33 protein-coding genes and 1 tRNA gene (2 of these 34 only partly in view) are annotated in these 57,671 nt (G+C 54.6%); 21 read left to right on the top strand and 13 right to left on the bottom strand.

All coding sequences use genetic code 11. The features are described 5' to 3' along the window. Window positions 1–1,649, bottom strand: partial view of a TonB-dependent receptor gene (locus tag IEX36_RS07195; RefSeq protein ID WP_188758573.1) — the start only. 1,759 nt of this gene lie to the left of the window's left edge; only the first 1,649 of its 3,408 coding nucleotides appear in the window; its start codon is at window positions 1,647–1,649; the stop codon falls past the left edge of the window. A gap of 756 nt (window positions 1,650–2,405) precedes the next feature. On the opposite strand from IEX36_RS07195, the gene galA reads away from it, so the two are divergent. The 4 genes from galA (at window position 2,406) to IEX36_RS07175 (ending at window position 10,664) form a co-directional block, all read left to right on the top strand. Next, window positions 2,406–5,339 carry a beta-galactosidase GalA gene (gene galA / locus IEX36_RS07190; protein WP_188758572.1) on the top strand — a complete coding sequence of 978 codons (2,934 nt, stop codon included), beginning with the start codon at window positions 2,406–2,408 and terminating at the stop codon, window positions 5,337–5,339. 93 nt (window positions 5,340–5,432) lie between these two features. Further along, a complete protein-coding gene (locus tag IEX36_RS07185) occupies window positions 5,433–7,058 on the top strand; it encodes a GH35 family beta-galactosidase (RefSeq protein ID WP_188758571.1) in 1,626 nt (541 codons plus the stop codon). Window positions 7,059–7,359: 301 nt separating this feature from the next. Then, window positions 7,360–8,085, top strand: a complete 726-nt coding sequence (locus tag IEX36_RS07180; protein WP_188758570.1) for a TetR/AcrR family transcriptional regulator — start codon at window positions 7,360–7,362, stop codon at window positions 8,083–8,085. Then, window positions 8,082–10,664 (top strand): glycoside hydrolase family 2 TIM barrel-domain containing protein, encoded by a 2,583-nt coding sequence (locus IEX36_RS07175; protein ID WP_188758569.1) that lies wholly within the window; start codon window positions 8,082–8,084, stop codon window positions 10,662–10,664. The genes IEX36_RS07180 and IEX36_RS07175 overlap by 4 nt, the downstream gene beginning before the upstream one ends. A 97-nt stretch (window positions 10,665–10,761) precedes the next feature. Here IEX36_RS07175 and IEX36_RS07170 read toward each other — a convergent pair whose 3' ends face one another. The 3 genes from IEX36_RS07170 to IEX36_RS07160 are packed head-to-tail and all read right to left on the bottom strand — an operon-like array spanning window position 10,762 to window position 13,168. Beyond that, a complete protein-coding gene (locus IEX36_RS07170) occupies window positions 10,762–11,535 on the bottom strand; it encodes an SDR family oxidoreductase (protein ID WP_188758568.1) in 774 nt (257 codons plus the stop codon). A gap of 30 nt (window positions 11,536–11,565) precedes the next feature. After that, window positions 11,566–12,261: an alpha/beta fold hydrolase gene (locus IEX36_RS07165; protein ID WP_188758567.1), complete on the bottom strand. Its 696-nt coding sequence runs from the start codon at window positions 12,259–12,261 to the stop codon at window positions 11,566–11,568. 58 nt (window positions 12,262–12,319) lie between these two features. Next, on the bottom strand, window positions 12,320–13,168 hold the full coding sequence (locus IEX36_RS07160) for an alpha/beta fold hydrolase (protein ID WP_188758566.1): 849 nt from the start codon (window positions 13,166–13,168) through the stop codon (window positions 12,320–12,322). Window positions 13,169–13,291: 123 nt separating this feature from the next. On the opposite strand from IEX36_RS07160, the gene IEX36_RS07155 reads away from it, so the two are divergent. Beyond that, complete coding sequence (locus IEX36_RS07155) at window positions 13,292–13,924, top strand: CGNR zinc finger domain-containing protein (RefSeq protein WP_188758565.1); 633 nt, start codon at window positions 13,292–13,294, stop codon at window positions 13,922–13,924. 189 nt (window positions 13,925–14,113) lie between these two features. After that, window positions 14,114–15,199 (top strand): YncE family protein, encoded by a 1,086-nt coding sequence (locus IEX36_RS07150; protein ID WP_188758564.1) that lies wholly within the window; start codon window positions 14,114–14,116, stop codon window positions 15,197–15,199. 296 nt (window positions 15,200–15,495) lie between these two features. On the opposite strand, the gene IEX36_RS07145 is transcribed toward IEX36_RS07150, so the two are convergent. Beyond that, complete coding sequence (locus tag IEX36_RS07145; RefSeq protein ID WP_188758563.1) at window positions 15,496–16,413, bottom strand: AraC family transcriptional regulator; 918 nt, start codon at window positions 16,411–16,413, stop codon at window positions 15,496–15,498. Window positions 16,414–16,736: 323 nt separating this feature from the next. On the opposite strand from IEX36_RS07145, the gene IEX36_RS07140 reads away from it, so the two are divergent. The 3 genes from IEX36_RS07140 to IEX36_RS07130 all read left to right on the top strand — a co-directional run bounded on the left by IEX36_RS07140 (window position 16,737) and on the right by IEX36_RS07130 (window position 24,283). Continuing rightward, entirely contained in the window at window positions 16,737–17,627 is an 891-nt protein-coding gene (locus IEX36_RS07140; protein ID WP_229668778.1) for a zinc-dependent alcohol dehydrogenase, read from the top strand. A gap of 261 nt (window positions 17,628–17,888) precedes the next feature. Further along, a complete protein-coding gene (locus IEX36_RS07135; RefSeq protein WP_188758562.1) occupies window positions 17,889–21,710 on the top strand; it encodes a carboxypeptidase-like regulatory domain-containing protein in 3,822 nt (1,273 codons plus the stop codon). Between the two features lie 245 nt (window positions 21,711–21,955). Then, complete coding sequence (locus IEX36_RS07130; RefSeq protein WP_188758561.1) at window positions 21,956–24,283, top strand: choice-of-anchor D domain-containing protein; 2,328 nt, start codon at window positions 21,956–21,958, stop codon at window positions 24,281–24,283. Window positions 24,284–24,404: 121 nt separating this feature from the next. Here the strand turns inward: IEX36_RS07130 and IEX36_RS07125 are convergent, their stop codons facing one another. Further along, entirely contained in the window at window positions 24,405–24,782 is a 378-nt protein-coding gene (locus IEX36_RS07125) for a DUF779 domain-containing protein (RefSeq protein WP_188758560.1), read from the bottom strand. 75 nt (window positions 24,783–24,857) lie between these two features. Next, complete coding sequence (gene adh / locus IEX36_RS07120; RefSeq protein WP_188758559.1) at window positions 24,858–26,402, bottom strand: aldehyde dehydrogenase; 1,545 nt, start codon at window positions 26,400–26,402, stop codon at window positions 24,858–24,860. A 285-nt stretch (window positions 26,403–26,687) separates the two neighbouring features. On the opposite strand from adh, the gene eat reads away from it, so the two are divergent. The 7 genes from eat to IEX36_RS07085 all read left to right on the top strand — a co-directional run bounded on the left by eat (window position 26,688) and on the right by IEX36_RS07085 (window position 38,891). Further along, window positions 26,688–28,073: an ethanolamine permease gene (gene eat, locus IEX36_RS07115; RefSeq protein ID WP_188758558.1), complete on the top strand. Its 1,386-nt coding sequence runs from the start codon at window positions 26,688–26,690 to the stop codon at window positions 28,071–28,073. After that, window positions 28,070–29,464, top strand: coding sequence for an ethanolamine ammonia-lyase subunit EutB (locus IEX36_RS07110; RefSeq protein ID WP_188758557.1), 1,395 nt, complete (start codon window positions 28,070–28,072; stop codon window positions 29,462–29,464). The genes eat and IEX36_RS07110 overlap by 4 nt, the downstream gene beginning before the upstream one ends. After that, window positions 29,465–30,274 (top strand): ethanolamine ammonia-lyase subunit EutC, encoded by an 810-nt coding sequence (gene eutC, locus IEX36_RS07105; protein ID WP_188758556.1) that lies wholly within the window; start codon window positions 29,465–29,467, stop codon window positions 30,272–30,274. Between the two features lie 296 nt (window positions 30,275–30,570). Next, window positions 30,571–31,398, top strand: coding sequence for a helix-turn-helix domain-containing protein (locus IEX36_RS07100; protein ID WP_188758555.1), 828 nt, complete (start codon window positions 30,571–30,573; stop codon window positions 31,396–31,398). 182 nt (window positions 31,399–31,580) lie between these two features. Continuing rightward, complete coding sequence (locus IEX36_RS07095; protein ID WP_188758554.1) at window positions 31,581–35,123, top strand: TonB-dependent receptor; 3,543 nt, start codon at window positions 31,581–31,583, stop codon at window positions 35,121–35,123. A 164-nt stretch (window positions 35,124–35,287) separates the two neighbouring features. Next, the gene (locus IEX36_RS07090; protein ID WP_229668777.1) at window positions 35,288–37,348 is read left to right on the top strand and encodes a phosphocholine-specific phospholipase C; all 2,061 of its coding nucleotides are present in this window, start codon (window positions 35,288–35,290) and stop codon (window positions 37,346–37,348) included. 70 nt (window positions 37,349–37,418) lie between these two features. Then, the gene (locus IEX36_RS07085) at window positions 37,419–38,891 is read left to right on the top strand and encodes an alpha-L-fucosidase (protein WP_188758552.1); all 1,473 of its coding nucleotides are present in this window, start codon (window positions 37,419–37,421) and stop codon (window positions 38,889–38,891) included. Window positions 38,892–38,917: 26 nt separating this feature from the next. On the opposite strand, the gene IEX36_RS07080 is transcribed toward IEX36_RS07085, so the two are convergent. Together IEX36_RS07080 and nagA are read right to left on the bottom strand one after the other, a co-directional pair. Beyond that, entirely contained in the window at window positions 38,918–41,137 is a 2,220-nt protein-coding gene (locus IEX36_RS07080) for an alpha-galactosidase (RefSeq protein ID WP_188758551.1), read from the bottom strand. Between the two features lie 86 nt (window positions 41,138–41,223). Then, entirely contained in the window at window positions 41,224–42,360 is a 1,137-nt protein-coding gene (gene nagA, locus IEX36_RS07075) for an N-acetylglucosamine-6-phosphate deacetylase (protein ID WP_188758550.1), read from the bottom strand. A 102-nt stretch (window positions 42,361–42,462) separates the two neighbouring features. Between nagA and IEX36_RS07070 the strand changes: the two genes are divergently transcribed. The 3 genes from IEX36_RS07070 to IEX36_RS07060 all read left to right on the top strand — a co-directional run bounded on the left by IEX36_RS07070 (window position 42,463) and on the right by IEX36_RS07060 (window position 46,298). Then, entirely contained in the window at window positions 42,463–43,947 is a 1,485-nt protein-coding gene (locus tag IEX36_RS07070) for an APC family permease (protein ID WP_188758549.1), read from the top strand. A 198-nt stretch (window positions 43,948–44,145) separates the two neighbouring features. Then, window positions 44,146–46,143 carry a beta-galactosidase gene (locus IEX36_RS07065; RefSeq protein WP_188758548.1) on the top strand — a complete coding sequence of 666 codons (1,998 nt, stop codon included), beginning with the start codon at window positions 44,146–44,148 and terminating at the stop codon, window positions 46,141–46,143. Between the two features lie 80 nt (window positions 46,144–46,223). Further along, window positions 46,224–46,298: transfer RNA gene (locus tag IEX36_RS07060), tRNA-Gly, on the top strand. Between the two features lie 257 nt (window positions 46,299–46,555). Here the strand turns inward: IEX36_RS07060 and IEX36_RS07055 are convergent. Further along, the gene (locus tag IEX36_RS07055) at window positions 46,556–49,945 is read right to left on the bottom strand and encodes a glycosyl hydrolase (RefSeq protein WP_188758547.1); all 3,390 of its coding nucleotides are present in this window, start codon (window positions 49,943–49,945) and stop codon (window positions 46,556–46,558) included. A gap of 644 nt (window positions 49,946–50,589) precedes the next feature. Between IEX36_RS07055 and IEX36_RS07050 the strand changes: the two genes are divergently transcribed. Together IEX36_RS07050 and IEX36_RS07045 are read left to right on the top strand one after the other, a co-directional pair. Next, a complete protein-coding gene (locus IEX36_RS07050; protein ID WP_188758546.1) occupies window positions 50,590–54,165 on the top strand; it encodes a TonB-dependent receptor in 3,576 nt (1,191 codons plus the stop codon). Between the two features lie 79 nt (window positions 54,166–54,244). Continuing rightward, window positions 54,245–55,465: a tetratricopeptide repeat protein gene (locus IEX36_RS07045; RefSeq protein ID WP_188758545.1), complete on the top strand. Its 1,221-nt coding sequence runs from the start codon at window positions 54,245–54,247 to the stop codon at window positions 55,463–55,465. A gap of 59 nt (window positions 55,466–55,524) precedes the next feature. Here the strand turns inward: IEX36_RS07045 and IEX36_RS07040 are convergent, their stop codons facing one another. The 3 genes from IEX36_RS07040 to IEX36_RS07030 all read right to left on the bottom strand — a co-directional run. After that, window positions 55,525–55,734: a hypervirulence associated TUDOR domain-containing protein gene (locus IEX36_RS07040; protein ID WP_188758544.1), complete on the bottom strand. Its 210-nt coding sequence runs from the start codon at window positions 55,732–55,734 to the stop codon at window positions 55,525–55,527. Between the two features lie 24 nt (window positions 55,735–55,758). Further along, on the bottom strand, window positions 55,759–57,240 hold the full coding sequence (locus IEX36_RS07035) for a hypothetical protein (RefSeq protein WP_188758543.1): 1,482 nt from the start codon (window positions 57,238–57,240) through the stop codon (window positions 55,759–55,761). 123 nt (window positions 57,241–57,363) lie between these two features. Then, window positions 57,364–57,671, bottom strand: partial view of a S41 family peptidase gene (locus IEX36_RS07030; RefSeq protein ID WP_188758542.1) — the final stretch only. The gene runs 1,315 nt beyond the window's last position; the window shows 308 of its 1,623 coding nt (coding positions 1,316–1,623); its start codon lies off the right edge, out of view — the gene reads right to left on this strand; it ends in the stop codon at window positions 57,364–57,366.

Raw genomic sequence — 57,671 nt, 5'->3', positions numbered from 1 at the left:
CCAAAGTTGAAGTTACCCGATGCTGATGAGCCTGTCTGGTTGTTGTATCCCTCTGTCCACGTGATGTTGCCGCCAATGTGCAGTGTGTGATTTCCTTTGCTCCAGGTGACATCGTCAATGCCTGCGATGCTTGTGGAAGCGCGGAAGCCGACGGTGATGTTCGGAGCCACTACGCCGTTGCTCATCTGAGGAATTTCGATGCCCGTGTCGTTGGGAAGTCCGATCTTACTGGCGATATTTTGATATGCCGATGCAGCCTGGAAGGGAAAATCGCTTCGCATCATGCTGATGCGTGCATCGTTTAGCAACGTCGCCCTAAAGATGTGCGTTTCAGAGAGTACGGCGCTTTGCGTCTGAAGATGATCGTTGCGGTGGCTGTAGAGTCCGGGTAGCCCTCCTGCATTAGTGCCATTATTGGTGCCATTGAAGTAGTAAGCGTAACGGGCCATCATGCTATCGCTGTCCGAGATACTGTAGTCGCTACGCACGATCCCCTGTCGCTCGCTGGCGATAACCGGCAGCGCATACAGATAGTTGTTGGCATGAGTGCACGAGTTGTAGCCGCCCGATGTGTTGTTTGGTAGCGGATAAAACATCTTGCTGTAAGCTGCGGCAACTGAGTCCAGACGCGAGGGTGGGATGACGTTCTTTGTTCCGTTGTATGCAAACTGCTGACGCTGGCCGTTGACGACGTTGTCTGCATCGTAAATATTGACGGGCGTACAAACACCGTTCACGAGTTGGCGAAGATCGCTGAAATCGCCTTGGTATTCTTGCGCTGTGGGCAGCGTAAAGTAAACGGGGTTGGCGCTGGTGAACTGATATCCCTCGTAGTTTCCGAACAGAAACATTTTGTTGCGAAGAAGCGGTCCGCCCAGGGTTGCGCCATAGTTGTTGAAGCGAAGCTCCTGTTTGCCGAATGCGGGTCTCGGGAACGATTGTTCGGCGTCCAGGGCATCATTGCGGAAGAACTCGTATACGCTGCCATGCAGGGTATTGCTTCCTGAGCGCGTAACTACATTAATGACACCGCCGGAAGTGTATCCAAACTGTGCAGGAACCACACCAGTCATGATGCGGTATTCCTGCACAGCATCTGACTTGAGGTTGATCGCGACTTCACCTAGCCAGTTCTGCGTGTTCGAGACACCGTCGAGAAGGTTGTTGTTTACGCCAGCGGCACCACCATTGATGCGGACAGCTGATACAGCTGTGCCACGATTTTGAAAGCCTTCGTTTACGGCTCCCACGGCAGACACGACACCAGGAGAAAGCGTGGCTAAAGCCAAAACACTGCGACCATTGACAGGCAGCTGCTGAGCGGAGCGATGGTCGATTGTGCTGCCGATTTCAGCGTCAGTTGTATCCATCACGGGAGGTGTCCCCAGAACCGTGACGGTCGTGTTAGCTGTGCCGACTTTAAGCACAAGGTTGGCCTGCACGTGCGCTGCCGTATCCACGTTCAGATTGCGAATAGTCGCATTCGAAAAGCCTGCTTTTTCAGCGGTTACTGTGTATTGTCCGACCTGCAACGGCTGCGAAGTGTAATAGCCGGACGCATTGGTGACAAGCGTATAAACAAGGCCCGTACTTTGCCAGAGTACGGTGACTTTGGCTCCCGCCACAGCAGCTCCTGATTGATCGGTCACCGATCCCAAGATATAACCGACGTCTTGCTGCGCGATTGCCGTGCCGCACGCGCAGACAAGGAAGGCCAATCCTAAGACGACGCGTAAGCAAGCGTGGAAGGCGCCAGGACCCGGGTACGGGAAATATGATTGACGATGTGCCACTGCCCTCATGTAGTGATTCCTTTCAGTGTTCGCTTGTACTGCCGTGAGAATAAGCATTGACGTCGAGTTTAGTGTAGCGCTTAACTTAGCAGGAGCGAGATAGCACTACTTCTCTAGCGGGAATCGTCTGGTCTCATACATTGCAGAATCCTACCGCTATATCTCAGTACTTTTACCAATTTACGAATCGATGATGCGAATATTAATAAGTGTAATTCACGCTTGTCAAGCGCTTAATGCATCTAGCCGATTCTCTGATTTGCGCTCTATAACTTCAGCCTTCCGTAGAGAAGCCAACGTGGAGATTCAGGTCGGCAGGCTGCCCACCACGTGCCCGATTCAGTGTTTAGTAGAACTATCCAGACCATCCTACGAACTAAGATGAATGATCCTACGCTCTAAGGCGATCATCAGAGCTTGTGTGCGATCACGAGCTCCAAGCTTTTCGAGAATATTTGCTGACGAGGATATTGCTGATGAGGCACTACCAGGATTGTGATGTGTTTTAGTCCAGAGGACTGAGGATGTATGCTGTCGTGGAGTGTGGCGTCGAGCCAATAAACAACAATGATCCAGCCCATAAGGCTGCTGCAGATGAAATGAAAGGTCAAGATGAAACCGCTTTCGCGTCGAGATGTTCTGAAATCGTCACTTCTGGTTCCCGCGGCCGTGGCTGCGCAGCCGCTAAAGCCGATCGAGGCTGCTCTTCCAGCACCACTTTCAGCCGACGCTTCGATACCCGCATCGGATCCGTCTGAGCCAGGCGCCGGCCGAGAGCGACTCCTGCTCGATTTTGGCTGGCGCTTCCACTTCGGGCATGCATGCGACACGAGCAGGGATTTTGGGTTCGGCAGTGGCCGCGCCGGGAACTTCCAGAAGACGGGAAATTTCCTGCCTGCAGGGTCACTCGCCTTTGACGACACCGACTGGACGGCCATAGGCCTGCCGCATGATTGGGCCGTTGAGTTGCCTTTCGTCAATGATCCCGCGCTAGCGAGCAAAGGCTTTCACCCACTGGGCCGCAACTATCCGGAGACGAGTGTCGGGTGGTACCGTCGAGTCTTTGAACTGGACGAAACGGATCGGGGCAAGCGCATCTCTCTCGAATTTGACGGGGTGTATCGGGAGGCAATGGTTGTCCTCAATGGCTTCTATGTTGGTCGGCATAGTGGTGGGTACGATCCTTTTCGCTTCGACGTGACTGACTTTGCCAATCCTGGCGGTCGCAATGTGTTGTTGATCCGCGTCGACGCTACCTCCTCAGACGGCTGGTTCTATGAAGGAGCAGGAATCTATCGGCATGTCTGGCTTGTGAAGACAAATCCCGTGCACGTTAAACAGTGGGGTACTTTTGTTCGCTCCGAACTAAAGCCTGCCTCGGCAGCTCTCTCCATTCGGACGGAACTGGTAAATGACACGGCCGAGGCCAAGAATGCCCGTGTGGTCTCTACGATCCTCGATCCGGATGGGAAGGAAGTGGGCAAAGCCGTTACTGCTCTAATCTCGATGTCAGCTCGCGGAGAACAGGAACTCGAACAACAAATCACAGTCAGCCGCCCGCGATTGTGGTCGCTCGAAGAGCGCAATCTCTACGTTCTCATTACCGATGTTCGCTCCGGTGGCGATGTTGTCGATCGCTACATAACTCGCTTTGGTATCCGGTCAATCAAAATGGATTCTTCCCGCGGCCTGTTGCTTAACGGTAGCCCCGTGAAGGTGAAGGGCACTTGCAACCACCAAGACCACGCGGGTCTTGGTGTGGCCTTACCGGATTCCGTACAGTATTTCCGTATCCGCAAGCTCAAGGAGATGGGCTGCAACGGGCTGCGCACTTCACACAATCCCCCCACGCCTGAACTACTCAATGCATGCGATGAGCTGGGAATGCTGGTGTTTGCCGAGACGCGCATGATGTCATCGAACCCAGAAGGCCTCGCGCAGTTTGAAAACCTCGTTCGAAGCGACCGAAATCATCCCAGTGTCTTCATGTGGTCGATGGGCAATGAGGAAGCCACTGCCAATTCTGAGCGTGGCGTCGGAATTCTAACTGCAATGAAAGCAGTGGCCTACCGTCACGATGGCTCAAGGCCTGTATCCATCGCGCCGACTGGTGCGATTGGTACGGGAGGACTGACTGTTTGCGATGTGATCGGCTACAACTATGAAGACCCCCAGGCCGCGGCATATCACAAAGCCCATCCTGATCGGCCCGTGATAGGGACTGAGACGGTGAGCGCCGTCGGCACACGTGGGATTTACATCACAGATCCAAGCAAAGGATTCGTCAGTTCCTACGATCCGTACACCACGACGGGTCGGGCTTCGGCCGAAGGCTGGTGGCGGTTTTGCGATTCACAGGATTGGCTGGCCGGTGGTTTCGTCTGGACCGGCTTTGACTACCGCGGCGAGCCATCGCCGAACGGATGGCCCAACATCAGCTCTCAATACGGAGTCATCGATACATGTGGCTTTCCCAAAGACACCTTTTTCTATTACCAATCCTGGTGGACACAGAGTCCCGTGCTTCATATCTTTCCTCACTGGAACTGGCCAGGTTACGAAGGTAAGAAGATCGCCGTGTGGGTTCACTCCAATTTGGACAAAGTGGAGCTCTTGCTGAATGGCCAACGCCTGGGCATGCAAGACGTTCAGAAGAACCATCACCTGGCCTGGAACGTTGTCTACGCTCCAGGCACGCTCGAAGCTCGCGGCTACAAAGACGGAAAGCTGGTTTTTACCAAGATACGCGAGACAACAAGTGCTCCCGCCCAGATCGCTCTTTCCGCAGATCGAATGGAGATTGCTGCAAATGGTGAAGATGTCGCAATGTTCACCGTTGAAGTTCGTGACGCCAAGGGCCGAGTCGTGCCCATCACCGAGAACGAGATTGCCTTCAAGATTCGAGGTGAAGGCAAACTCATCGGGACGGGCAACGGCGATCCTACCGACCAAAGTCCGGACAAGGGAACCTCACGCAGGGCTTTCGGCGGCCTTTGCATGGCGATTGTGCAGTCTACGAAGACCGCCGGCACTATTACTTTAGAAGCTTCTTCACCAGGTCTCGCCCCTGTGACTCTCGCGATTAATGCCAAAGAAGCAGCTCTCCGCCCACATGTATCCGAATGGGAACGCAAGATTCCTGAAGGCGGGGGAGCGAACGGCCTTTGGCGTCCTGAGCATGACTCGGTCGCGGAGATTCTTGTCCTCTCGCAGCAAGGGGCGCAATTGACTGGTTCAGCAGATGGTTTTGGAAGTAGTTGGGCCGGTGGAAACGATTCCGCAAGCCCGATCGAAGATGGTTCGATGAGCGGCGACAGGGTTACCTTTCGAATCGGCGGCACCATTTACACGGGCACGGTCGATAACGATCGAATGGAACTTGCACGTTCATCCCGCTCGGACCAACGATCCCGTCCCAATCCGCTCGAACTGGCGGACAAGACCTTGGCGATTGGACCCGCTCCCGACGGGTCGGATCCCTCACGCGGCCCGAATCCGCGCCCTCAACCGGCGCAACAATTGGTGCTGCGACGCGTGACGCGGTAGCCAACTTCAACTCGGTAATGGCGACTTGAGCTCAAATAGTCGCATAAGATGCAGATCGATGGGCAGCAATCATAAAAGGAAGGAAGGAATCAGGTGTTCAGAACCGCTCAGAGAGTATTCAGTGGATTGGTTGCTCTAGTAGTGTTTGCCTCCCTACTCAATACGCAGGATCTGCTGGCTCAGTCTGCAGAAGCTCCCAGGCTCGTCCAAAAGGACGGCCGCTATAGCTTGCTCGTCGATGGTCATCCATTTCTAATTCTGGGAGGGCAGATTCACAATTCAAGCGCGTGGCCGAGCGAATTGCCACAGGTTTGGCAGTCGCTTGAGGCTCTGCACGCTAACACCGTAGAGGCGCCCGTTTACTGGGAACAGCTCGAGCCTCGCGAAGGGCAATTCGACTACTCGAACGTGGATCAGCTGATAGACGGCGCCCGCGCACATCATCTGCATCTGGTGATTCTTTGGTTCGGTACATGGAAGAACGGCAACATGCACTATGTGCCTGCATGGGTCAAGAACAACCCTCAGCGCTTTCCCCATGTTGTCCGACCAGATGGCGAGCCAATCGACGTGCTTTCGGCCAATTCGCGAAACAATCTCGAAGCCGACAAAGTTGCGTTTGTCGCATTGATGCACCATCTCAACCAAATCGACGGCGACAAGCACACAATCCTGTTGATCCAAGTAGAGAATGAGTCGGGGATCATTGGTAGCGTGCGGGACAACTCCGCAGCGGCGGAAAAGGAGTTTGCCGCTACCGTTCCAACGGACCTCCTGGCGGCCGCGCATAAGCAATCCGGAACATGGAAGCAGGTGTTTGGTTCTGACTCAGACGAGATCTTCCAGGCATACTACCAGGCGAAGTACATAAACGAGATCGCATCGGCCGGTAAACGTGAGTTCAACATTCCGTACTATATGAATGTATGGCTCGATTATCCTTCAGCGGCGCTACCACAACGGCAGGTGGAATCTCCCGGAATCGCCTATCCGAGCGGCGGCGCGGTGCAGAAGATGATTTGGCTCTGGCGCGCGTTAGCTCCCTCGATCGATATGATTGGACCGGACATCTACACGAACGATTCACAGTCCTATCGTGAGGTTTTGCAGACTTATCGTCGATCGGATAATCCACTGTGGATTCCGGAAACCGGGCGGACTGACAGCTACGCCAAACTCTTCTTCTATGCCCTTGGAGACGGTGCTATCGGATTCTCGCCGTTCGGCGTCGACCAGACCGGAGAGACTATGGTCGGTGACCAGAAATGGGCCGGTCACAGTTACAACTTTGCACTGATCGGCCCAATGGATCGAGAGATAGCAGCATTGGAGTCTGAAGGTAAGGTCAAGACTGCTGTTGAGGAGCCAGGAAAGGCGACGCAAGAACTCGATTTTGGCGAGTGGCAAGCTACAGTTGCGTTCGGTTTTCCGCAACCCGATGGTCGCCCCGCGCCCGGTACGAAAGATATCCATGGCGTGGCTCTGATTGCTCAACTCGGCCCAAACGAGTTCTTGGTCACTGGCAAAGACGCAAGTGTCATTTTTCATTTGCCAGGAAAATTGCCGTGGATGCGGAGCCAAATTGTGACCGCAGAGCAGGGAACTTATGAAGGTGGAGTTTGGAAACCGATCCGGCTTTGGAATGGGGACGAAACGGATCGCGGCCTTTGCTTCCACCAGAAGCCTGAAGTTGTTCGTGTCACGATGGAACGGTTCTAGCCCGCCTGGAGACAATGGGCCGATTCCGTTGGATCGACTCGCTCTCATTCCACGTGGCTGCCCGTCGCGTAGCTCATGCACTGCACGTCAATTAGCGCTGATAGACAGGGCCTTCTTTGCACCGCAAGGGGGCTAAATGCTGGCCGGAGCCGATCGATCTCCTTTGAGCCGGAATGGCCTCTCTGATGCTGGCAAGGCGTCACCACCGAAGTTTTCTGTCTTGACTGAACTACTCGCGCATATGTAATTTCGAAGTGACATTACAAATTTGTAGTCCAATTACGGATTGCCGAGTCGGAAGATGCCGCGAAAGAAAGAGAAGAAACCGGTAAACGCATATCATGCACACCGCGAACGGCAGCGGCGACGCATTCTCGACGCTGCATGGAAGTTGTTCGATGAGCGTGGAATCGATCGCATCACGATGGCAGAGATCACATTGGTCAGCGGAGTTCAGCCTTCCACGATGTATCAGTATTTCTCCAATAAGGACGACATTGTCTGGGCGATCCTGCGCGAGTTGATGCAAGAGGTGAGCGAGCGTGCGAAGCGGACGCTGGAGGATGCTCCAAACGCAATGGCTCGACTCGCAGCGCTACTGGACTTCCTGGCCGATGAACTGGCAAACAATCCGATAAGGGTACGATTCATGGCGCAATTCGATGCTATGTATGCGCGTGACTGGCCAGCGGAACGGCTTATGACTTTGGAATCGCAAATCAATCCCGAGGGCTTCGAGGTTTTCACCGAGATAATCCGCGAGGGTATTGCCGACGGCTCACTCCGTGCCGATCTCGTTCCCGATCTTACAATACATGCGGTCGTCAACGCTGTGATTGGTGCGCAACGTCGACTTGCCTCCCTGGGAAACAAAATCGAGCTGGAGTATGGAAAGCCGATTGATCGTTTGTTCCGCGAAACGATCCGTGTGCTCCTGTTGGGATTACGCGCCCCGGAAAGTCCGAAGCCGCGACAATCGCGAAAGTGGAAAACCGCCGATGGCAGCACCAGAAAGAGGTCCGCATGAAAGTGCAATCTCGCGCCCTGATCGTTTTCATTGTCCTGCTGGGATGGCTTGTGCCGGTCTCATCGAATGCTGCAAATGCCGACTCGTCCAGACAGGAACTGGCGGCCGATACTGGGTGGAAGTTCCTGCTCGGCGATCCGAGTGGAGCGGAGTCTCCTTCGTTCGCGGATGCGTCGTGGCGCACAGTCGATCTGCCTCATGACTGGAGCATCGAGAGTACGCCCAACAAGGACAATCCGAGCGGCTCCGGCGGAGGGTACTTTCCAGGCGGCATCGGATGGTATCGCAAGAGTTTCCATGCCCCCGCGAATTGGAAGGGCAAACGTGTAAGCGTTGAATTCGACGGTGTATATCGCGATGCTACGGTGTACCTCAACGGACACAAGCTGGGTACGCATCCGTACGGTTACACGGCGTTCACGTTCGAACTCACGCCGGAACTAGACTACTCGGGCGTAAACGTTCTGGCAGTGCGTGTGGATAATTCAGCTCAACCAAACAGCCGTTGGTACAGCGGTTCGGGAATATACAGGCATGTACGTGTTGTGGTGACAGATCCAACGCATGTGGCGCATTGGGGAGTGTTTGTCAGTACTCCGGAGGCGACGGGCGCTTCGGCAAAAGTCTCGATCCGCACACAAGTAGCGAATGAGTCCTTTCGCAATGTGACGGTAACAGTTGAGACAGTGCTGCTCGACAAGATGGGGAACAATGTTGGCAGCACACATTCCAAGTTGAGCCTCGAAGCTGGAAAAGAAGGCGAAGCTGCACAAGAGATCACGGTAGCCAATCCCGCGCTTTGGTCTCCGGAGTCGCCCACGTTGTATCGTGCCGTTTCTATGATTCGCAGAAATGGCCATGTGATCGATCAGGTAACGACCCCGTTCGGAATTCGTACGCTTGCATGGTCCGCAGAGAAGGGGTTGCTGCTCAACGGGAAATCAATCAAGCTTACCGGCGGCAGTGTTCATCACGACAATGGGCCTCTTGGCGCAGCCGCTTTTGATCGCGCAGAAGAACGCAGGGTGGAGTTGCTGAAAGCTGCTGGCATGAATGCGGTGCGCACGGCACACAATCCGCCGTCGTCTGCGTTTTTGGACGCATGCGACCGTCTCGGCCTGCTGGTATTGGACGAGCCCTTTGATGTGTGGGAGGCGCACAAAGTGAAGTTCGATTACGGTAGCGACTTCGATGAATGGTGGAAGAAGGATATTTCGTCGATGGTGCTGAGGGACCGCAATCATCCGTCGATTGTGATCTGGGGAATTGGCAACGAGATACCCGAGCTCGAAGTGGATCGCGGCGCCGCGCTCGGTAAGCAACTAGCCGACCAGGTGCGAGCGCTCGACAACACCCGCCCACTCACGCTTGCGTTTCCGGGCACGACGACCAAGCCCACCGCGCAGGCCGTGTTCTCGCAGCTCGATATCACCGGGTACAACTACAACATTCTTCCTACTTACCAGAAGGACCACGAGCAGCTGCCGACGCGCATGATGCTGACGACCGAGTCCTGGCCTTCGAAGGCATTTTCGTTATGGCAGGTCTCGCACGATAACCCTTATGTTCTCGGTGATCTCACATGGACCGCCATGGATTACCTGGGTGAATCTGGTATTGGCGCATGGCAATATGGCACTCCGCAACAGGCAAAGATGGCAGAAGGCATGGCGGAGAAGATGGGTGGCACAGCCATGATCGATCAAATGTTCACGGGCATGGCAAATGGGAAAGACGTCATGGCAGATATGGCGAAGAACACCTCCGATCCAAGCGCCAAGGCCATGATGGAATTTTTCTTCCATCCTTATCCATGGCACGCGTCGGCATGCGGCGATCTCGACCTGACTGGTTTCCGCAAACCTCAGTCTTACTATCGCGACATCATCTGGAACGGCGGCGATCGTGTCTACGCTACCGTACGTTTGCCCGAGCCTGAAGGCAAAAAGATCATCGCGATTATGTGGGCCACATATCCCACGCTGCCCAGTTGGACCTGGCCAGGGCAGGAGGGCAAGAATCTCGAAGTGGAGGTCTACTCCGGCGCAGAAAAAGTGCAGCTCTTCCTGAATAACAAGCTGATAGGAGAGAAGCCAACGGGTCGTAACGAAAAGTTCAAAGCGGTGTTCTCTGTGCCATACGCGCCGGGCACGTTGAAGGCGGTGGGCCTGCGCGGCGATCGCGTGGTTGCTGAGAGCATTCTCACGACGACGGGAGAAGCAACGAAGCTGCGCCTGATGGCGGAACGAAAGGTGCTTCAGGCGGACGGCGAGGATCTGTCATTCGTGACCGTTCAGGCGGTGGATTCGAATGGCCGCCCTGATTTGCATGCGGACCAGGAAGTTCGGTTTGAAATCAGCGGGCCGGGCACGATTGCGGCGGTGGGAAACGGAGATGGACAGGATCCGGATTCCTATCACGGCGATCGACGCAAGCTCTATCACGGGCGCGCGCTTGTTGTAATTCGATCCTCGAGACAAACAGGGATAATCAAACTGATTGCCATAAGTTCCGGCCTCAGCGACGGTGCATTGAGCATCGACGCTAAGGCTTCACGACCTCAACCAGAGTTGCAGTAACGGATTGGAATCCGAAGGGAAACATTCACGCAATATAACCCTGACAGGCCACTCATCTGTCCTTGCGTCTCTTGATTTTCGTCGCTCTTGGAACTAGTCAGATTCCTTTGACCTCGCCGCCATCCATACGCACGGAAGCCCCGGTCATCCACTTGGCTTCAGGCGATACCATGAAGGCCAACAGAGCGGCGATCTCTTCTGGCTGCCCATAGCGGCTGATACCTGCCTCTTCAGGGAATTTCTTTGTGGCCTCTTCGACGCCCATATTATGAGCGGGAGCCCATTTCTCGAGAAACGACCGCCGCCGACCCGTCATCACCGCACCAGGCACGATGCTATTCACCTGAACGCCGTCCTTGATTCCTTGCTCCGCGAACGCCTTTGCCATGGCGATGATTGCCGCGTTTGTGGCTGCCACCGCAGCAAAGCCAGGTTTAGGATCGAGTGCCGCGCTGCCTGACATGAAGACCACCGACCCCTTGTTTGATTTGAGCGCATCCCAAGCACGTATGGTCATTCTGCGTGCTCCATGCAGCTTGAGTTCCATGCCCGCGTACCATTGCTCATCAGTCATCTCAAAAAGATCGATCTGCGGCACCGCTCCAGCGATGTTGAGCAACGCGTCGATGCGACCGTAACGGTCCAACGTGGATTTGACAATCGTCTCTGGCGCTTCCGCCTGGCTCAAGTCCAAAGCAATACTGAGCGGTTCGGCCCCTGTCGCACGAATAGCATCTGCCACGTCTTTTAGTGCATCGTCATTCCTTGCGACAAGAACGACCGCCGAAAAATCGCTGGCAAGGCGGATTGCAGTCGCTCGACCAATACCCTGGCTGGCTCCAGTAACGATTGCTACAGTCTGTTGCTTCATGTAATAGCTCCCTTTTGAACAGCGGTCGTTTCAGTCCAATGTAGCTTGAGCTGCTTCACAAATGATGTCTGCGACTTTGTCTGGCGAGGTGAGCAGCGGCGTGTGGTCGACCGCGAACGATCGGATCGTTGCTTTCATGCGCTGTGCCATAAAACGCTGCGTTTTGGGATTGATCATCCGGTCTTCTTCTGCAATCAGGTACCACGCTGGCGTTGTCTTCCATGCGGGTGACGCAACCGGCTCCCGAATACTCTTGGCCGAAATTGGCCGCTGTACCGCACGACATAAAGCAATCTGCTCGGCGGTCGCGTACTGTGCGAAAGCCTCAGAGAAGCTTTCATCGGGCATCCAGATAAAGCCATCCGAGTCAGGCGCGAGATGGGGCGCTTTAGGATGAGGTTCGTCGTGATAGAAGACATCGGCAACCGTCTCTCCTTCGTCTGGAGCGAGAGCGGCGACATAGACCAGCGCCTTCACGCGTTCGTCTTGCGCCGTTCCCACAACGGCTCCGGCATAGGCGTGCCCGACAACGATCACTGGGCCTTGAGTGCGAACGATCGTTCGCCGCAGCGCCGCGGCATCCTCGCTCAGCGATGTTAGAGGAATAGGCGCAGCCACAACGTTGAACCCTTGTTGCTGCAGTCTGCGTATGACTGGTTCCCAGCTCGATCCATCGGCCCATGCGCCGTGGATTACTATAACTGTGACGTTCTCAAACGCTGACATAAATCGCTCTCCCCACGTTTTATTGAATGGATGAATGTTGGACAGAAAAATCGCGGAATCAGGCGAAGAAAGCCACAATCTTTTGCGCGATGAATTCTGAGGAATCTTCGAGTGCGAAGTGGCCGGTGTCCAGCAGGTGTAGCTCCGCTTCTGGAATATCGCGCAGATATGCTTGCGCGCCTTCGACCGTAAAGAACGGATCGCTCTTGCCCCAGACAATCAGTGTCTTCGGCTGCTTATTACGAAAGAATGTATGCCACTCGTCATAGCGCGCGAGATTCGTCTGATAGTTGTGAAGCAGGTTCAGCTGGATGGCATCATTGCCGGGACGATCGAGAAAATGCTGGTCGACGGTATAGGCATCGGGGCTGATGCGGGTGACGTCCTTAACGCCATGGGTGTACTGAAAGATGGTGGTTGGCAGTGTGAGCAGGGCCCGCACGGGCTCTTCTGTCTCTGCTGTTCGATTGGCCCAGAACGGTTTCATAGGATCGAAAGCTGCCCCGATGCCCTCCGCATATGCGTTCCCGTTCTGAACAATGATGCGCTCGATCGCGTCAGGGTGCTTCGACGCGATGCGATAACCGATGGGCGCACCGTAGTCCTGTACGTAGATACTGAACTTCTTCAGACCAAGATCGTTGAAGAGCAACTCCTCTACATGCGCGGCCAGATTGTCGAAGGTGTATTCGAATTCGCGTGTTTCGGGCGCATCACTGTAGCCAAAGCCGATGTAATCCGGCGCAATGATGTGGAACTTGCCCTCAAGCTTCGGGATCAGATCGCGAAACATGTGTGATGAACTAGGAAAGCCGTGCAGCAACACGATGGTAGGAGAAGTTTTCAAACCTCCCTCGCGATAGAACATTTTGTGTCCGCGAATAGTGGCGTGATGATAAGTTGGCATAATCTCTCTCCTTGTAATGGACGAAGCTACGCCGTTCCAGCGGCAATGAGATGAGACTAGTTGACACCGGTAAATATGTCAATATAGGTGTCTATATTTTTCACTGTTTCAAAAAGAGGCAAAATGCGAGCTGCTCAAAAAGAACTAGGTGAATGGGTAGACGGCTTTTTATTCGTTGGTAATAAGCCGATTCTGGACTTTTTGAACACAAATCCTGTGCTGGTACAGGGGCAGACGGAGCTCCTGCCAGACTTTGATGCACTGGCGCGATGGCTCTTTGCGTCTGATCTTGTAAATTCACCGAAAATCAAGACTCTTATTCGAAGCTGGAAGGGGTCGCGGGAAGCATCAGCGTTTCTAAAAGAGCTGATTGCATTCAGGGAGCGTTTGAGGGAAGCTGTTTTGCGGATGGAGAGCGGGTTGGGTGCGCCGGACGAATTTGTGAAAGAAGTGAATGAACGGCTTGTGAATTATCCGCCGCGTGCGGCTCTTCGCAAGCGTGATGGACGGCTCGTAATGGAGATGCTCTTCAATCCGGGAAAACCGGACGATCTGTGGATGCCCTTTATCCACGGAGCAGCTGATCTACTAACAGAGGCAGCGGCTGGCCGACTCCGCCAGTGCGAGTCTTGTGTGCTGCACTTTTATGACACGAGCAAGAAAGGCTCGCGCCGGTGGTGCAGCATGAACATCTGTGGCAACAAGATCAAGGTAGCGACCTATCAGCGCAAAAAGCGCGAGGGCAGCATACGCTAATCGATAACGCTCCGGAGCGATGGTGCACTTAGGACGTCCTGCTATTTAGGCAATAAACCTTGAGATGCCGGGCCTCTTCCATTCCGAGCGCGGTAATATCCGAGGCGATGGCTCGAAGTCGTCGTCTCAAGAGTAATTTTTATCGCAAGCTGGCTGTTGGCTTGATTCAACCAAAGGAGAGGAAACCCGATGCGAAAACTATTTACCAGCTCTTTTCTGGCCGAAGTCATGTTGGGAACGTTGATATTCCATGTCCAAGGAATTTGTCAGACGACACCACATAAGGCGCTGCTTGCGCTCTCCAAGCGCGATCACACGCTCGCTATAGTCGACCCGAACTCGCTCAAGGTGATTGCTCGCGCTCCTGTAGGTCCCGATCCGCATGAAGTGATTGCATCAGATGACGGCAAGACAGCATACGTCTCTATCTACGGCGGCGGCCGATATCACGCGTTATCTGTGATCGACCTCGTCGGACAGAAGGCGCTTCCCGACATCGATACCGGGTCACTCAATGGTCCGCACGGCCTAGATTTCCTGCATGGGAAGTTGTGGTTCACAGCCGAGGGCGCCAAGGCAATCGCTCGCTATGATCCAGCTACCGCAAAGATCGACTGGATCATGGGGACGGGGCAGAACCGCACCCATATGCTTTTCGTCACAAAAGACGAGAAGAGTATCTACACGACAAACGTCGCATCGGGTACGGTCACGATACTCGAAAAGGTGACTTTACCTATGGTGGGTCCGCCCCCAGGTATACATCCACCATCGGGAATGCAACCTCCATCAGTGCCGCCGCCCGGCGTCGGTCAATCTCGCACGGACTGGACTGAGACAGTGATTCCGGTCGGCAAAGGTGACGAGGGCTTTGATGTATCACCAGACGGTCGCGAGCTTTGGACAGCGAATGCGCAGGATGGAACGATCTCAGTGATTGACCTTGCTAGCCGTAAGGTAGTCGCAACACTCGACGCGAATATTCAAAGCGCAAATCGGCTCAAGTTCACACCCGATGGCAAACGGGTTCTCATCTCGTTGCTGGGTGGCAGCGACCTGGTGATCTACGATGCTGCATCGCGCAAGGAATTCAAGCGCGTGAAAATCGGCCACGGAGCGGCAGGCCTCCTCATGGATCCAGATGGATCACGAGCCTATATTTCATGTGGCCCGGACAACTACGTTGCTGTGATCGATCTGAAGACTCTTGACGTTATTGGTCACATTAACGTCGGTGGAGAACCCGACGGGCTCGCGTGGGCTCTGCAGCCTTGATTCCCAGCGCTTGGCCTCATTGGATTCACTGTTCCTGAAGCAATATGCCGTACAGCGGATTTTGGCCAAATGCCATCCCTAATGGTGCTTCGCAGCCAAGTTTAAAAACGGAGGTTCTTGACAGTGATGACATATCGTTTTGCTGAAGCGCAATTGTCTTGTGATCTACGTCCAGGAAGGACTCAGGACGAAGTCCCAGAAGCCTTTTCGGGTTTGTTTTCGGCAACGTTGCCACTATTTTAAGAAGGCGGATCAAGTGAATGAGTGGTATTCAAACTCATATCGCTGATTGCAACTCACGTTGTGATCGACACACCTGTTGAATAAGCACGTCGTGCCCGCTCTTGTTGTCCCGGTGAGATGGTCCAGATCGTGTTAACAAATTTAGGATCGATATAAACGTCCTTACATATGCCATCTTGGCATCTACGTCGCCAAGCTCCCGGTGTTTCTCCGCAAACTTCATGAAAAGCGCGGGTAAAGTGATGCACTGTCTTGAAGCCAATTCTGCCCGCTATTTCTTTGAAGGAATAGCTCGAATATTCGATAAGTTCTTTGGCTTTCTGAATGCGATATTGGAGCAGATAGTGCCTTGGCGATATCCCTAAGACATCCTTGAAATGCTGTCGGATATGTCGATCAGATTTTCCCACGGCTAGTGCAATCTGCGAGAGCGTGCAATCCTGTGCGTGATGCTCCCTGATAAAAGTAGTTGCTTGTCGGATAATTCGATCACTGTATAGAGAAGAATCAATATGGTCGTCTGTGCAGAGCTTCTCTTGTGGTCGATCATTCCGTAGATATTGAAGCAACAATTCGCCGAGGAATGAGTTGCATAGCTCGCGATGAAGGTATCCTCGTCGTTCACCTTCGTGCCGGATTCGTTCAAACTGAGCAGGGACTCCTGAATCGCTTTTCTCTTGCAACTCTCGTGCTTTTAATAACTGGCCTCGCAACCAACGGTCATTTACGACAAACTTCACGTCCAACGTCTTTACCAGCGAGGACGGGCTCAGCGCGTGAACCGAATGGGGTTTCACCAACAGGAGAGAACCCGGTTTGATGAGGTATTCATGTTGTTTCAGATAGATAGAACCGGAGCCGGAGATGAAATAAATCATCTGAAAGTAGATGTGCTCGTGCTTCGCGAGCTTTGTATGCAATTGATAATCGTATCGTGCTGTCCAGAGTACTTCGACCAAAGACTTAAGCATCCGTCAATCCTTCGGAGCGGATTATACATCCGTTAAATATCTTGGCGCTGGCGGGAGTGCGGGGCCAAAATTCGCTGTTGCCTGCTTTGTCGGTGTTGCAGACGTGATGGGAAGCATTTCCGTTCTGGATAAAGCTTCAGCGCATCTCTGCAAAGACCTTGATGGGAACGCTCCCTATACTGATCGCAATGACTCGAATGATACAGGCTCCGCTGAAACTGGTCGATGCATGCCACCCAAACTCTCAGAGGGTTGCCGTTCTTGATGAGCCACGTCGGCTTTCGCTACGTTGTGCAGAGATCCCCGAACCGGGAGACGGCGAAGTGCGCATCAAGATTAAGTGGGTGGGAGTATGTGGCTCTGATGTTGAGACATATCGCGGCATACGCAGCCCAGAGTTCGTGAGCTTTCCTGCCCGTCTGGGACATGAGGTTGCGGGCACTATCGATAAGCTCGGGCCCAATGTTGAGGGAGTGCGCGTAGGGGATCAAGTCACCTGCCGATACGTGTGGGGAGCATTCGCCGAGTACGTCGTATGTCATCCTTTCAACGTCAAGGTTGTGCCGTCCTGGTTTCCTCTAGTTGATACCAGCTTGATCGAGATCCTTCCCGGCGTTCTTCATGCTGCAGAGATCGCTCAGATTAATCAACGAACGACAGTTCTGATTATGGGCCAAGGAGTAAGCGGTTTGGTGCTGACACAGGTAATCCGCCTCCTCAACCCAAAAACACTGGTCGTGACTGATCTAAATGATGACAATTTGGCTCTTGCAAGAAAGTACGGTGCAACTCACACCTTCAAGATCCCCTCACCGGAAACGTCGACTACGCAGGTTGTGGGAGAAGAATTTCCCGACGGGTTTGACGTGGTTATTCCATGCTTGCTTGAGGGGGACGGTATGGTAGATGCAATCGATTGTGCTGCTTTCGCTGGAAAAATTGTGATGTACGGATGCATCGGAGTTTCCAGCCGTCCCATTGACTTTTTGAAAGTTCATCGCAAACGTATCGATATTTACTCCACGGAGCCAAAGCGTGATATCGATATGCGCCACTTCTATAACGAAGGCCTGCGACTCGTACTCGATGGATTGATCAATACTTCGGAGATTGTCACGCATCATGTGCCTCTCAGCCGAATCGACGAAGCCTTTGCGTTGCGTGACGATGCCAGGAGCACCGCTATTCACGTATTAGTCGACTGTGAGTCATAGATACGCAATGAGTAACGGTCAATAACTTTGCCTGGTATGGTGTTCTACGCACTTTTGCCGGGTTGAATTGGATTCCGTTGCGAATTCATCGTCGAATCAAAGAAGTACCGATTTCCGTTTCAGACAAATTTTCAACAATTCAATCTAAAGACAGATATGGACCCAGCCCACCATAATCACCTCCATAGATTTTAAGGAGAAGTTGTAATGATGGATGCTCTTGGTAGGCGTGCCGCGTATGTCTCTTCAGTCTGGAGCACGGTGAGTTTAGTAGTTGCCGCGCTGCTAATCATGATCCCGTGCTGTCGCAACGCATTTGCTCAAAGCGGCGCTGGAGCGATTCAGGGTACCGTCACCGATGCAGGCGGGGCCGTCATTCCAAATGCTTCGATTCATGTTCTTAATACGGCTACGGGCGTAGCGTCCGATACGAAGACCAACAATGTGGGGTTTTATCAGTCGCCGGGGTTATTCGCAGGGACCTATATGGTGAGGATTGTCGCGCCGGGGATGGAGACCATTCAAAGAACTATTCAACTCCTGGTAGGCCAGCGTGCGGTGGTAAATGCTTCCTTGAAAGTGGGATCCACCACGGAAACAGTCGAGGTAACCGGAGACGCCGTGCAACTCGTTACTCCTACAAGTGGAGTGATCTCCTCGACGCTCGAAAACAGCAGGATCAGCCAGCTCCCGATGAATGGACGCAACGTCCTCACCTTAGTCCAAGAGACCACGCCTGGGCTGGGGACCTGCTCGGAGTCGACATCGTCCTGCCCCAGTGGCCTGGCAGGCAATGCGATGGAGTATTCGGTCGATGGCGTCACCATGCTCAATGGAGAGTTTGGAGGCACGCACGTGGGCGCGTCGGAGATACCCGATCCGGATTCGATTCAGGAAGTCCGGGTGGAGATGAATGGTTCCGGCGCGGAGTCTGCAACCCCAGCTACCGGCATTCTTACCACCAAGTCGGGCACTAACCATCTTCACGGAAGTCTCTTTGAAACAGCCCGCAACAATTACTTTGGCGTAGCTCGCTCCAGGGCGAATCCATCGAACTACGTGGCTCCTCACCTGGTGCGCAATGAGTTCGGCGCTTCTGCCGGTGGCCCGATTGTTCTCCCTCACCTTTATGACGGCAAAGATAAGTCCTTCTGGTTTTTTGCTTATGAGCGCTACTCCCTGGCGTCCTCGTCTTATCAACTTATGAGCGTGCCGACGGTGGCCATGAGGAACGGCGACTTCAGCGGATTGACGAATAGCTCAAATGTTCTGCAGCAGCTCTACGATCCAAATACAACGACATACAATGCCGCGGGTGGCGCATACGGAAGCTGGCCGCGTCAGGAGTTTGCCAACAATCAGATTCCGCAGACCAGAGAATCTCCGACGGCTAAAATTTTCAGCGATATTACGCCGCTGCCCACTACAAACGACAACCCGGGGGTCGCGCCTAACCTGAACGCGCTTGCCCCTAATTACCAGGTTACTCCGAACATCACGTTCCGCTTGGACCACGTGTTCAATCAGAATAACCGTGCTTATTTGCGCTACACGCAGACCGGTACGAACTATACGTTTCTTCGCAATGACCCTGCGGAGCCAGCATCGGTTGCGGCCGACGGCATGCCTGCTAATGCCAGCGGCGTCTCTTTGAACCAATACAACCTGTTTGCTCCGGCAATTGGGTTCACTCATATCTTTTCCCCTACGTTCTTCTCGGAGACCATCCTCAGTCAGCAGTGGTTTGGTGAGCAGAACTATGCCGGTGGCACTCCGTTTGCCAACTTCGAGCAGCAATTGGGGCTGCCCAACAACTTTGGTGAGATCGGGCTTCCCATCATCGGTAGCGGCGAGATCTTCAGCCCGTTTGATGGCACGCAGTTCCAGTATGGAATGACCCAGACCATCGTCAATCTCGATGAAAATCTAACCAAGATCTACGGACGCCATCAGTTTTTGTTCGGCATCCGGGTACGTCATGAGCACTTCGGTTCGAGACCCAATGAGATCGAGGACACTGTTACGTTCAACGGCATGGCGACCGGCATTGAAGATCCAACCTCGAAGCAGAACTATACTGCTGTGCCGAACACGGGAAATGCGAATGCAGATGAGTTTCTTGGGGCTGCCTCCGGTTACACCGTGAACACCGATCCGCCTTATGGCAAGATTTCAAATAATGAGTTCGACGGATACTTCCAGGATAACTTCCATGTGTCCAGGGGACTGCTTCTCAATCTGGGGCTTCGTTACGAAGCGCATCCTTCTCCTGTAGTAGGAGATGGGCTCATGCTGGCGTTCGATATCCCGAACCGTGCCGTGGTAACCGCACTGACTCCGCAGGAGCTGGTGGCGAAGGGTTACACAACGCAGAACGTGATCACGAACGACGAGAACATCGGGATGGTGTTCGAAACTCCTGAAGCAGCGCACATGCCGTCGACCATGATGAGGAACTACGACTTTACCTTTGGCCCGCGCGTTGGCTTTGCCTGGACGCCCGATCCCAATTATGGAACGGTCGTACGCGGCGCCTATGGGCGATTTATCTATCCTGAGCCGATTGGCAACTTCCTGAAGTCGTTCGACCGGCGGAATCCGTTCACGCTGAGCTATGGCGAAAGCTATACAGCGGCAAACCAATCACCGGACGGTTTGAAAGACTATCTTCTGCGTTCGAAGCAATCCGTCGTGATGGGTGTCAACAGCGCCAATGTGGTCAATAGCTCCTCAATTACCGCGATTCTGCCGGGCGTTGGCCTCCAGACCAACAATCCGGATTTTCCGCCTAATTATGTAACTCAGGCGAACTTGACCGTCGAGCAGCCGATGAAGGGAAATTCTGCGTTGCGGTTGAGCTACATCTATACCCATGGAACTAACCTTGATCAGATCATGGAGTACAACAACCAGCCCTCTGCTTACAACTGGGAGATGAGGACGGGAACGATTCCACCTACCGGGAGTGTGATTGGGTCGAATCAATATGCGGCTACGGCAATGGGACCATATGACCAGGTTACCTATGGCTCAAACACGCTGACGCAGAAGAGCGGTTGGTCGAACTATAACGCCTTGCAGGCTAACTATCAGCGTCTCTTCCATCATGGGGTTGCGTATCAGATCTCCTATGTGTGGGCGAAGTCGATGTCGACGCAGGGAGCTGGAGCCGCCCAGAACGATATTCTTCCTTACGCGGACTATATTGATAGCGGGTTAGGCGTGATGACCCAGTCCTATGGGCCGGAATATGCTCCGGCGCTTCCTCCACCTCCGCCCTCGAACACGCCATCTTACGGGTACTATCGCGCGCTCAATCGCTTCGAGAACTACTCGGTCGATACCACTACTCCGAAACAACAGGTGCTATTCAACGGAATTTTCGATCTGCCCATTGGTCGCGGAAAGCGGTACTTTGGCCATGTCAATCGGTTCGTCGATGAACTCATCGGAGGTTACGAGATTGCCGGTGCTGGGAATGTCACTTCACAGGACTTCGCCGTCACCTCCACAAACTGGGGGCCAACCAATCCGCTGAAGGTCTATAAGCATGGTGCTCCAATCACCGATTGCCGCAGCGGCGTGTGCTACAAGTCGTATGAGTGGTTCAACGGATACATCGCCCCTACGGCCATCTCCGGCAACACATGCTCGGCGGGGCTGTCGACTGTCGTCAGCGGACTTCCGTCCAATTGGTCTCCTTACCAGAGTCCGGCCGATCAGATTTGCAGCGCGCCATCTGGTGGGAAGGTTGTAACAGACAAGTACTTCGGCAAGGACGAGGTCAATGTCACTACGACCAACGGGGTTACTGCACCGCTTGCTTATGCGCCGTCGCCTGGAGGGTCTAATCCTTATTCGAAGACGGTGCTCAATGGGCCGTTCAACTATAGCGCTGATATCTCACTGTTCAAGGTGTTTCCGATTACGGAGAGTGTGAATCTGCGGGTGAACGTGGATGCATTCAATGCCTTCAATATCCAGGGGTATAACAATCCAAGCGGAACGGATGGTACGGAGAGCCTGCGGAGTTCCTTCAACACTCCCCGTCAGATCCAGCTCACGGCGCGGCTGACTTTCTAAGACGCGCTCTAGTTCAACTTGTTGGCATCCATCCTGGTTCGATTTTGGACTCAGGATGGATGCCAGTTTATTTCGTTCCATACCTGTTGCTGTTTTAATCCTCTGCCTTATCTGTGGCAGGAATGCGAAGTCGCGCGCCTGCGAACGACTTGTAGCTCATCCGAACGCAATTCCGTTAACCCCTTAGGGGTTGTTGAAAAGCAAGACCGGACCACAGCGAATACCTCATTCAGGAGAGCTCTCTCATGCGTCGTGCTACTCAAATCGTCCTGACTGTCCTCATGTTTCTTCCCATCGCGCGCGCGCAGACGAGCATGACGATCAGCAGTTTGACGGGGCCCGTCACCTCCACGGAAAGCAGTTCTTTTCTCTCTTACATGGCTGCTCAGACCCCGGCGGCCAACAACATCGGCAACAACTGGGCGCAAGGCGCCAGCGGCGAAGCCGTCAAAGCGATGGGCATGGTCTATGAGATTACGCAGAACACCGCAGTGCTCGACCAGATGATCCGTTTCTGCGACACCCTGCTCTCCGAGCGCGACGATCTCGCGTCTGCGCCCACAGGCCAGCTCATTATCTGGACGGGACATATCGATCCCGTCTGGCCCGGCACAACCACTACTCCCATCCAGACCGCGGGGGAACAGGGCGACGCCGTAGGCCATCTAGGCAACTGCGCGCGTCTTATCCTTGAGACGCCCAGTATCTGGGACAACAACGTTGCCATCGGCGATCCGGATGGTTATGGCACGACTTACCTCGCACGCGCCAAGACCTATGTGGCTCAGGCTGATGTGGCTGTCAGTGGCCACATCCTCAAGTCAGAGTTGGATATCTCTAACTCCAATCATTACTATTTCTCCGTCGCCGATCCCTACAAGAGCGGCCAGCCAGTTCCTTGGAATCAAGTGGCGATGTTCAACTACGGTTTCCAGAACCTGGCCATTGATCATCAGATCCTGGGTGACAACTCCACGCTCGAAGCGCAGTACTACCAGCTCGTACAGGCCAACATCAACTGGTTCTTCACCTCCGGCTACACCGAGGCAACGGATAGCGACGGCAACCCCACCTATAGCTGGGACTATGCCTATCCAACCACTCCTCTCGAAGACAACAACCATGGCAGCCTCGATCTCAACGGCTTTTACCGCGCGTATGTGACCGGAGAGTATGGCATCACGCCTGCCATGATGACTCCCTTTGGCTACACGTTCAACGACATCATGACGCTCGGCCCTGGCGATTACTCCGGCTTCATCAATGGCACCACGGGCTCTGGCAATCAGGCAGCCACCAATTACATCCGTAGCGGCTGGCTGTTGATGGCCGATTTCATGCCCAGCAGCTACGACACGGCGTTCACCAGCGCTGACTTCGTTGCCGGCGGCACCACGACCAACGCCGACCGCTTCTCGAAACTGCTCTGGATGAAGAATGAGCGCTACCAGTCCTTCACGTTGACGACATCAACTCCCTCACAGACCATCCCTGCCGGCAGCAGCGCAACCTATCCGGCAACCATAGAGGCTCAGGGAGCCTTTGCTGGCACGGTCAACTTCAGTGTCCTGAACTTCACCGGCTTGCCGACTGGAGTCACGGCGACGTTTAGCGCGCCCACGGTGACCGGTGGTGGTTCCTCGACCCTGACCCTGACCACTACCAGCGCCACGCCCAACGGGACCTATCCCATCACCATCCTGGCAAGCTCCATGGGACAGGTCACTCAGACCGCCACCGTCAACCTTGTCGTTGCCTCCCAGATACTCAACCCGGCTGGACCACTCAGCTTCACCACAACGAGCGGAACGACCAGCGCTACGCAGATCGTCACTTTGAGTAATCCTGGTACAGCCGCGCTTGCAATCACCAGTATCTCGCTCACCGGAACAGATGCAGGCTCCTTCACCGAGACCAATCATTGCGGAGCCTCTTTGGGGGCAGGAGCGAGCTGCGTCATCTCATTGGCGTTTGCCCCAACCAGCACAGGCAGCGACACAGCGATGCTTACCGTAACAGACAACGCCATCGGATCGCCGCAGACAGTAGCGCTCGTAGGTACGAGTGTGGCTCCAGTCTCGGCTGACTTCAACCTCTCGGCGTCTCCCTCTTCGCTTACCGTCACAGCAGGGAATAGTACGAGCTCAACCCTTACCGTGTCAGCGATTGGAGGCACAGTTAATGGTCCGGTGATGCTCTCAGCGTCTGGCGTGCCAGGTGCGACTATTACCTTCTCACCTGCGTCGGTCTCACCAGGCAGCGGCACTGCGACAAGCATCATGACTGTACAGGTGTCGTCTTCACTGGCCATGATTCACGCTTCACGGTCTGGCGTGATGGGCGGCATAATGTCAGCGATTCTTCTTCCCTGGTTATTCCTGCGCAGACGGCCGCATCGGAGATCTCAGTGGCATGCGACATTGAGTTTGCTAGTGCTGCTACTGGGTGCATTTGGTCTGTTGTGCGGATGCCAGGGAAGCCAGAATCCGGTCGGTAAGAACTATACGATCTCTATAAGTGGAGCTTCCGGAACCAATACCCATATCACTACCATCAGCCTCACAGTCCGGTAGCGGCGATTAAGCTTTATTTTCTATTCAGCACTGTGACTGCAGAAATCAATCAGTGAGCTTCCGTCGCCGCTTATAAGTTGGTTAGCATTGCAGGTATTGCCTCAGCAGGTATTTAAAGCGTTTAGATGCGACCTGTGGCGCGAAGAGCTGCGATTTCGATGTCGCTGAAGACATTTGAGCGGATAAGGAAGCGGACGCCTTCGGGGTTTTCGAGCGAGAACATGCCACCGCGTCCGGGGACTACGTCAAGGATGAGTTGAGTATGTTTCCAATACTCGAACTGGCTGCGGCTTATATAGAAAGGTGTGTCGCCGAGCGTGCCGATCAAGACGTCGTTGTCGCCGGTGAGGAATTCACCGCGCGGATAACACATGGGCGAACTACCGTCGCAGCAACCGCCTGATTGATGGAACATGAGGTCGCCGTGTTTCTCCTTAAGCTTCGCTATGAGTTGCATTGCGGCAGAGGTGGCGATGACTTGGTCCGGAATGTGAGACATGGTCTTTGAAACTCCCACGTCTCCATCGCGTCAAATTGGGCGACGCGATGAAGACGCTGGCCGATAAGCGATAGTTTAGAAGAATCCTAAAGCGTTGGGACTGTAGCTGACGAGCTGGTTCTTCGTCTGCTGGTAGTGGTCGAGCATCATCTTGTGATTTTCGCGACCGATGCCGGATTGCTTGTATCCGCCAAAGGCCGAGTGGGCTGGATATAGGTGGTAACAATTGGTCCAGACGCGGCCAGCCTGGATGCCGCGGCCGAAGCGGTAGGCGCGGTTCAGGTCGCGTGTCCAGATGCCTGCGCCGAGGCCATAGAGCGTGTCGTTGGCGATGGCCATCGCTTCTTCGTCGTCCTTGAATGTGGTGACGGAGACGACGGGACCGAATATCTCCTCTTGGAAGATGCGCATCTTGTTGTTGCCTTCAAAGACAGTGGGTTCAATGTAGAAGCCGTTGGCAAGGCTTGGGCCATTGTCAGCGCGCTTGCCACCGGTGAGGACCTTTGCGCCTTCCTTCTTGCCGATATCCAGGTAGGAGAGAATTTTCTCCATCTGTTCGGTTGAGGCTTGGGCACCGATCATGGTGTCACTATCTAGCGGGTTGCCGCGCTTGATCTTCTTGACGCGATCGATGGCTCGGTCCATGAAGCGATCGTAGATTGATTGCTGGACAAGCGCGCGCGATGGACAAGTGCAGACTTCGCCCTGGTTAAGCGCGAACATACTGAAGCCTTCGAGCGCTTTGTCGAAGAAGGCGTCATCTTCACGCATGACGTCTTCGAAGAAGATGTTGGGGCTCTTGCCACCGAGCTCGAGTGTGACGGGGATGATGTTCTGCGAGGCGTACTGCATAATGAGACGCCCCGTGGTGGTCTCTCCGGTGAAGGCTATTTTAGCGATGCGATTGCTGGAGGCGAGTGGCTTGCCCGCTTCGAGGCCAAAGCCGTTGACAACATTAAGCACGCCGGGGGGCAGAAGGTCGCCGATCAGCTCGGCGAGGACGAGGATGCCGAGTGGAGTTTGTTCGGCTGGCTTGAGTACGACGCAGTTGCCTGCGGCGAGCGCTGGCGCGAGTTTCCACGCGGCCATAAGGAGCGGAAAGTTCCACGGGATAATCATGCCGACTACGCCGAGAGGCTCATGGTAGTGATAGGAGATGGTGTCGTGATCGATCTCAGAGATGCCGCCTTCCTGCGCGCGGATAGCTCCAGCGAAATAGCGGTAGTGGTCGATGCACAGCGGGAGGTCGGCTGCCATGGTCTCGCGGATGGGCTTGCCGTTGTCCCAGGTCTCAACGGTGGCGAGCATCTCGAGATTGTCGGCCATGCGCTGGGCGATTTGTTCGAGGATGTGGGCACGCTCGGCGGGTGAAGTACGTCCCCAGGAGTCTTTTGCGGCGTGTGCGGCATCGAGCGCTAGATTGATGTCGTCAGCGTTTGAACGCGGTATCTGACAGAGAACTTCGCCCGTGACAGGTGTGACGTTATCGAAGTAGGAGCCGGAGATAGGCGCGGTCCATTTACCCCCGATGTAATTGCCGTACTGCTGTTTTATTTTGACCGGGAAGCCGTAGGCGCCCGGCGCGACTTTGCTGGCTGGTGCGGAGGTCAATGTTGCCATGGGTTCTGCTCCTTCAGAGTGTTGGATGCCGGTTTTGCACGGCAAACATGCGGATTTTCTGCATTGGACGCGGTAGCGATTCTGCCATGAAATTGCGCAGCGGTGGCCGACGCCGGCTTTCGATGGGTAACAGCATAGTCAGCCGAAAAACGGGAGTGTTAGCGGAAATCGGCAAAATTCAGGTATTTTTTTACTCGCCGAGACGCCAATGCACGATGAAAGAAATTGCCGATTCTTGATAACCAGAGCTTGCATAACCACCGCATAATGTGGACGTGAGGCGGCATGGAAGAACACGCAAAGCTGAAGGCAACTCTGAATACATGGCAACTGTGGGGAATCGCAGTAGGGCTCGTCATCTCTGGTGAGTACTTTGGCTGGAGCTACGGATGGGCGAGTGCGGGGACACTGGGGTTTCTTGTCACTACGATTCTGGTGGCGGCCATGTATACGGCCTTCATCTTTAGCTTCACCGAGCTGACGACCGCAATCCCGAGCGCGGGTGGTCCTTTTTCCTATGCCCAGCGGGCCTTTGGAGATACGGGCGGGTATATTGCGGGGGCTGCAACGCTGGTGGAGTTTGTGTTTGCCCCGCCGGCGATTGCGCTGGCGATTGGCGCGTATCTGCATGTGCAGTTTCCTGGACTTTCGCCTAGAAATGCAGCCGTGCTGGCGTATCTGTTCTTCATGGCAATCAACATAGTCGGTGTCAAGATTGCCGCAAGCTTCGAGTTCATTGTGACTGTGTTGGCAATCATTGAGCTCATGGTCTTCATGGCGGTGGTTGCTCCTGGTTTTAAGCTAAGTAACTTTCTTGCTCACGGATGGGCTGGGCGCGATCATTTTTCTGCCATCACGTTTGCAGGAATGTTTGCCGCTGTGCCGTTCGCAATCTGGTTCTTTCTCGCCATCGAAGGTGTGGCGATGGCCGCCGAAGAGGTGAAGAAGCCCGCGCGCTCGATTCCGATTGCCTATATCGGGGGAATTCTGACACTGCTGGTGCTGGCTGTCGGCGTGATGCTCTTCGCAGGTGCGGTGGGCGACTGGCGCACGATTGCCAATATCAACGATCCACTACCGCAGGCGATGAAGATTATTGTTGGCGCGAAGAGCGGATGGCTGCACATGCTTGTGTGGCTTGGACTGTTTGGCTTGGTAGCTTCGTTGCATGGAATTATCTTTGGCTACTCGCGGCAGATATTTGCGTTGGCCCGTGCTGGATATTTGCCCTCGGTTTTAGAGAAGGTGCACCCGCGATTCAACACGCCTTATATGGCAATTATGGCTGGAGGAGCGGTCGGGATAGCAGCTATCTACAGCGATAAGTGGGTGAGCTTTGGCGGACAGCCGCTCACTGCGAATATTGTCACGATGTCTGTGCTTGGCGCGTTGGTGATGTACGTGGTGAGTATGCTGTCACTGTTTCGCCTGCGCAAGACGGAGCCGAATTTGCATCGTCCGTTTCGCGCGCGGTTCTATCCGTTCGCGCCGATATGGACACTGGTGGTAGCGTGCGTCTGCCTGGCAAGTCTGGTCTACTATAACCGGCTGATTGGTCTGCTGTTTGTTGCGCTATTGCTCGTCGGTTATGTTGCCCTGCGACTGAGCTGGCGCGGGAAGCGGGACATTACGACGAGTTCTGAGGTGGTTGAGGAGCACTCGAAGCTGTGAGCTTTTCGCATTCAACTCGCGGTAGAACGTATTTGTTCGACAGCCTGAAAGGGCTGCTAGCGAAGGCGAGTCCATTGCGGTCGGGTGATGTGCTGGCTGGGGTTGCAGCTGAGTCCGATGCCGAGCGAGCCGCTGCGCGGTATGCTCTGGCAGATGTGCCGCTGACAAAATTTGTGAATGAAGCGGTTGTGCCATACGAAGACGACGACGTGACGCGGCTAATCATTGATACGCATGATCAAGCTGCATTCGCACCGATTCGCCACCTTACGGTGGGCGAGCTGAGGGAATGGATCCTGAGTGACGAGCAAGACGCAGATGTGTTAGCAAATGTTGCCGCAGGGCTGACGCCTGAGATGATTGCTGCCGTATCAAAGCTGATGCGCAATCAGGATCTGATTCTGGCTGCACGCAAGTGTTGTGTGGTGACGCGATTTCGCAATACTCTCGGACTGCCAGGGCGAATGTCAGTACGTTTGCAGCCGAATCACCCGACGGATGACATTCAGGGCGTATTGGCCTCGACGATCGATGGGTTGCTATACGGCTGCGGTGATGCAGTGATTGGCATCAATCCGGCAAGCGACAGCACGGCGAAGGCAATCGAGCTTCTGCGGGCGTTAGATAACTTCAGACAAAAGTTCGATGCTCCTTTGCAGACATGCGTGCTGCTGCATGTAACGAATACGATGCAGGCGATGGAAGCGGGGGCTCCGGTAGATCTGGTCTTTCAATCCATTGCTGGAACGCAGAAGGCCAACGCGAGTTTTGGTGTCACGCTTGGACTATTGCAGGAGGCGTATGAAGCTGCACTTTCGTTGAAGCGAGGTACTGCAGGGGAGAACTGCATGTACTTCGAGACGGGGCAGGGAAGCGCGCTTTCTGCAGATGCGAATTTTGGTGTAGATCAGCAGACATGTGAGGCGCGTGCCTACGCGGTCGCGCGCAGATACGCTCCACTGTTGGTAAATACGGTGGTCGGCTTCATCGGGCCGGAGTACCTCTTTGATAGCAAGCAGATCATTCGCGCTGGGTTGGAAGATCATTTTTGCGGGAAGCTGCTGGGATTGCCGATGGGATGCGACGTCTGTTATACGAATCACGCAGAGGCAGACCAGGATGATATGGACACGCTGCTGACGCTGCTAGGCGTGGCTGGAGTGAATTTCATCATGGGTATTCCGGGTGCGGACGACATTATGCTGAACTATCAGAGCACCTCGTTTCATGATGCGCTGTATGTGCGCGAGGTACTTGGATTGCGACGCGCTCCTGAGTTTGAGCGCTGGCTGGAGAGAATGGGAGTCGTTGATGCGAATGGACGGCTGATGCCGTCGGAGACTGCTGCGAAAGCCCTACTGGCAGGTAGCCCGTTCTCGCTTGAGGCATAGATGACAAGATCGATCGCATCGCCGGACCCCTGGAGCGCACTGTCGAGATTTACTCGCGCTCGCATTGGGCTGGGCAGAGTGGGTGCGAGCTTGCCTACGCGTGCATTACTGGATTTTGGAATGGACCATGCGCTGGCGAGGGATGTTATCTACACACCTCTTGATACTGCCAATCTGGCGAAGGAGCTAGAGCGGAGCGGGTTCCGTACGCGGCTCGCGCGGAGCCAGGCCAAGGACCGGATGGAGTATCTGCATCGTCCCGATCTAGGCAGGCGGCTGAATGCAGCTTGTATTGATGACTTATATGAATGTTCCCGCTCGACGAAGCGCCTTTCCGTGATCATAGCGGATGGCTTATCATCGCCTGCCCCGGCACAGCATGCACTGCCATTACTTCGTGAATTAAAGCTGAGGCTGGAAGACTGGGAGCTGGATGATGTGGTGATTGCGACACAAGCACGAGTCGCGCTTGGTGATGAAATCGGTAGCCTGCGTGATGCCGAAGCCGTCGCTGTGCTGATTGGCGAGCGACCTGGTTTGAATGCTGTGGATAGTTTGGGAGCTTATCTGACATATGGACCGTTTAGTGGGCGCACTGACGCTGATCGTAATTGCATCTCGAACATCCGACCAGCAGGGCTTTCTTACAGTGATGCGGCATACAAATTAGCGTATTTGCTGGATGAAGCTCGTGTACTAGGCGGTACTGGAATTCGCTTGAAGGATGCGAGTGATGTAGAGGCAGACAAGGCGGGAAATATTGTTCCAGCGATGTGGCAAACAAAAGCCCTTCCACCTCGCAGTCCCTAGCTACTGTCCACCTTTGTTTTATTTGGGTTTAATATTATTTTTTATTACATAAAGTATTGTTTTAGAATTATTCAGAAGCGTAATCTGTCAAATCCAGCCAACTATTACAAGCTACCATGAACGCTATTAAAACCATTTCAACTCGTGCTACTTGTCTTCCAGAGTCTGGGTTCTACTCGCATGTGGCAACGGATGTGGACGACCAAGCGCACAGCCTGACGGGTTGGCGACAGCTGTACGACCAGCTGACACCGGGGCGCTTTTCCGGGAGCATCCATGAACTGTGGGTTGGAAGGATGCAGATCTTCCGTGAATTGACAAGCCATGTACTACGGCAGTCGTGCATTGTGAACTCGGAGAGTTGGTGGTTTGGGATTCCGGTGGAGCGAGGGGAGCAGTGCAAGCTGGGCTCGTATGCGGTTGGCGAGAACACAGTCGCGATGCGGCCAGGATTCGCGCCGTTTGAATTGCTGACGCCAGACAGTTTTGAGATTCTGGGCCTTGTCGTGAATCGACAAGATTTGGTGCTGCACATTCAGACGTTGAACCAATCAAGCGTGCTCCCGCGCACTATGCAGGACGAGTTGCTTAAGATCAAGCCGGTTCAGAAGATGGGACTGCAAAGGCTGGTGTGGCAAATTCTGGAAGAAGCTGCGCGCACGCCGGATATTGTGTCCAACCCCTCCTCGAATGAGAGTATCCGCATCGCAGTGCTGGACGCGCTGGCAGATGTTTGCAGCTCGCATGAAACGACGGGGCGTCCACCATATAGGCAGATGAGCCACTACAAGATTGTGCGCGAGGTGCGGCAGCACCTTCTCGAGAATCAGGATGAGACGATTACGGTAGTCGATCTCTGCCAGAGATTTCAAATCAGCCGACGCACGCTGCAATATGCGTTTCAGGATGTAATGGGGATGAATCCGAATGCCTATCTCCGTACATTGCGACTGAATGGCGTGCGACGCTGTTTGCGTGATCCGAACTCCGGCGTGTCGTCGGTGCAGCAGGCGGCTGCGAACTGGGGCTTCTGGCACATGAGTCAGTTTGCGCGCGATTACCAAGGCCTCTTTGGTGAATTGCCATCAGAGCGCCTGAAGCGTCGTTCATTTCCGATTTCGTAGATTTCGCTGGTAAACATTCGATAAAAATATTCTCTTTTTGCCAATATGCGATAACGCTAACGCTGATGCGCTGACTATGCTGCACGTAAAGGTGACAGGAAGTCAGACACAGTGAGACGAACCGCTCCGACTGTCCTTTGCCTTCGACAAATCCAATTGCATGATTGAGGCCGAAGGAAATGATGCGATCACTAAAAACAGGAATTCGATTTCTAGTCCTGGCTGCTGCTGCGATGATGGTGACCCAGTGTCCAGTAGTGGCTCAGTCAATCCAGGGCAGTATTATCGGTACAGTTCGCGATAAGAGCGAGGCACTGGTTCCGGATGCCTCAGTAACTCTAACCGATGTCGATAAGGGTATTACGCGCAACGCGATCACTGACGGACATGGCGATTACCACTTTATCGATGTTCCTGCTGGCCATTACAAACTGGTGGTCTCTGCAGCAGGGTTCCAGGGCTGGCAGATCACTGGCGTGACGCTTTCAGTGCACCAGGATCTTCGCGTGGATGCGTCGTTGCAAGTCGGCAACGTACAGCAAGCTGTTGAGGTTTCCGCCAGCTCAGAGCCTGCGATCAACACCGATGACGCATCGGTCAGTGCAGTGTACAACTCAACCAGCATCTCGAACCTGCCGACGAATACGCGCGCCAGTCAGAGCGGCACCAGCGCACTGAACGTGGTGGGCACACTACCCGGTGTGCAGGCCGACAACGCCGGTAGCTCCAGCCCCGGATTTTCCCTGCAGGGAGGCCTACCGTTCCAGACGGAGGTCTCTGTAGACGGCATCACTGTGCAGAGCGCGACCGGCAACAGTCCCATCGGCAATGCTTTCCCCTCCAGTGAATCCATCTCGGAGATGCGTGCCGATGGTGTGCAGAACGACGCGGAATACGGACAACCAGGTGAGATTACAGTGACTACGAAAGGCGGTACGAATACGCCCCATGGTTCGCTCTTCTGGTATCACCAGAATGCCGCCTTCGATGCGATTCCCTATGCCTATCCGACTACCCTAAAGAAGAACAAGCTGGTGGCGAACACCTTTGGTGGCAGCTTTGGCGGCCCCGTCGTGATTCCGCACTTCTACAACGGGCACGACCGCACCTTTATCTTCGGGACCTATGAGGGGTGGCGCTATCCCAACTCGGGAACATATAACTACATGGTGCCCACTGCTGCGATGAAGAAGGGCGACTTTTCACAATACACTGCTTCAGGCTACTCGGGGCAACTGTTTGATCCATCTACTGGCAGTACTTACGGCACCGCGTTACCGAGCATCAGTCCGATCACGCAGAAATTTCTGCAATTTTTCCCCGACCCCAACATCGGCAATACTGCCGCTTTTGACGACAATGGAGCGCAAAACTACCAGATTAATAAAGATCAAAGTCAGAGTTCCAACCAGTTTGATGTACGCGCCGACCAGTATTTCGGAAGCAATCAGAAGTTTCTGCTTTGGGGACGCTACACATGGAAGAACCAGTCTTCGATCAATCCACAGACGTTACTTGTACCTGCCTCGACGGGTACGGGCAACTCCCGCGTGTTGAAGGTGAGCGCAAACTATACGATCACGCCGAACGTGATTGATGAATTTAGCTTCGGCTATACCCGCTACCAAACGGGTAATGTGAATCCGTTCAACGGTACAGCCTTCACCAATGGTCTGGGTCTGAATGGACTGCAGAATCTGTTTTATAACGGTCTTCCCGAGATTGATTATTCGAGCAGTCTGACCAACTTTGCTCCAGATCGCCTGAACTCCGTCTCACAGTCCAATACGTATGACTACTACAACACACTGAGTTGGTCGCACGGCAAGCATCAGATGAAGTTTGGCGTGGACGCCCAGAGCCTCCAGGCGATTACGCCGCTCGGCTTCAATGGGGCGGACAATTACGGGACGTTTTCATTTCAAAGTAGTCAAGGTGGAGGGATCTTCACTGGCGTAGACTTCGCCGATCTGCTCCTCGGACTTCCGTACCAGACGTTCTACGATGTGGTGAGCCAGGACAATGATGGCCAGTCCTGGCACTATCATGCGTTCGCGCAGGACCAGTGGGCAGTCACGCCTTCGCTGACCCTCACCTATGGTATCCGCTATGAATTGCATCCGAGCTACCATGATGCGCATGGCGATATCGCTAACTTCGATCCCAACTATGCGAAGAGTGGCGCTGTCATCTATCCGGATGGGTTCTCCAATCTGATCTCTCTGCCCTTCATGCAGAGCGCGAATGCCTGCCTGCCGTACGGCTCCTCCTCGGGATCGACGATCAACGGCGCGCCCTGTATGCCGGTCCTCTCGGCTAGCCAGGCTGGCTTTCCTTCGGGACTCAAGCACTATCCCAAACTGCGCTTTATGCCTCGCTTCGGTTTCGCGTGGCGGCCGTCCAGTGACAACAAGACGGCGATCCGCGGCGGCTTCGGCATGTATAACATCACCCTGCTGGGCGGCAACTTCTACTCGCTGACTGGCACGGTGCAGGCGGATACGACGCAGTACTCCAACACCTATAACAGCACCACGCACGCAATTGGCTATCAGTGGCCATCAATCTATGCGGGTTCGGGCAGCGCAGGCTGCACCACGTGCTATGGACAGAACTACTTCGGCACGGCGAACAGTATCAACTGGAAGGACCCCTATACCTACCAGTGGTCGTTGAGTGTCGACCGAGCATTGAGCCACGGTTACGCAGTTCGGCTTTCCTATATCGGCTCGGTGACCCAGCACTTAGTATGGGCTCCAGACGAGAACGCGCTGCCATTCTCCACCACGGTTTCGGCCTACAACCAGCCACTGAGCGCGCGCCGCTTCCCGAACTGGGGCACGATCAATACCCGGGACACGGGAGCATACTCTAACTACAACTCGGGTCAGATTGAGGTATCTCACCGCTACTCCGCGGGCCTGCAGCTTGACTCGAGCTACACCTTTGCCAAGGCGATGGCAGACAACCAAGGGCCGGCAAGCAACAGTGGATTTGCGGGAGAGACTGGCGGATCGCGTGCGACCTCCATCCTTATGCCTAGCATCGACTACGGCAATGTGTACGGTACCCGCCGTCACCTATGGAACACGACGATGGTCTACGACCTGCCCTTCGGTCGTGGACGTACCTTCGGTAGCAGTATGTCTCGCCTGGCAGATATGGTCGTCGGCGGATGGCAGATATCGAACATTCTGCTGATGGAGACGGGACCGTACCTCTCACCCTATATCCCGGGCGGACAGAGCGATCCTTCAGGTACGGGATCGGGTATCAGTAGCGACGCCAACGGAAACGCTCTCACCGGGCGTAACCAGTACCCGGACAAGGTGCAGGGGGTCTCGATCAAGCCGTCAAGCCGCACACGCCTGCATTGGCTGAATCCGGCTGCGCTGACCTGCCCTGGTCAGCCCGGCTGGACATCCGGCAGTTCCTGCACCACGGGTAACGGCAAAGCTGGATCACCAGCTCCGATTGGCCGCTTCGGCAACGCTGGTGCGGGTTCTATCGAGGGACCAAATTACATCAACCTGTCCAGCGGATTGACCAAGTCGTTCACCCTTGTGGAGGGCGTGAAGCTGCAATTGCAGGGAACGTTCACCAACGTGCTGAATCATACGAATCTCAGCAATCCTAACCTCAACATAACCTCGGCGAAGTTTGGTCAGATTACAGGTAGTCAGGGGGCTCGTACCGGGCAGATCTCTGCTCGGCTGACCTTCTGATCGTGCCGATGTGACTAGGAACAAGTTCGGGAGCCGCATTGCGGTTCCCGAACTTGTGTGCCGGAGTCCAATAGAAGTAGGAGAAGATACTGAGTCAGATGAAACAGCAGCAGACGCGTCGTGACTTCTTTCGCATGGGTATAGCAGCTGCAGGATCAGCTATGATGCCAGCGAGCATTCGCAGGGCATTGGCGATTCCAGCGAATCGGGCAACGGGATCGATTCAGGATGTTGAGCATGTCGTGATCCTGATGCAGGAGAACCGATCGTTTGATCACTATTTCGGTTCATTGAGAGGCGTGCGCGGCTTCAATGATCCCAGACCGCACATGCTTACGAATGGCAAGCCAGTGTGGTATCAGCCGTCCGCGTCGATTAAGACAAAGCGTTATCACGATCGTGGGCTTGCAGGTGATGCCGTACATGTTCTTCCGTGGTATCTGAATCCGAAACGCACGACAGAGTATCAAGCTGGAACAGATCATGGATGGAGCAGCGGGCATCTTGCGTGGAATCACGGAAGATGGGACCAATGGGTGACTCAGAAGCAGGACGTACTGACGATGGGGCATCTCACACGGCAGGATGTGAGTTTCCACTATGCTCTGGCTGATGCATTTACACTGTGCGATTCGTACTTCTGCTCAGCGCATGCGAACACGGTGATCAACCGTATCTATCTCTGGACTGGAACATCTGACCCACGCAATGTGCTTGGGAAAAAGCCGAATGGCCCCGCGCTTGAAGAACGTAGCAATGTAAATGGCTACACGTGGACGACTTATCCAGAACGGCTTGAGGCCAACAATATTAGTTGGCGCGTATATCAGGGTGGCACTGGGATTCATGGATCCCCAACCGATAATTACACGGACAACTCCCTTGAATTTTTCGCGCAGTACCAGGTGCAGGAGGGGGCGTCCCCAGAGAGTTCACTGGTGCGGAACGGAGTTTCAACGCACACGCTCAAAGATCTGCGTCGGGACGTAAAGCGGGGAAGATTGCCGCAGGTCTCGTGGGTGGTTGCGCCATTTAAATACTGTGAGCATCCAGATGCTTCGCCTACGCACGGGGCCTATTACATCAACCTTGTGCTGGAGGCGCTGACATCGAATCCTGAGGTTTGGAGCAAGACGGTCTTTCTGATTAATTATGACGAGAATGATGGACTCTTCGACCACGTAGTCCCTCCGATGCCTCCGCATACGCAGGCGATGAATACATCGGGTCGTGTATCGGACGACCTGGTGGAGAGCTTGAAGGATGAGTTTGTTGATCTCAACAAGTATCCGAACGAGATGCAGCCGCTTGTCCCAGGGGCGGATCCTGGCGGCTTGCAGCCGGTTGGTCTAGGGCCGCGTGTGCCGATGCTGGTGATCTCTCCGTGGAGCAAAGGCGGATGGGTCTGCTCGGAGACGTTTGATCACACCTCGGTGTTAAGGTTCCTTGAATCCCGCTTTGGTGTACACGAACCGAATATCAGCCAGTGGAGACGGGCTGTTTGCGGAGACCTTACTTCGGCGTTTAATTTTTCTCAAGATGCAGATACGAGTGCAGTTTCATTTCGCGTGCCGAAGCCGGTTCATTCACACCATAAGCCGTACCAGGTTCCCGAAAATCAGCAAATGCCAGTGCAGGAGTCAGGAACCCGGCCAGCGCGGCCGCTGCCATATGAGTTTGCTGCGCAGTGCCGCGAAGAGAACGGAAAGGTTTGGGTAGATTTCGTAAATGCCGGCAAGGCTGGTACGGCTTTCTATGTGTACGATCTGTGCGCGCCTGGGGCCGCTCCGAGACGCTATGCGGTTTCAGCGGGACAGACGCTCTCCGACTACTGGGATCGCAATGATGTTGGATATCCATATGACCTGTTGGTACATGGCCCGAATGGATATCTTGCGCACTTCCGCAGTGGTGCGCATCCCGCTCTAATCGAGGCGCATGTTCGCGGTGAGTTCACGTCAGGAGATGCAATTCTGGTTCTGACAAATCACGGCTCTTCTCCTTGCTCCATTCTGGTGGCCAACCGCTACACTAATGGAGGAAGCAAAAATTACACGGTTGCCGCAGGAGCGTCTTTGGAAGATCGTTGGACGCTTCTTGCGAATTCACATTGGTTCGATCTGGAGATCACGGTTCCAGTCGCTCCAGCATTTCTTCGCCGATTTGCAGGGCACATAGAGACGGCGCATCCCAGCACGAGCGACCCGGCGAAGTATTCCGTCTGAAGCGATGCGTCTGTGCCTTTAGTTGCGATCCGTTGAAGTGAGTACTTCAATTTAATGGTGGAAAGAGCCCATGGAGATATCTCGGCGTCAGTTTGTAATTGTTGGTGCAGGCTCTCTCTTCGCTAGAGCAAACAAAATTCACGAACCTGCTCCATATGGAGCAGTACCATCGGCGCCGCAGCTAAGATGGCATGATCTGGAGACTTATGCCTTTCTGCACTTCACCGTTAATACCTTTACTGACAAGGAGTGGGGTTACGGTGATGAAGACCCGAACATCTTCAACCCGACGATGTTTGATCCCGATGCCATCGTTCGTGATTTGAAAGCTGGCGGCATGAAGGCCGTCATCCTTACCTGTAAGCACCATGATGGGTTTTGTTTGTGGCCAACGAAGACCACGGAACACTGTATTCGGAACAGTCGATGGCGAGATGGTAAAGGAGATGTCGTCCGTGACATCGCCGCTGCAGCCAAAAGAGCAGGACTCAAGTTTGGAGTCTACGTTTCGCCTTGGGATCGCTCGAACGCAAAGTATGGCACTCCGGATTATCTTCCCCTCTATCGAGAGCAGATTACTGAACTGTTGACGAACTATGGGCCGATCTTCGAGGTGTGGTTTGATGGAGCCAACGGAGGCGATGGGTATTACGGAGGCGCTCGGGAGAAGCGAAGCATCAGTGCTGGCTACTATCAATGGGACAAGATCCTGGCGATCATCCACCGATTGCAATCGGAAGCCGTTATCTTTGGCGAGGCGGGTGACATCCGTTGGGTTGGGAATGAATCGGGCATTGCTGGTGACCCCTGTTGGGCAACATTTAGTCCAGCGCTCGAAGGCTTACAGGATGCGCATGCTTCCGCGGAAGGCAGCAGGGATGTGCTTATGCACGGAGTGCGTAACGGTTCGATGTGGAAACCCGCCGAGTGTGATGTTTCAATCCGCCCGGGTTGGTTCTGGCATGAGAGCCAGAACGCAAAGGTCAAGACTCCTGATCAGTTGGTGGATCTGTATTTTGAATCTGTCGGACGCGGCGCCAGTTTTTTGCTGAACGTTCCGCCAAACAGGAAGGGCCTTATTGAAGATGTAGATGCTAAGACACTGGTGCAATATCGTCAGAATATCCAGCGCATGTTTGCCCAGGATCTCGCAAAGTCTGCGCGTCTTCTCCCATCAAATGTGCGTGGGGGTAGTGCAAAGTTTGGAGCCTCCAATCTGGTCGATGAGAGCAGAACTACATATTGGGCGACTGATGACGCGGTAACCCTGCCAAATGTGACGCTCGAGTTTGGTGCGCTAAAGCAGGTCTCCATTATTCGGTTACGAGAAGCCATCCAGCTCGGACAGCGTATCGGAGCGTTTGGCATAGACGCTTGGCAGGGTGGAGGATGGACTCAAATTGCCACTGGAACAAGCATTGGAGCCTGCCGCATCATTCGGTTGCCGGCGCCAGTTGCTACGAGCAAAATCCGCCTCCGGATCACTGATTCACCAGTGTGCATAGCGCTTGCGGAACTGAGTGTATTCAGCACTGTTTCGTAAGTACTATTTCGTCCGAACCTTGTTATCTATTTCTTGTCCAGCCTGAATGCTGCGGCCTGAAAATCTCCGCGGAAACTCTGGTCCATGACCAGACCATGATTCATCCACCATGCGCCACTGGCGGTTGTGGGAGTGTTAGGGCTTGCTTTGCCCTCAATGGAACTGAGCGTGTACTCGACATTTGGATCGAGCCCCTCAAGCTTCAGCAAAGGAAATCCGCGTCCCTCTTGTGTGGAGTGGATGAAGGCGAAGATGACTGCCTGCGATTTGTCACGGTTCACGTCTTCCGTTGCGGAGAACTCGCTGCCATTGAGCGGCGAGATGAGGCGGTAGAGATCGCCTCGCACAATCGTCGGCTGTACCTGTTTGTAGGCCGCGATCAGGCGCTTGGCCAGCGCGGTTTCGTCGGGCGTCCATTTGTTGATATTGGCCCCTATGCCCAATGAGCCCTGCATCGAGCTGAGGAAGCGATACGCAAGTGAGGTCGAGCGGTTGTTCATCCAGTGCGGCGAGTCCGTAACCCACGACATCATGACCTGCGGGGTATACGCGTAGGTAAAGCCGTTCTGAATGGTTAGCCGGTCGAATGGGTCAGTATTGTCCGATGGCCATACCTCGTCGGTATAACGAAGGATGCCGAGATCCACTCGCCCGCCGCCACCGGAGCAAGACTCGATCTCGACGTTTGGGTGCTTCTGCCGCAACTCGGCGAGGATGCTGTATAGGTTGCGTGTGAACGCAACGTATACCTCCTTTTGCTCATTGGCAGGAATTGCGTCCCAGCCTGGTTCGCTCCAGTTGCGGTTGTAGTCCCACTTGAGGAAGGCGATGTCATTTTCGGTGAGTAGCTTGTCGAGGAAGCCGAAGATGTAAGCACGCACGTCGGGCCGCGCAAGGTTCAACACCAACTGATTGCGCTGCTCAGTCTCTGGACGTCCCTTGAAGTGCAGGACCCAATCAGGATGCTTGCGATAGAGATCAGAGTCGGGATTGACCATCTCAGGCTCAACCCAGAGTCCGAAATCCATTCCGAGCGAGTGAACTTTGTCGATGAGTGGCTTCAGACCATGCGGAAATTTCTGGGGGTTCACATACCAGTCGCCGAGCCCTGCGTGATCGTTCTTGCGCTGGCCAAACCATCCATCGTCCATAACGAAACGATCTACACCAAGCGCCGCGGCCTTTTCCGCCAGAGCCATCTGTCCAGCTTCGTTTACATTGAATTCGGTTGCTTCCCACGAGTTATAAAGTACTGGCCGCACGCGCGGCATCTCTGCGCCGCGCGTAGAGGCTGTACGTGGCAGGATGTGCTTCAGCTCAAATAGGTGCAGTTCGCGCGATGCGCCTCCCAACCCATGTGCCGAATAGCCGCCGTAGAAGATTGGAGTCTCCAATGACTGACCTGGATGGAGGACATAGCCAAAGTCGAAGGGATTGAATCCGCCCGTTACGCGGACTGCGTCCAACTGGTCGCGCTCCACCGTGATGCGCCAGGATCCGCTCCAGCCGAGTGCACCGAACCAGACTTCACCATGTTCTTCATCCGGCGTACCGGCTTCGATCGCAAACCACGGATTCGCCTGATGACTGGTCGAACCGCGTCGACTCTCGATGATGCGCTCGCCGTGTTGGATTGGCTCTTGATTCAGCGTCCATTCTCCCGCCCAACGGCCTGTCAGATAATTCAATGTGTAATGCCCGGCTGGCAACGCCCATGAGGCCGCTGCAGCCTGCTCGATCGTTACCGATTCGGTGCCACGATTCTCGATGGTGGCCGACCGCGCGAGAACGCCTGTCTCGGAGTCCATCGAGTAATGCAGCGTCACGAAGATCGGCTGCTCGATGTCCTTGAGTTCGACGTCGAAGCCGTGTTCAGTGGTTTTGTAGCTTGCATAATGCAGTACCAGGTCGCGGTTGCCGTCGGGAAATGTGACCTTAAGTGCCGGTTCGATATAAAGTCCTTCGCCCCAACCTGCATACTCCTGCGGCGTGGTGGTATAGGAATCGTCGAACGATGCCCACTCCGGTTTCGGCTTCGGTGCAGGGAAGGTGTCTGTTGCGCCAAGCCGTCCGCCCCAATACATCTGCTGCAGTTCTCCGCGCGAATTTACTCCGAAGACATAGGAGACGTTGCCACCGTCAAGCCGAAATACCTTAGTGGTCGCGTCGAAGCTTACCTTAGATACCTGCGCGCTCGATGTCAGAGTTGCAAAGGATAAAAGTAGGGCTAATGTAAAGGCTTTCATTGAGGGGCACTCTCAGATCCAGGATTTAGTCGGACACATTATCTTGTAATTGCCGTTCAGTGTATCGCTAGGAAGCAGTGGCAGAGCTAGTTAATCTGTTTGCCGTTAAGGATGGTGGATTGAAGTTTGCCGTCTGCATTGAAAACATTGAAATTCGCTGGTTGACCTGGGGCAAAACTCGATTCAAGCCCAAGTAGCGCGGCGGGATTATGAGACGCCAGGTTGACTGCCGTAGCCAGCGTCGCTCCGGCAAACTGCTGAATGTTTTCGACTGCACGATCCATAGTCAGCACTGAGCCGGCGAGCGTAAATTTTCCATGATTAGCATCGCCGGCGGCGAACGCGCGGCCATCGGCCACCTGAACCTGCATGGTTCCGAGTGTGTAGATACCATCAGGCATTCCCGTTGCAGACATGCTGTCGGTGACAAGGACTGCACGCCCAGCGCCCTTGGCTTTGAGCCATAACCGCACCATCTCGGGCGCGACATGAACGCCGTCACAGATCAATTCGGCAAAGAGATTGTCATCGTCGAGCACCGTCGCAATGACGCCTGGGTCGCGGTGGTCAAGAGCGCGCATGGCGTTATACGTGTGGGTAGCGCTGGCCGCTCCTGCGGTGACGCCTGCCTGCGCCTCTGATGCGGTCGAGTTGGTATGGCCGATGCTGATCTTTACGCCCTGACCGGTCGCATGGCGGATAAGGTCGAGCGCGCCGGGAACCTCGGGCGCGACGGTCATCAGGCGGATGTGTCCGCGTGCGGCCTGCTGGAAGCGGTCGAAGAGCGCAATATCTGGCGGCAGAATATCAGCCGGAGGGTGAACTCCGCGCTTGGCGTGTGAGATGAATGGGCCTTCGAGATGAATGCCGATGGGAACTGCTGCGTCTGCGGCGGGCGATTCGATGGCGTTGGCAATGCCTTCAAGCGAGCGCAAAGTCGTGTCGATTGGAGCCGTGACGGTAGTGGCGAGATAGCGTCCTACGCCTCGCGTGGCGAGAAAGCGGCTGATAATGCCGATGGCCTCAGCAGTACCTTCCATAACGTCATGGTTTGCCGCGCCGTGCGTGTGGACATCGAGGAATGCAGGGGCAAGGGTCGTGTCTTCCTTGCTGGATTCAGCGCGGTCGATTGATTGAATCAGACCATCTTCGATGGTGATGACAGGGTGGTCAATGTGGCCTTCGGGCGTAAGTAGGCGACGTGCGGTTATGGTGTGGGGCATCACGAAATAGTCTATTGCAAATAGGCTATAGTCCGCCTTTTCGGGTCTCGTATAGGCTTGTGGGACAGTTCGATCCGATTTTTATTGAAGAGGCTTTGGCGGATGCCAATCGAGACAGACGTTGCAGTGGCGAGCACGGCCGAGGGATTCAGGCGCGGGCTTGGACTCTTCGATTCGATCATGGTCGTAGTCGGGATTATGGTCGGCTCGGGAATATTCATTGTCTCGGCTGAAATGTCGCGGCAGATTGGCAGCCCCGGCTGGCTGCTTGTCGCGTGGGTCATCACAGGCGTGCTGACCGTGTCCGGTGCGCTCTCCTATGGCGAACTGGCGGCGATGATGCCGCAGGCAGGCGGCATGTATGTGTACCTCCGCGAGGCCTATTCCCCAGTGTGGGGCTTTCTCTATGGCTGGACGATGTGGACGGTGATTCAGACGGGCACAATTGCGGCCGTCGCGATTGCGTTTGCGCGGTTCAGTGGCGTGTTGTTTCCGTCAGTTTCGGAGCAGCATTATCTCTTCGGCCCATACAATCTGGGAGCGCATTATGCCGTCTCCCTTTCGACGGCGCAGTTGGTAGCGATTGCCGTGATCGTGTTGCTGACCTTTGGCAATGCGCTGGGACTCAAATACGGCAAGATCATCACAAACGTCTTCACGGTATCGAAGCTCGGAGCACTCGCTGTATTGATTGTGCTGGGGCTGACTATGTGCGCGAACCACGCAGCGATTCGTGCAAACTTTACGCATATGTGGGCCGTGCATGGTGCAGTTCCGCTAGCGGAAGGGCTGAGCGCAGCGAGTGGATTCGGGTTGTTCATCGCTCTATGTATCTCACAGACGGGTTCTCTATTCTCCGCCGATGCGTGGCATAACATCACATTTGTTGCAGCCGAGGTAAAGCGTCCCGAGCGCAACCTGCCGCTCGCTCTGTTAATTGGCACTGCGACTGTCATTGTGCTGTACCTGTTCTGCAACGTGGCGTATCTGGCGAGCCTGCCGATAAGCGCGATGCAAACTGTACCAAGCGACCGCGTGGCCACAGCGGTGCTCAGGACGGTGTTCCCCCACGTGGGAGCAGAGTTGATGGCGGCAGCGATTATGGTCTCAACCTTCGGCACCGTAAATGCGATGACGCTTGCTGGTGCGCGCGCATGCTATGCGATTGCGAAGGATGGGTTGTTTTTTCCGGCTGTGAAGCGGTTGAACCGCGCGCATGTTCCAGGCTGGGGATTGGCAATTCAAGGGCTGTGGGCGGCGCTGCTGGTGCTGCCGCGCACGATCAATCCGCTGACGCACCAGTACGGCAACCTCTACAGCAATCTGCTGGATTACGTGATCTCCGCGGAGTTGTTTTTCTACATCCTCACAATTGCCAGTGTCTTCCGACTGCGCTGTATGCGGCCCAATGCATCGAGACCCTATCGCGCATGGGGATATCCATGGTTGCCGGGACTGTACATCGTGGGAGCAACGGTCATTCTACTGGCACTGTTTGCGTACCGGCCAGGCACGACCTGGCCGGGAATGATAATCGTAGTCATCGGCGTCCCCGTGTACTATCTCGCACGGCGTGTCTTTGTGTGATTGGCGCAGAGCGGGATAGTTCAATGACAGAACGCCGGTTCGTTAGACGATGGGCTGCGCAAAACATCCAGGAAATTTTGATAGAATTCCGCAATCGATTGATATCGATTGCGGGAGGCGACTTTGCTCCGTCTACTATCGTCGCAATTCAGATTGGCGTTGGTGGTCACGCTGGCCTTTGCATTCTGTACTCCAGAGATGCATTCTCAACCGCCGTCGCAGCCGAGTCTTCTGCTTGGTTCAGCGTGGTATCCGGAACAATGGCCTGAAAGCCGATGGAAGGACGATGTCGAGCTGATGCAGAAGGCTCATCTGCACATGGTTCGTGTAGGTGAATTTGCATGGACTGCCCTCGAGCCGACGGAAGGCACATACGATCTCGATTGGCTGGAGCGTGCGATCAATCTTGCCGGTCAACATGGAATCTATACGGTGCTTGGCACGCCTTCGGTTGCGCCTCCAGTCTGGATGGCAAAGAAGTATCCCGGCATTCTCGTTACGGATGAAAACGGGAAGCTGTACACAGGTTCTACCCGAAATCACGCCAACTGGAACAGCGAACTCTATCGTCGCTTTGTCCGCCAGATCGATGAACGTCTTGCTGAGCGCTTCGGACATAACCCCTATGTCATCGGATGGCAGATCGGCAACGAATATTCCAGGCAATCCTTCGATGCCGATACACAGGCACAGTTTCATGCGTGGCTACAACATCGTTATGGAAGTCTAGCAAAACTTAATGCGGCATGGACGACGGCATATAACAACCAGACGTACTCCAGTTGGGACGAAATTCCGCTGGTCGACGGACCAGGTGACAACAGCCCCGGTTTGTGGCTGGATTCGAAGCGCTTTATTACCGACTCATTGCGCGCATATCAGCGTGTACAGATCGATGCGATTCGGAAATATGCTGACCCGAACCAGAAGATCACGACCAACCTTATGGGTTGGTACGATCTCTTCGATCACTATCAGATCGGACAGGACTTAGACGTCATTGCTTGGGACAATCCGCAGGTCAAGGGCTCGTACTCTCCGATGGAAAATGGAGCAACCCACGATCTGATGCGTGGCCTGAAAGGTGGCAATTATTGGGTCATGGAAACGACCGCGGGGCCTCGTGGAGGAGGCAATGCCAGTGCGATGCTCCGCAAAGGAGAGCTGCGCGCTGCCATTTGGGAATATGTTGGCCACGGCGCTGATCTCGTCAGCTATTGGCAGTGGCGCGATGCGCTGAACGGAGGCGAAGCGAACCATGGCGCGCTCGTCGACGTTGACGGTAGACCTGATCCTATCTACGCCGAATACGCGCAGCTCGGAGCTGAGTTTGAGAAAGCTGGTCCGGCTCTGGCTGGCACGCACGCTCAAGCGGAAGTTGCATTGCTTCATTCGTACCCAAGCCGCTGGGCCATCAACTGGCAGAAGATGAACCCGGCGTACGATCCAATCCAGGAGTTGATGAGCTACTACACTCCTTTGCGGCAGCTTGGATACACCGTAGACATTGTTCCGCCAAACAGGGACCTGAGCCGGTACAAGCTGGTGATCGCGCCAGGGCTCAACGTTCTTACGCAGGCCGAGGCCGATAATCTCACCCATTATGTGGAAGGAGGAGGGCACCTTGTCTTGGCACAACGATCCGGCATGAAAGACGAGCACAATAGTCGCTGGTCTGAGCGGCAACCTGGCCCGTTGGCCAAGCTGCTCGGCGCCCACGTAGAGCAATACATGTCGCTGAATGATCCCGTGGCGGTAAGCGGAGATTGGGGCGATGCCTCTGCGAGCATGTTTGCCGAACAACTCAAAGTGGACAATCCGGATACTCAAGTCCTAATGCGCTGGCTCGCTCCGAATTCATGGCTCGATGGCGAGCCCTCTGCAGTAAGTCGAACAGTTGAGAAGGGCTCGATCGCATACATCGGCGCATGGATGGACAGTGCCACGACCAAACGGGCAGTCGAGTGGATGCTCAAGGGAAGCGCCGCCTCGCCAGATTTGTTTCCGGTACCTGAGGGCGTCGAAGTGTTTCATCGTCGTGGAGCGGATAAGAACATCTTCATCGTAGGAAACTATTCGACGTCGCCGACGCATGTAAAACTGCCCAGGTCCATGCAGGATGTACTTGCCGGAAAAGAGTCGGAGACGCTAAACCTGCCCGCGTTCGGAGTGGCCGTGCTTATGGCACCTGAATAGTTTCTTCGCGCCTCTGCGCCTCCTGCCGTGGTCGATTATAGTAATCTGGAAGTATCAGGAACGTTGTTTTGAAATCATGGGCGGGAGTAGTTCAGTGGCAGAACGTCAGCTTCCCAAGCTGAATGTCGCCGGTTCGATCCCGGTCTCCCGCTCCAGTAAAATCGACCCTTGCAAAACCTCCCAAAGGAACTCCCATTGTGCCCAATCACATGGTGTGCAGTTTCTTCTCGAACTGATTAAGCGGGATCCAGTTCTTCAATCCTTCAATTCGCATAAGTGTTCTCCAACGCTTTTGTGTGCGATATCTGTTTCGGCTGCAAGATCCAAGATCAATGCCGATCAGCAGTCGACCGTCATTGATCTGAATTCGGTACCATGTCATCTCGATCTACAGAACCCACGGTCTTCTCAATCAGTTGCGTGCTTCAGAGTAGACGGTAACTGGCCCCAGAAGCCCCGACGAAAGCAGCGGCGAATCGGCCCTGTAGGGTTTTACAGTAGTGAACGTATATTTCTTAGCATCAGGCTGCTGATCTCCAATCATACGGTTGACCCATGCATTCGTTACCTTGATCGAGAGCTGGTTTAATCCTGGCTTCAGAGCCGAAGTCATCTCTATACAGTAAGGCGTATGCCATACGATACCCAGCGGCTTGCCATTAACTGTGACTTCAGCCAGGTTCTTTACATCGCCAAGATCAATCCACACCTGCACGCCTCGCTTGAACCACGACGTTGGGGCGCGGAACGTCTTTGTGTAAGTTCCTGTACCCGAGAAATACTTCACTCCATTATCCTGGCTATCACTCCACGAGGCGAGTGTATTCATGGTGACAGAGGGCGGAGCTCCCCAATCAGGAGGGAAGCTGAGCGTCCATGGCCCGCTTACAGTTGCGAGTTCTGTCCGAACCGGCGAAGGAATGGCACGGGATGTTGACTTGGTTGGCTTGCGAAATACGACGAACATAGTTCCCCATGGCTCGAGCTTCAATGGCACCGTCGTGCGGCCACTCGCAATCGTATAAGACGCAGGCTCGGTCTCTCCGGTCTCTGCATGCCAAAGTTCAGGTGCTTTGCCCGACACTCGGAAAGTAGCATCCACGTTCTGGCTGCTATCACTGCGGTTTTCTACAAAGTACACGTCGGTCCCAGCAAGTTTGCGGTGGACAAAGAGCAGATGCGTGTCGCTCGACGGTTTTGTGTAATCGAAGTCTGGCGCTACATGCATCGCTTCGAATGCCTCTGCTGGAGTTTGTCCGGCATACACTGTTCCTTCGCCTACATGGTGCACTCCGGTGCCGTCACCAAACAACTGCGTACGCAATGTCTTAAATTCGCTCTGGTTGTCCGCAAGACTCGGATCGTCTGTTGGCATGGGACCAGCAACAACCGCTCCTTTCTGCACCAGGTTATAAATCGCGTGCAACACCGGCAGCGACATATGACTACTATATGGAGCCAGCCCCAGCAGCCGATAACTTGTACCTCCCGGAGTAACAATATTTCCGTGATCCACGCTTAATTCGTGAATCAGGGCATCAGCATTCGCATAGTCGAATCCATAACCTGCCGGCACATCGGGAGACTTGTGCTCGTAGATCGCCGTCAGATTAGAGTCCTCCCCATAGAAGTAAATGAGGTCCGCTCCAAAAGTGCCCTGCTGTAGCAGATAGCTGCTCCGCGCTAGATAGCTGACCCATGGCCCAGCCTCATCAGCCCAGGTTTCGTTACGATTGAACCACTGGCCGAATGGTCCCAGGCTCAGTCCTGGCTTTTTGTTTACCAGCGGCTGGTGCGATGATTCGTGAACAACGATGCGGTTGATGCCGTTGAGAAATTCCATATCTGCAGTCGGCTTTAGTGTTGCGGGTGACCAGGCCCACGGCCCAGCCGCAGCTGTCATCGATTCAGCAGCAACCATCTGGCGTCCGTAGATATGCGCAACTGATGCCGATTCGCGGTCATCCGCGTTGTAGCCGTATTGGATATTGTTGACCCCAGGCGTCTGTGTCCACATAGCGCTCATGGGCACTTCGCTGAACTTCTTCACTTCCATTCCATCTGCAACAAAGGCGCGACCGCTTTCATGCGATTCGCTGTAGTGGATCATGCCCCATTGATGCAGAACATCCTCCAACTCGCCATAGTGCTCGTCGGCAATCAGGTCCGATATCGTCTTACGAAAGTCCCATAGGAAGCGGTCGCTCGCAGCCGAACTCTCCACTACCTCCCCAGTCAGCACAGGCATCCATGGCACCGGGTCGTATCCACGCCGCTTGCGAAATTGCTCGATCATGTTGTCGGTCCAGTTCTGCGAGCCCGCCTCCCAGCTGTCATTGATCACTTCGCGAATGCCCCTCTTGCCCATGAACTCAGGACCTACCGTCTGCTTGTAGCTGTCCAGATACTTCTCCATGTACTGCCGCACATAGCGATGGTCGAGCTTATCAACCTCCAGTCCCGTCGCCTCTTTTGTGGCGGGGTGGTTTGTAATGCCGAGCAAACTGTAGCCAAACCGCACCACCGCCCAGTGTCCCGGCGGTGGTGTCCAATCCAGTGTCCCGTCGGGACGCATTTTGCCCGTTAGATTGATCACATCGGCTTTGTTGACTGCATCGTTGCCCGCGTAATCAGGCGTAGCAAAGCCATAAAGGTCGGGCACAGGGACAAACGCGGCCTTCTCTTCAAAGTGGTTCACACGAGCACCTGGATGTAAAACAAGCTCGGCAACCTCATAGCTCGTCGGCGCCTTCAACATATTTGGATCCAATCCAAACGACTTCGGATCAATCCCCTTCGCCCACGCAGGGACCGGAGGTGGCGTTCCTCGTTTGAACGTTACGCGAAAGTACTTCGCCGTCACAGGCGCGAACGAGATCGTAGTCTCCGGCGAATTGTCGTCCGACAGTTTCGTCACTTCATGAAAATTCTGCCCATCGTCACTCGCTTCAAGAGCTTTCTCTGGCGCAGCAATGCCGGAGATCATCGCTACTATCCGGTTCGGGTTTTTCGTCACAAGCGTGATGGAGCGAATGGTCTCAGGCTCCGCAAATGCGTACTCAATCCACGCCTTCTCGCCAACAGCCGGAATGGGTATCCCCGTGGTCTTCTCCAGATCGCCATCGGTCAGCATTGCAAAGTCAGGCGATCCTCCGCTGGCTGTAATCACTGGATGCAACGACTCAAGCGACACGTCGCTCTCCGGCCTCCGATACGCAATCACAACCGAATCCGCATAGTACTGCGGAGGTGCCTTCCCCGCCTCAAACTGAAGCGCATCGCGGATACCAATGTCCTGAAATGCTCCCGTATTCTCCGGTGGATGAGCTAGCTTTCCCGTGAACGCCGCGTCTCCCTCCACATCCGTCACGCTCCACACATATTTCTTCATCCCTTCAGAAGCAGGAACCCACGGTCCACCGGACTCACTCCACCCTGGCGACCCAGCAATGCCTTCTTCCATCCCGTATTGATCAGCCAACTGTGTTGCATAGCGAAATGCGTCTTTCCACTCTGGCGTCATATATACCAGGCGCTTTTCGACTACTTGCGGCGTGGACAAGGCCGCATCAAATGTTTGGAACCCATCCAATCCCACCTTGTGCATCCAGTCCAGATCGAGCTTGATGCCTTCCTGGGTAATATTGCCGTTCATCCAGTGCCACCACACCAACGGACGTGCTTGAGCCGGAGGGTTCTCAAACCCGCTCTTGAGAGCGTCCGTCTTGTTCTGGGCCGCTGCGGCCGCCAAACCCACAATCATCATGATGGCGGCACTAAGGCCTGTCCTGTGGTGTCTCATCGCTTCTCCTTTGTCGAATCAGTCAGGCCGCAGTGGCCGAATTTGGGTCTGTCACTGCCTCCGTTACGCGCTCAGCAGAAAAAACGGGTACGAAAATATGGCCAACAGCCTAGCATTAGTTCTGCGATTTTCGGAAGAAAAATTATCTTCCATATGAAATTTGGTCACGCTTCCGCTTGCCGGAACGCCTTTCGCAGTCGAGGCAACGTGTCTCACAAAAAGAAGTCAGACAACTCTACAGTGATCATCCATCGATGATTGGTTCACCATTCTCTGTCATCACACACATTGCATGGACTAATACAGATGTGTGGCTGATGGGCATAAACAATGGGATTCCGTGTGTACTCGTCCTGGACTAACGAGTTCGTCTCATCTGTTATTCGTCATGCGTGTTCGGCAATCAATGAAGTAGTCATTCTGGTGCTGACTTCGAAGACATAGTCTTTTTGGACGTACCACTGCATGTTTAGTGTTTATATTTCAAAAGAGAAATAAAATTTCCCTTGACACTTTCCGGCCTCATGCGTATTGTTTCGGCCGTTGGGAAAACCAGCAGACCGTTCGTGCACTCCAGCATTCCCCCATCACTGGCTTGTTGTCCCAGCAAATCTGTCGGCAACGCTCATTCAGGGAGACCAGAAATGCGAATTATGCGATTTAGCTTTGTGCTGACGCTACTGCTGACTCTATCTAGCGCGGCGTTTGGACAGGCCGGAGCCACAGGCTCAATCCTGGGCACGGTCACAGACTCCACCGGAGCTGTGATCCCTAACGTGAAAATTACTATTACCAACCAGGCGACCAACGTACCCTTCCATACTGCGACCTCTTCCTCAGGCGACTACAACGCTCCGTCGCTCAACCCGGGCACATATTCCGTCTCGGCACAATCGCCGGGGTTTCAAAAAGCGGTGACCAACGGTGTCATCCTTACGGTCGATGAAAAAGTACGCATCAACATCAGTCTCAAACCAGGCGAGGTCACACAGGCGACTGAGGTCACGGCGCAAGCCGTCGCGCTCGATACGGACACAACGGCGCTGTCCCAACTCATGAGTCAGAACCAGGTGCAACAGCTTCCTCTGAATGGAAGAAACTTCATGCAGCTGCTTCTCGTAGGTGCAGGAGCGGTGACCGTCGGCGGCGAACAAGGCACTATGCGTCAGGGTGAAGGCAACGCGGTCAGCATCAATGGAGGGCGGCCCGAAGGGAATAACTACACCTTGGACGGTCTCATCAATACAGACCAGGCATTGGTCACACCTGCTGTCATCCTCTCTCAAGACGCCATTCAGGAATTCAAAGTTGAGAGTGGAACCTATTCAGCCGAGTACGGGTTCAGCGCAAGCCAAATCAACATCGTTAGCAAAGGCGGCAGCAACTCACTACACGGAGCATTGTTTGAATACAACCGCAACGATGCCTTCGATGCAAAACCCTTTCCCACTGCTTCGGATTATCAAGCCAACACCCCCACAGCCAACCCGGTTCTTCGCCAAAACCAATTTGGCTTCGTGGCAGATGGTCCAGTGTACCTGCCCAAAATCTACGACGGTCACAACAAGACTTTCTGGATGGCCAACTACGAAGGCTGGCGCATCAACAATGGCATCAGAGAAACGGAGATGGTGCCCAACCCCGCAGTCCTGACCGGAAACTTCAACGGAGAGCTCACTTCTGGCGGAACTCCGCTCCCGGCTTATGGAACTGCTGCCTGCACTGCTCTTCTCAACATTAATCAAAATTGCATGCCCGTAGATCCGACAACTGGGCAGCCCTTTCCGAATAACCAGATTCCTTCCGGCGAAATAACCAATCATCTGGCGCAGGTGGCCCTCAAATATGGTTACTGGCAGTCGCCTACACTGGCAAACCAGCCGGAAGGCAACATCAACTTCATCCGTAACGTTGGACTTCGGCTTACGACAAACCAGCAGACTTACCGCCTCGACCAGACTCTCGGACGCTTCGGCTCCATCTTCGGCCGCGGAACCTACTCGACCTATCAGAACAGCAGCTTGGATACGGGGAGCCTGAGCTATGGCCTGCTGACTCAGTACGAGAAGCAGAAGAACTGGGAGGTTTCGCATACCATCAGCTTTGGCGCCGCCAACGTTAACAACTTCCGCTTCGGCTACCTCGACGCGCAAGCCCCGCAGGGAGCGCCCGCGCCATCCTCCGACGCAGTCTCAATGCTGGCCCAAACGGGAGTGTTCACGCACTTTGCCGCACTGCAGGAAAGCTGGCCCAGCCTGGCGCTCTCGCAGTACACCACCACCGGCGGTCCAGTGAACGCTTACACAGGATCGGACAACCCCGCCTGGGAGTTTGCCGACAGCTTCTCCACCGTCCATGGCCGTCACACCATCAGCGTTGGTTTCGACTACCGCCACTGGCACTTGATCCGCAACCTGGACGACGACTTCCACGGAGACTGGCAGTTCCAGGCTGCAACCATTCTGAGCAACAGCAATGGATGCCCCAACGCCCCCGTCTCCGTCGGCGGTGGAGCACCTAGCAGCCTATGCGGCACTGGAAACGCGGTCGCTGACATGCTTCTCGGTTACTACAACAACACGGCAGGATTCATGCCAGGACCCTTGAGCCCAACCGATCAGGCAGGCAATCCCCAGGACCACATCTTCGGTTACTTCGCGCCATACGCACAGGACGATTGGAAAGTTACGCAGAAACTGACCATGAACGTGGGACTGCGCTGGGATTATCGTGCCGCGGCTTATGAGGCGAAGAACCACTTCTTCTGGCTTGATACCCAGAACAGCCAGGGTGGCCTCTGCTTCGCCGATCCCCAACTCAAAACCGACGGAGTCGCACCTGGAGTCGGAGTTAACGGCGGACCCATCCTCCGTTACTGTGGCTCCGTGCCGCATCCCGGCCAGAAGACGCCCTTCGCTCCTCGTTTCGGCCTCAACTACCGCCTCACCGACAAGACCGTAATCCGTGGCGGATACGGAATCTTCTTCGATTCCTACGAGGGACGCGAGATCGACGACTCCGCCGACATCTATCCCTACAGCATCCGTCTCTCAGAAAACCCAACGCAGGTCGCATCCCTGCCCAAGTTCGGAAACCAGATGTTCCCAAGCTTCACCACACTCACTCCATTCCCCCAGTCCACCCTCTCCTTCATCGCAGTAATCGAGTCCGAAAACCCCATCGACCCCTACGTCCAGTCCTGGACAGGTTCCGTCGAGCGGGCGCTCACACCGAACACTACGCTTGAGGTCAATTACATCGGTACACACGCCGTCCACCTCCTCGACCGGCATAACATCGCTCAGCCGTATCAGATATCCGCCGCCAATCTGGCAGCCTGCCAGGCAAATCCCAACGACGTGACACACGATTGCCCAACATCGTCACGTTTGCCTTATCCCAACTTCACCGGCTTCTATATCGATAGCGATTTCCACGGCTATTCTCACTACAACGCCATGAACGTCAACTTCCAGCACCGCGCCGGCAATCTGGCGGTGACCGCCATCTATACCTGGGCCAACAGCAAGGACGATAAGTCCGCCGCTGCCGGTGTAGGCGCCACGGGCGCCGGATATCAGGGCTTCATGAACAACCATGCTCCGCAGCTCGACTACGGCCCGTCTGATTTCAGCGTGTCGCAGCGCTTCGTCTCCAGCTACGTCTATCCACTGCCAGTCGGGCGAGGCAAGAAGTTCCTCGGCAATGTTGGCCGTGCGGCAGACCTGGTGGTCGGCGGCTGGCAGCTTGCCGGAATCACTACCTTCCAGTCCGGCTTCCCGTTCAGCATCACTGCCACCGACGCCGCGGGTCTCGACGACACCCAATTCCAACGCGCCAATTACACCACTGGCTGCAATGTCCACAGCGGCCTTACCCAGCGGTTCCAGCGAATCAACATGTCTTGCTTCACGCAGCCGGGGCCTGGAACCTTCGGCAGCAGCGCTCGCAATTTCCTCCGTCAGCCCGGACTCAATAACTGGGACATGGGTCTGACGAAGGACTTCCATATCACCGAACGCGCCGGGCTCTCCATGCGCTTCGATACCTTCAACACCTTCAATCACCATCAGTACGTCGTCAACGTCGGCGGCCTCGCTACAAGCGGATCGGGAGGAGGCTCATCCATCCAGAACGCAGTCGGCAATCCGCTACAAGGCTTGATTACGAGCGCAGGTCCATCGCGCATCGTGCAACTTAGCGGAAAGCTAACATTCTGATCCCGAAAAGCACCTTGATTGACTACACCGCCACCTCCATGATGTGGCGGTGTATTTTTATTGGGAGTAGAGGACGTCCATGATGAAATGGCCCAAATGCGCCGCGCTCCTGACCGCCTGCTGTATCGTCATCCTGGCCGCTCCCGCGCAAACCAGCAGGGCCAGCAAGGCAGCGCAGTATGCCACTGACGGACAGCAAGCGCTGGCAAGGAATGACTATGCCGATGCTGAAGAAGCGTTTAAAAAGCTCGCGGCGCTCGAGCCTGGCGTAGCTGAGATTCATGCCACGCTGGCGGCTATTAGCTTTAAACAGCGCGACTACGATCAAGCCGTACACGAAGTCCGCGCAGCGCAACGACTCAAGCCTGGACTGTCAAAGCTGGACAGCTTGCTCGGGCTCTCACTCGCAGAGATGGGACGCTTCAGCGAAGCCCTGCCGCCTCTCGAAAAGGGCTTTCATCAGACCGCAGATCCCGAAGTTCGACGCATGTGCGGTCTGGAGCTTCTCCGCACTTATTCCGAAATGGAGCGCGATGCAGATGCTGTCGAGACAGCGCTTGCACTTAATAAGCTCTACCCAAATGATCCTGAAGTCCTCTACCACACCGGTCGCATCTACGGCAGCCAGGCCTACAACATTATGGAGCGGCTCCATGACACAGCTCCTGGTTCTGTCTGGATGCTGATGGCGCAGGGCGAAGCTAACGAGAGCCAGAAGCAATGGGATGCTGCAATTGTCGCCTTCAACCGCGTCCTCACGCTCGACCCGCACCGCCCGGGCATTCACTACCAGTTGGGACGCATCTATCTTTCGCGCTTCCACGACACCCTCAATTCTGCCGACCAGGAGCAGGCCATGCGCGAGTTCACCGCCGAACTTGACGTAGATCCTCAGAACGGCAACGCTGCCTACGAACTGGCCAACCATCAGGCACAACTCGGCAACTCGGACGCCGCACGTCAGCAGTACGAACGTCTCCTCCAACAGTTTCCTGATTTTGAAGAAGCGCTCGTTGGATTGGCCAGTGCTAATCTTGCTCTGCAAAAGCCTGCCGACGCTGTTCGCCCGCTGGAGCGTGCGACCCATCTCAGGCCTGGCGATGAAGTCGCTTGGTGGCGTCTTGCACAGGCCGATCGTGCCATTGGAAATCTAGACGGTCAGCGACAAGCACTTGCTACCTTCCAAAAGATTCACAAGACCATCCCTGTGACACTGCGCAAACCAAATGCTGTTGACGAGATAACGCCACAGTCGATCGACACAGCCCCAACCGGTAGCGCAAAGGCTCCCATACCTTAAAGGTGTTCCATGGTTTAGGGCTGATCATGGCCCCCGCAATATTCATGCCCGCGGCCACCTTATAAAAGCTCGAGAGCACTCCCTTTGTGGGCAGCGACATGATCCGTCTTGTCGCTTTTAATTTCATATTGCGGCTCGTTTTCCGAAGCGTGATGCACGTAACCCTTGTAATTAAAGTTGCTGGTGTGAATAGCAATGATTGTGCCTGTCACCCAACCTGCCTCAGAGTTCCAACGTACGTGGTCGCCTATCTTAAAAGTCTTAGCCATCTCGAGATGTTCCAGCGCTCAATGTCAGTTCCTGTTCTCGCTCGCTTTACGAATCAGCAGCACACTTATAGTATCTTCGTGCGCAATACTCCAGTCTGGTGAGTTTCTCAGCAAATACACCAGCCCAGAATCTGGGTTGAGCAGTACGCAGCCGATTTGGTACTTGTCGAGAACTTTGAGAGAGTTCCGGAGAGTGACCATGTTGAGGTAGTCGAGAAGAACGCCATGGTGTTCAAAGATGTCCGTCCGGCTGTCAATAAAAACCGGAACACCGCGCGCATTCCAGATCAGATAGCCTCCCCACTCATAGAGATTGAACAGGTGTTGGCCGGCGCAATTGCTATTGAGTGCAGGTAGAGCAGCGGCAGGGAAGTATTGCGCCTCGGCCGCGTGAAGCTTAGCTGATGGCGGAACATGGCGAACAGCAAAGAAATAGAATGCTGCCATGATGAGGACATTGAGCCAGCGCTTATCTTTTCTGGGATCGTACGGGGAGAACACATGATTGCCCAATTCGACCGCCAGTATTGGGCAAATGACGATTCCGGCAAGAAAAAGGAACCGCTTATGCGAGACCCCAGCGTACAGGGCAAGAAGAGCAAATAGCACATCAGAGAGTAGCCAGCGGCGCCGCTGCCCGAGCGTAAATAACATGAGTCCGGCAGCAATTAGAAAAATCAGAACGCCATAATAACTCTGGAAATTGACGCTACTCCACTCGTCAACCACAACGATGTTAAGACGTTGATGAAAGATCACGTCGAATGGATAGGCCGCGAGTCGCCAGCCGTATGGGTTGATGAAGAGAGCGGCGAGGCTGCCAAAGGCAACCACGATTAGCGTGCGCCATTGCTTAGCAGACCAGCGGACGGACTCAATGCTGCCCCACGAGCCTTGTACGACGCCGGACGCGATGAAGACCAGGAAGAAGGAGAAACCAATCAGCCATGATCCGTGCAGGTTAATCCAGAGAGCAAAGAGAGGGACAAGCAGCCAGAGGCCATTCCGCCCGCGGCGAAAATTGTCGAGGAGTATCAATTCTGCTAAAAAGCAGAGCCACCCGAAGAGGATGGTGCGCGGGCCTATGTTGATGGCCGCGAGTAGAACTGCAATCCATGTGGCGAGCCATGCCGCGCCAATATTCTGTGAACGACGATAGCAAAGCAGCAATACGCCTGCGATGATGATGTCCACAACAAGAAGCATCATCAGGAAGATGCCGCGCTCGGCAAAGAGCCTGAAGGCTAGATAGTAAGGGATTTCCGCGAGCCACTCAGGATTGATCCATGGTTGCCCCAGAGTGGTGAAGGAATAGGCATCAGCGCGGATGAAATGGTGTGTGGAGAGAAGCATCTGAGCATTACGCAGATGCCACCAGATGTCCGGATCGCGCATCACTGGGCCGCCCTGCTGTACATCCAGCGAGGCGAAAAACGGCGAGACAAAAAGAGTGCTGATAAGCATCGCCGGAAAGCTGGTAAGTTTCTGCCAGAAGCGGAGTCGCACGCAGTTCACCCCACAGGGAGTACCCCGTTGAAGAACAGGCGGGTACAATCCTGTCTTCCGGCTCAGCTTATATGCTTTATTGTCGTGCTTTTCAGCGCTTATTCTAGAGCGTTCTTCAAGTGGTTACTGGGTCAGGCTGGCGGTGGTCTTCTGGTCTGCCTTGACTGAACGGTCGGCCAAGGCCTGCGCCTCGGGCAAAAAAGTGAGAGCCTTGGCTATCTGCGGGTCCCACTCTGCACGCACCTTAAGACCTTCGAGCTGTCCAAATTGGGATGTGAAGATTTCAGCCTTAATGTTGCTCTTTACCCAATCGAGGTTGCTGTTGAGGTCTGCATCCGTGTAGTCAATCTGCTGCGATTTGAGGAAGTTCTTGAACTGCTGCATGACCGCATCGTCGACTGTAAAGTCGCGCGTGATCGCACGGTTTGCCA

It is taken from the genome of Edaphobacter acidisoli (assembly GCF_014642855.1).
GTDB classification, from domain to species: Bacteria; Acidobacteriota; Terriglobia; order Terriglobales; family Acidobacteriaceae; genus Edaphobacter; species Edaphobacter acidisoli.
The sequence above is the reverse complement of the archived record's forward strand: the minus strand, read 5'-3'. Positions and strand labels throughout refer to the sequence as shown.

Excerpts from the sequence above, each read along its gene's own strand:
- galA (WP_188758572.1), top strand. The coding sequence starts at position 2,406 with ATGAAACCGCTTTCGCGTCGAGATGTTCTGAAATCGTCACTTCTGGTT.
- IEX36_RS07180 (WP_188758570.1), top strand. The coding sequence starts at position 7,360 with ATGCCGCGAAAGAAAGAGAAGAAACCGGTAAACGCATATCATGCACAC.
- IEX36_RS07175 (WP_188758569.1), top strand. The coding sequence starts at position 8,082 with ATGAAAGTGCAATCTCGCGCCCTGATCGTTTTCATTGTCCTGCTGGGA.
- IEX36_RS07170 (WP_188758568.1), bottom strand. The coding sequence starts at position 11,535 with ATGAAGCAACAGACTGTAGCAATCGTTACTGGAGCCAGCCAGGGTATT.
- IEX36_RS07165 (WP_188758567.1), bottom strand. The coding sequence starts at position 12,261 with ATGTCAGCGTTTGAGAACGTCACAGTTATAGTAATCCACGGCGCATGG.
- IEX36_RS07160 (WP_188758566.1), bottom strand. The coding sequence starts at position 13,168 with ATGCCAACTTATCATCACGCCACTATTCGCGGACACAAAATGTTCTAT.
- IEX36_RS07155 (WP_188758565.1), top strand. The coding sequence starts at position 13,292 with ATGCGAGCTGCTCAAAAAGAACTAGGTGAATGGGTAGACGGCTTTTTA.
- IEX36_RS07150 (WP_188758564.1), top strand. The coding sequence starts at position 14,114 with ATGCGAAAACTATTTACCAGCTCTTTTCTGGCCGAAGTCATGTTGGGA.
- IEX36_RS07145 (WP_188758563.1), bottom strand. The coding sequence starts at position 16,413 with ATGCTTAAGTCTTTGGTCGAAGTACTCTGGACAGCACGATACGATTAT.
- IEX36_RS07130 (WP_188758561.1), top strand. The coding sequence starts at position 21,956 with ATGCGTCGTGCTACTCAAATCGTCCTGACTGTCCTCATGTTTCTTCCC.
- IEX36_RS07125 (WP_188758560.1), bottom strand. The coding sequence starts at position 24,782 with ATGTCTCACATTCCGGACCAAGTCATCGCCACCTCTGCCGCAATGCAA.
- adh (WP_188758559.1), bottom strand. The coding sequence starts at position 26,402 with ATGGCAACATTGACCTCCGCACCAGCCAGCAAAGTCGCGCCGGGCGCC.
- eat (WP_188758558.1), top strand. The coding sequence starts at position 26,688 with ATGGAAGAACACGCAAAGCTGAAGGCAACTCTGAATACATGGCAACTG.
- eutC (WP_188758556.1), top strand. The coding sequence starts at position 29,465 with ATGACAAGATCGATCGCATCGCCGGACCCCTGGAGCGCACTGTCGAGA.
- IEX36_RS07100 (WP_188758555.1), top strand. The coding sequence starts at position 30,571 with ATGCAGATCTTCCGTGAATTGACAAGCCATGTACTACGGCAGTCGTGC.
- IEX36_RS07095 (WP_188758554.1), top strand. The coding sequence starts at position 31,581 with ATGCGATCACTAAAAACAGGAATTCGATTTCTAGTCCTGGCTGCTGCT.
- IEX36_RS07090 (WP_229668777.1), top strand. The coding sequence starts at position 35,288 with ATGCCAGCGAGCATTCGCAGGGCATTGGCGATTCCAGCGAATCGGGCA.
- IEX36_RS07085 (WP_188758552.1), top strand. The coding sequence starts at position 37,419 with ATGGAGATATCTCGGCGTCAGTTTGTAATTGTTGGTGCAGGCTCTCTC.
- IEX36_RS07080 (WP_188758551.1), bottom strand. The coding sequence starts at position 41,137 with ATGAAAGCCTTTACATTAGCCCTACTTTTATCCTTTGCAACTCTGACA.
- nagA (WP_188758550.1), bottom strand. The coding sequence starts at position 42,360 with ATGCCCCACACCATAACCGCACGTCGCCTACTTACGCCCGAAGGCCAC.
- IEX36_RS07070 (WP_188758549.1), top strand. The coding sequence starts at position 42,463 with ATGCCAATCGAGACAGACGTTGCAGTGGCGAGCACGGCCGAGGGATTC.
- IEX36_RS07065 (WP_188758548.1), top strand. The coding sequence starts at position 44,146 with ATGCATTCTCAACCGCCGTCGCAGCCGAGTCTTCTGCTTGGTTCAGCG.
- IEX36_RS07055 (WP_188758547.1), bottom strand. The coding sequence starts at position 49,945 with ATGAGACACCACAGGACAGGCCTTAGTGCCGCCATCATGATGATTGTG.
- IEX36_RS07050 (WP_188758546.1), top strand. The coding sequence starts at position 50,590 with ATGCGAATTATGCGATTTAGCTTTGTGCTGACGCTACTGCTGACTCTA.
- IEX36_RS07045 (WP_188758545.1), top strand. The coding sequence starts at position 54,245 with ATGATGAAATGGCCCAAATGCGCCGCGCTCCTGACCGCCTGCTGTATC.
- IEX36_RS07040 (WP_188758544.1), bottom strand. The coding sequence starts at position 55,734 with ATGGCTAAGACTTTTAAGATAGGCGACCACGTACGTTGGAACTCTGAG.